At 64.9% G+C, this 57,671-nt stretch carries 42 protein-coding genes and 1 pseudogene; 32 read left to right on the forward strand and 11 right to left on the reverse strand.

What is annotated here, in order from left to right; genetic code table 11:
- A pseudogene (locus BST13_RS39625) lies at positions 1-146 on the reverse strand (hypothetical protein); the annotation flags it as partial.
- Positions 147-316: 170 nt separating this feature from the next.
- On the opposite strand from BST13_RS39625, the gene BST13_RS01925 reads away from it, so the two are divergent.
- The 4 genes from BST13_RS01925 (at position 317) to BST13_RS01940 (ending at position 4,934) form a co-directional block, all read left to right on the forward strand.
- On the forward strand, positions 317-1,333 hold the full coding sequence (locus BST13_RS01925; RefSeq protein ID WP_083160104.1) for a phosphotriesterase family protein: 1,017 nt from the start codon (positions 317-319) through the stop codon (positions 1,331-1,333).
- Between the two features lie 34 nt (positions 1,334-1,367).
- Complete coding sequence (locus BST13_RS01930) at positions 1,368-2,678, forward strand: type I glutamate--ammonia ligase (protein ID WP_083160106.1); 1,311 nt, start codon at positions 1,368-1,370, stop codon at positions 2,676-2,678.
- On the forward strand, positions 2,671-4,080 hold the full coding sequence (locus BST13_RS01935; RefSeq protein ID WP_083160108.1) for an APC family permease: 1,410 nt from the start codon (positions 2,671-2,673) through the stop codon (positions 4,078-4,080). Before BST13_RS01930 ends, BST13_RS01935 begins: the two co-directional genes overlap by 8 nt.
- Before the next feature lie 83 nt (positions 4,081-4,163).
- Entirely contained in the window at positions 4,164-4,934 is a 771-nt protein-coding gene (locus tag BST13_RS01940) for a FadR/GntR family transcriptional regulator (protein ID WP_158087087.1), read from the forward strand.
- Between the two features lie 15 nt (positions 4,935-4,949).
- On the opposite strand, the gene BST13_RS01945 is transcribed toward BST13_RS01940, so the two are convergent.
- Complete coding sequence (locus BST13_RS01945; protein ID WP_245839266.1) at positions 4,950-5,513, reverse strand: TetR/AcrR family transcriptional regulator; 564 nt, start codon at positions 5,511-5,513, stop codon at positions 4,950-4,952.
- Between the two features lie 361 nt (positions 5,514-5,874).
- Here BST13_RS01945 and BST13_RS01950 point away from each other — a divergent pair, with 361 nt between their 5' ends.
- From BST13_RS01950 to BST13_RS01970, 5 genes are read left to right on the forward strand one after another with little or no spacing between them, the layout of a single operon-like run.
- A complete protein-coding gene (locus tag BST13_RS01950; protein WP_083160112.1) occupies positions 5,875-7,203 on the forward strand; it encodes an FAD-dependent oxidoreductase in 1,329 nt (442 codons plus the stop codon).
- 40 nt (positions 7,204-7,243) lie between these two features.
- A complete protein-coding gene (locus tag BST13_RS01955) occupies positions 7,244-7,696 on the forward strand; it encodes a flavodoxin domain-containing protein (protein WP_083160114.1) in 453 nt (150 codons plus the stop codon).
- Positions 7,697-7,741: 45 nt separating this feature from the next.
- Positions 7,742-9,250, forward strand: a complete 1,509-nt coding sequence (locus BST13_RS01960) for an APC family permease (protein ID WP_083160116.1) — start codon at positions 7,742-7,744, stop codon at positions 9,248-9,250.
- A 55-nt stretch (positions 9,251-9,305) separates the two neighbouring features.
- Complete coding sequence (locus BST13_RS01965; protein ID WP_083160118.1) at positions 9,306-10,502, forward strand: cytochrome P450; 1,197 nt, start codon at positions 9,306-9,308, stop codon at positions 10,500-10,502.
- Between the two features lie 28 nt (positions 10,503-10,530).
- Positions 10,531-10,893, forward strand: coding sequence for a cupin domain-containing protein (locus tag BST13_RS01970; protein ID WP_083160120.1), 363 nt, complete (start codon positions 10,531-10,533; stop codon positions 10,891-10,893).
- Between the two features lie 72 nt (positions 10,894-10,965).
- Here BST13_RS01970 and BST13_RS01975 read toward each other — a convergent pair whose 3' ends face one another.
- Positions 10,966-11,265: a DUF3618 domain-containing protein gene (locus BST13_RS01975; protein WP_083160122.1), complete on the reverse strand. Its 300-nt coding sequence runs from the start codon at positions 11,263-11,265 to the stop codon at positions 10,966-10,968.
- A complete protein-coding gene (locus BST13_RS01980; RefSeq protein ID WP_083160124.1) occupies positions 11,252-11,662 on the reverse strand; it encodes a phage holin family protein in 411 nt (136 codons plus the stop codon). The genes BST13_RS01975 and BST13_RS01980 overlap by 14 nt, the downstream gene beginning before the upstream one ends.
- Positions 11,663-11,784: 122 nt before the next feature.
- Here BST13_RS01980 and BST13_RS01985 point away from each other — a divergent pair, with 122 nt between their 5' ends.
- A complete protein-coding gene (locus BST13_RS01985) occupies positions 11,785-12,057 on the forward strand; it encodes a DUF4235 domain-containing protein (RefSeq protein ID WP_211295987.1) in 273 nt (90 codons plus the stop codon).
- A gap of 2 nt (positions 12,058-12,059) precedes the next feature.
- Here BST13_RS01985 and BST13_RS01990 read toward each other — a convergent pair whose 3' ends face one another.
- Positions 12,060-12,701, reverse strand: a complete 642-nt coding sequence (locus BST13_RS01990) for a DUF1361 domain-containing protein (RefSeq protein WP_083160128.1) — start codon at positions 12,699-12,701, stop codon at positions 12,060-12,062.
- 290 nt (positions 12,702-12,991) lie between these two features.
- Between BST13_RS01990 and BST13_RS01995 the strand changes: the two genes are divergently transcribed.
- From BST13_RS01995 to BST13_RS02015, 5 genes are all read left to right on the forward strand, one after another.
- Positions 12,992-14,392 (forward strand): protoporphyrinogen/coproporphyrinogen oxidase, encoded by a 1,401-nt coding sequence (locus BST13_RS01995; protein ID WP_083160130.1) that lies wholly within the window; start codon positions 12,992-12,994, stop codon positions 14,390-14,392.
- Positions 14,393-14,410: 18 nt separating this feature from the next.
- The gene (gene dapA, locus BST13_RS02000) at positions 14,411-15,310 is read left to right on the forward strand and encodes a 4-hydroxy-tetrahydrodipicolinate synthase (RefSeq protein ID WP_083160132.1); all 900 of its coding nucleotides are present in this window, start codon (positions 14,411-14,413) and stop codon (positions 15,308-15,310) included.
- A gap of 20 nt (positions 15,311-15,330) precedes the next feature.
- Complete coding sequence (locus tag BST13_RS02005; RefSeq protein ID WP_083160134.1) at positions 15,331-16,023, forward strand: GntR family transcriptional regulator; 693 nt, start codon at positions 15,331-15,333, stop codon at positions 16,021-16,023.
- A gap of 335 nt (positions 16,024-16,358) precedes the next feature.
- Entirely contained in the window at positions 16,359-17,708 is a 1,350-nt protein-coding gene (locus BST13_RS02010) for an MFS transporter (RefSeq protein WP_083160135.1), read from the forward strand.
- Between the two features lie 19 nt (positions 17,709-17,727).
- Positions 17,728-18,645, forward strand: coding sequence for a sugar phosphate isomerase/epimerase family protein (locus BST13_RS02015; protein WP_083160137.1), 918 nt, complete (start codon positions 17,728-17,730; stop codon positions 18,643-18,645).
- A 19-nt stretch (positions 18,646-18,664) separates the two neighbouring features.
- On the opposite strand, the gene BST13_RS02020 is transcribed toward BST13_RS02015, so the two are convergent.
- Positions 18,665-19,414 (reverse strand): SDR family NAD(P)-dependent oxidoreductase, encoded by a 750-nt coding sequence (locus BST13_RS02020; protein WP_083160139.1) that lies wholly within the window; start codon positions 19,412-19,414, stop codon positions 18,665-18,667.
- 52 nt (positions 19,415-19,466) lie between these two features.
- Between BST13_RS02020 and BST13_RS02025 the strand changes: the two genes are divergently transcribed.
- Entirely contained in the window at positions 19,467-20,279 is an 813-nt protein-coding gene (locus BST13_RS02025) for a FadR/GntR family transcriptional regulator (RefSeq protein WP_083160141.1), read from the forward strand.
- 41 nt (positions 20,280-20,320) lie between these two features.
- Here BST13_RS02025 and BST13_RS02030 read toward each other — a convergent pair whose 3' ends face one another.
- Both BST13_RS02030 and BST13_RS02035 read right to left on the reverse strand, forming a co-directional pair.
- On the reverse strand, positions 20,321-20,695 hold the full coding sequence (locus BST13_RS02030; RefSeq protein WP_083160143.1) for a Rid family detoxifying hydrolase: 375 nt from the start codon (positions 20,693-20,695) through the stop codon (positions 20,321-20,323).
- A gap of 20 nt (positions 20,696-20,715) precedes the next feature.
- Positions 20,716-21,978, reverse strand: a complete 1,263-nt coding sequence (locus BST13_RS02035) for an alanine racemase (protein ID WP_083160145.1) — start codon at positions 21,976-21,978, stop codon at positions 20,716-20,718.
- Between the two features lie 98 nt (positions 21,979-22,076).
- On the opposite strand from BST13_RS02035, the gene BST13_RS02040 reads away from it, so the two are divergent.
- The 11 genes from BST13_RS02040 (at position 22,077) to BST13_RS02090 (ending at position 34,741) form a co-directional block, all read left to right on the forward strand.
- Positions 22,077-22,829 (forward strand): SDR family NAD(P)-dependent oxidoreductase, encoded by a 753-nt coding sequence (locus BST13_RS02040; protein WP_083160147.1) that lies wholly within the window; start codon positions 22,077-22,079, stop codon positions 22,827-22,829.
- An 8-nt stretch (positions 22,830-22,837) separates the two neighbouring features.
- Complete coding sequence (locus tag BST13_RS02045) at positions 22,838-23,797, forward strand: hypothetical protein (RefSeq protein WP_211295988.1); 960 nt, start codon at positions 22,838-22,840, stop codon at positions 23,795-23,797.
- A 2-nt stretch (positions 23,798-23,799) separates the two neighbouring features.
- Positions 23,800-24,684, forward strand: coding sequence for an SMP-30/gluconolactonase/LRE family protein (locus tag BST13_RS02050; RefSeq protein ID WP_158087088.1), 885 nt, complete (start codon positions 23,800-23,802; stop codon positions 24,682-24,684).
- A 42-nt stretch (positions 24,685-24,726) separates the two neighbouring features.
- Positions 24,727-26,190, forward strand: a complete 1,464-nt coding sequence (locus BST13_RS02055; RefSeq protein ID WP_083160150.1) for an aldehyde dehydrogenase family protein — start codon at positions 24,727-24,729, stop codon at positions 26,188-26,190.
- Between the two features lie 14 nt (positions 26,191-26,204).
- Positions 26,205-27,641: a serine hydrolase domain-containing protein gene (locus tag BST13_RS02060; protein WP_083160152.1), complete on the forward strand. Its 1,437-nt coding sequence runs from the start codon at positions 26,205-26,207 to the stop codon at positions 27,639-27,641.
- A 67-nt stretch (positions 27,642-27,708) separates the two neighbouring features.
- The gene (locus BST13_RS02065; protein ID WP_158087089.1) at positions 27,709-29,277 is read left to right on the forward strand and encodes an ABC transporter substrate-binding protein; all 1,569 of its coding nucleotides are present in this window, start codon (positions 27,709-27,711) and stop codon (positions 29,275-29,277) included.
- Positions 29,278-29,451: 174 nt separating this feature from the next.
- On the forward strand, positions 29,452-31,041 hold the full coding sequence (locus tag BST13_RS02070) for an ABC transporter substrate-binding protein (protein ID WP_083160156.1): 1,590 nt from the start codon (positions 29,452-29,454) through the stop codon (positions 31,039-31,041).
- A 98-nt stretch (positions 31,042-31,139) separates the two neighbouring features.
- Entirely contained in the window at positions 31,140-32,063 is a 924-nt protein-coding gene (locus BST13_RS02075; protein WP_142282707.1) for an ABC transporter permease, read from the forward strand.
- Complete coding sequence (locus BST13_RS02080) at positions 32,060-32,941, forward strand: ABC transporter permease (protein WP_083160160.1); 882 nt, start codon at positions 32,060-32,062, stop codon at positions 32,939-32,941. Before BST13_RS02075 ends, BST13_RS02080 begins: the two co-directional genes overlap by 4 nt.
- A 32-nt stretch (positions 32,942-32,973) precedes the next feature.
- Complete coding sequence (locus tag BST13_RS02085; protein ID WP_158087090.1) at positions 32,974-33,966, forward strand: ABC transporter ATP-binding protein; 993 nt, start codon at positions 32,974-32,976, stop codon at positions 33,964-33,966.
- The gene (locus BST13_RS02090) at positions 33,959-34,741 is read left to right on the forward strand and encodes an ABC transporter ATP-binding protein (protein ID WP_083160164.1); all 783 of its coding nucleotides are present in this window, start codon (positions 33,959-33,961) and stop codon (positions 34,739-34,741) included. Before BST13_RS02085 ends, BST13_RS02090 begins: the two co-directional genes overlap by 8 nt.
- Positions 34,742-34,799: 58 nt before the next feature.
- Here BST13_RS02090 and BST13_RS02095 read toward each other — a convergent pair whose 3' ends face one another.
- Positions 34,800-36,635, reverse strand: coding sequence for an acyl-CoA dehydrogenase (locus BST13_RS02095; RefSeq protein ID WP_083160166.1), 1,836 nt, complete (start codon positions 36,633-36,635; stop codon positions 34,800-34,802).
- A 237-nt stretch (positions 36,636-36,872) separates the two neighbouring features.
- Between BST13_RS02095 and BST13_RS02100 the strand changes: the two genes are divergently transcribed.
- Positions 36,873-37,952: an NAD(P)H-dependent amine dehydrogenase family protein gene (locus tag BST13_RS02100; protein ID WP_083160168.1), complete on the forward strand. Its 1,080-nt coding sequence runs from the start codon at positions 36,873-36,875 to the stop codon at positions 37,950-37,952.
- A 75-nt stretch (positions 37,953-38,027) separates the two neighbouring features.
- On the opposite strand, the gene BST13_RS02105 is transcribed toward BST13_RS02100, so the two are convergent.
- Complete coding sequence (locus BST13_RS02105; protein WP_083160170.1) at positions 38,028-49,013, reverse strand: type I polyketide synthase; 10,986 nt, start codon at positions 49,011-49,013, stop codon at positions 38,028-38,030.
- 235 nt (positions 49,014-49,248) lie between these two features.
- Between BST13_RS02105 and BST13_RS02110 the strand changes: the two genes are divergently transcribed.
- From BST13_RS02110 to BST13_RS02125, 4 genes are all read left to right on the forward strand, one after another.
- Positions 49,249-50,670 (forward strand): condensation domain-containing protein, encoded by a 1,422-nt coding sequence (locus tag BST13_RS02110; protein WP_083160172.1) that lies wholly within the window; start codon positions 49,249-49,251, stop codon positions 50,668-50,670.
- A 113-nt stretch (positions 50,671-50,783) separates the two neighbouring features.
- Positions 50,784-53,765: an MMPL/RND family transporter gene (locus tag BST13_RS02115; protein WP_083160719.1), complete on the forward strand. Its 2,982-nt coding sequence runs from the start codon at positions 50,784-50,786 to the stop codon at positions 53,763-53,765.
- A 127-nt stretch (positions 53,766-53,892) separates the two neighbouring features.
- Complete coding sequence (gene pe, locus BST13_RS02120; protein WP_083160174.1) at positions 53,893-55,014, forward strand: acyltransferase PE; 1,122 nt, start codon at positions 53,893-53,895, stop codon at positions 55,012-55,014.
- Between the two features lie 46 nt (positions 55,015-55,060).
- Complete coding sequence (locus BST13_RS02125) at positions 55,061-56,830, forward strand: AMP-binding protein (protein WP_083160176.1); 1,770 nt, start codon at positions 55,061-55,063, stop codon at positions 56,828-56,830.
- Positions 56,831-56,917: 87 nt separating this feature from the next.
- On the opposite strand, the gene BST13_RS02130 is transcribed toward BST13_RS02125, so the two are convergent.
- Positions 56,918-57,571, reverse strand: a complete 654-nt coding sequence (locus BST13_RS02130) for a GAP family protein (RefSeq protein WP_083160178.1) — start codon at positions 57,569-57,571, stop codon at positions 56,918-56,920.
- Between the last annotated feature and the right edge of the window lie 100 nt (positions 57,572-57,671).

Consider the following 57,671-nt stretch of genomic DNA (forward strand, 5'->3'; position numbering starts at 1 on the left):
TGCTCGGGGGTGACGACGTCCATGATGACGCCGCCCTTGAGCATCTCAGCCATCCCGCGCTTCACGCGCGCGGTACCCACATCGCCCGGAGGAGAGGTTGGCGACTCACAATTGGAGTATGACACGCTCCATTGTTTACTCCCCATGGTGGCCGCCCGTCAAGATGTGGCCGTGCAAACCGCGGTAACGCCGTGAACCTGTTGATATGCAACGGCTTTTGTCCATGCACCAGCCGCGTATGGCGCCTCGGGTATTGCCAAGTCCACGAATCTTCTGATAAAAAGGCGCTCACCTAACTCCATTTAAGGATGCTGCGATGCCGATCCACACAGTCCTTGGCCCGATTGAACCGTCCGAGTTGGGCGAGACCAGCATGCACGAGCACCTGCTGATCGACGGCCGTGTCTGGTACGAGCCAGCACGTGAACCTGTGCCGGACCCACCGGCGGTCAGTCTTGAAAGCTTGGGCTTCGTGCACTGGAACCTCGTCAGCCTCGAGGACAATCTTCTGATCGACGACGTCGATCTTGTTGTGCGCGAGCTCGATTACCTCTCCGCCGTGCCGAACGCCGGTATCGTCGACCTCACCAACGTCGGCCTCGGCCGTCGGATCGAAGATCTCGCGACAATATCCAAACGTGCAGGCGTCCACGTGATGAGCGGGTGTGGCTTCTACATCCACAACTCGCATCCCGACTACGTCGGAGAGTCCACCGTGGACCAACTTGCCGAACTCCTGATCATGGAGCTTCGCGAGGGCGTGGATGGCACCGGGATCAAGGCGGCGCTCATCGGCGAGATCGGTACCAGTTCACCGGTGACCGACCGGGAAAAGAAGGTGCTCGCGGCAGCCGGAATAGCCGCGGTAGAGACGCAGGCATCAGTGAGTATTCATCTTGAGCCGCGTGGCGCGGAAGCGCTGAACGTCCTGGAAATCCTGCTGGCTCAGGGTATGTCGACCGATCGGGTGATCATGGGTCACCTCGATGAACACCTCGACCGCGGGTACCACGCCGATGTTGCGCAGTCGGGAGTGGCCATGGCCTTCGACACATTCGGCTCGGATTTCTATTTCAGTGGATTGTTCAAAGATCCGACCGACCTCGAACGTATCGATCACCTTCTACCCCTGTTGCACGAAGGTCACACCGGGCAGATCGTGCTGGCATGTGACGTATGGACCAAAGCGAATCTCAAGAACTACGGCGGTTATGGATACGACCACCTGCATCGCCGCATCTTGCCGTTACTGCGTGACGAACACGGGGTCGACGACGACACCATCGCGCAAATGATGGTCGAAAATCCCCGCCGATTGCTTGATCGGCCTTGAGCCCGTCGATTCAGAGGAAAATCAGTTGTCCACAATGTATGCCGAGTCGGTGACCGCCGACGTCGTGAACGGCCTTCCGGCCGACGCACATTCAGTAGTTCCGCTGTTCCCGGATATCCAAGGAAACCTTCGTGGCAAGCTTGTGGAGCCCAGAGTGATCAGCACGGCCGAGGCGCTCAACGAGGGAATTCCGACAACCGATCTGCTGCTGGCGGTCGATCCCCTCGATGAGCCGATCACCACGCTGGCCACCATGGGTCTCAGGGGTGGAGCAAAAGACCTGCTGCTGCGTCCCGATCTCACCACGCTGCGTCCGATGCCGTGGTTCCCGGCCGCATATCTGCTGCTGGGTGATCTCTACGAAACCGGTGGTGCGCCGTGTGCGGTCAGTCCTCGTCAGGTTCTGCGTAACGCACTCGGTGCGCTGTCCAGTCATGGACTGCAGATGAAGGCGGCCTTCGAATTCGAGTTCCGATTGTTCCGGGAAGGGACGTGGGAGCCCGCGACTGCGGGCTTGAGTTACAGTCCGCTGACCCTGTCTCACGTTACCGAGTTCATCGGCACCCTCAGGCGATACGCCGACGACCTGCGGCTTGGTTTGTCGGTGGTGCACAGCGAGGGCGCGCCGGGGCTCATCGAGGTCAACGTCGACCCACAGGACGGTTTGGCTGCTGCCGACACTGCGGCGCTGCTGCGACTCGCTGCAACAGAGGCCGCTCGCCGGCACGGTCTTTGCGCGAACTTCATGGCGAAACCTGTCGCTCACGAGGAGGGTTCGAGCGCGCATGTGCACTTCTCGATGTGGGACGAAGGCGGAGAGAACGCATTGGGTTCGGCTGCGCGGAACCCGGACGACGAATTCTACCGGCGCGCAGCGTGGGGGATGCTCGCTCATCTTCCGGCACTGAGCCTCATCTACAACCCCACCATCAATTCCTACAAGCGGCTCGTGCCGGGCTTTTTCGCCCCGGTCAGCGCAGCGTGCGGCCCCGACGACCGTTCCTTTGCGCTGCGCGCGTTGTTGAAGACGCCGACGTCGAGCAGGTTTGAACTGCGCCGGCCCGGTGCCGACTGCAACCCGTACTTGACCTTGGCGGCCGTCGCGGCATCGGTGCATCTGGGCCTGGTCGACCAATCTGTGCCGGACCGCCGCCACATAGACCGACACGACGGTGCACTACCCGCCAGCCTGGGCGCTGCGATCGTCGAATTCGGCAGGCGGGACGGGCGTTTGGACACCGTCCTCAGCGCCGAGTTCTGTGCACATTACCTGCAGACGCGCGAATGGGAACTGCACGCGTGGCAGAACGCTGTCAGTGAATGGGAGAGGCAACGCTATGCCTGACCGCTTGTCGAAGGAAACGACCGAGGCCACTCCGAAGGCCGAGCGTTATGAGCAGGAACTGAGCCGTAGCCTTGGTCTGTGGGGCAATGTCGCGTTGTGCGTCGCGGCCATCACGCCTGCGGTTGGTGTCTTCGCCATCGCCCCGATCCTGCTCAATATGGCGGGGACGGGCGCCGTCTGGGCGTTGATGATCGCAGGCATCCTGGGTCTGTCGATGGCTGCGTGTTACGGGGAGCTGGGCAGCGCCTATCCGATAGCCGGTGGTGATTATTCCGTCGTCGCAAGGACTCTCGGCAACGCAGCAGGCTTCGTGTCCCTGATCTTCACCGGACCTGTGTGCGCCTTTCTGATTCCTGCGGTGGTCGCATTGACGATCGCCACCTACCTCAACGTCGTCATACCATTGGATGCGCGGTGGGTCGGTGCGGCGGTGATCGCTGTCGGTACCGTGGTCGCCATCCTCGGGGTCAGGTTGAGCGCTCGCCTGGTGGGTCTGCTGCTCGCCGTGGAACTGCTGGTCGTCATGTTTGTGACTGCGCTTGGATTCGTTAAGACCCAGCATTCGCTGGCGGAGGTGCTCACGCCCACCGTATTCGGCCCGCATGGTGGCCAGCCTCTGGCCGTGGGAGCTCTCCTTGCGGCGGTTGCCGTAGCCGCCTTCACATACAACGGTTTTCAGGGCGCTCTGCTGTTCTCCGAGGAAACCTCGGGTGGCGGACGCAACATTGCTCGCTCCGTGTTCATCTCGTTGGCCGTCGCGGTATCTTTCGGCGTCATTCCGGTCCTTGGCGGGCTCCTGGGGGCCCGATCGCTGGCGGAATTCACCACGTCAGCGACGCCGTGGCAGCAGTTCCTCACCGATACCGGAGGCGAATCGTTCAATACGATCGTCAGCCTCGGGATCGCGCTGGCGGTGACGAACGGGGTCATGGCGCTGACCCCGTACTTCGCTCGGGTGATCTACAGCTCGGGGCGCGACATGATGTGGCCGACGCCGATCAGCCGGGCTTTGGCGAAGGTACACCCGCGATTCGAAACACCTTGGGTGGCAACGCTTGTGATCGGCGTTGCGGGCGTGATCTTGATCCTCACGACGGATGTCGAAGCCATGGCGACCGTCATCGGTACGGTCATCGCCCTGGAGATGATCCTTGTCGCGCTGTCGGCGATCGTCGGTAGGGTTCGTTTCGCTGGGCTGGTCCGTCCGTATCGCATGCCGCTTTGGCCGGCGGCGCCGGTGTCGGCGATCGCGCTGGCCATTGTGGTTCTCGTCGAGCAGTCGCGGACGGATCAGCTCACAGCACTCGGCATAGTCGTGGTGTCCCTGCTGTATTACGCCTGCTACCTGCGGTCACGGAAGGCCACTCACATGAAGATGCTCGATCCTGCCGAGTCCGACTGAGGAGTCGATCGATGATGTCGGGCGGTGTCGGCTGGGTAGCATTGTGCGATGGGCCATCGGAGGCGAGCGGGTCAGCTGAGAGCATGAGTCTGCTGATCAGCGGGATATCGAGCGGGACGGTATCGCTACCCCCGTCGCACGTCGACGTCAACCGGTACGTGGCCGACCTCGTTCGCAGGGAGATCCGCCTCGGCCTGCTACCGCCCGGCTCGGCGTTGCCCTCCGAGCGTGACTTTGCCGAGATGCTCGGTGTCGGCCGCACCCCTGTTCAACTGGCTTTCCGCCAACTGCACTCAGAGGGGCTCATCGAGCGCCGTCGTGGTCGCAACGGCGGGGCGTTCGTTCGCGGTGCCGGAGAAGATGAGTCGCGGTTCCACGACGTCATCATGGAAGCCATCGAAAATCGAGACGAGATACGGCTGGCGATGGAGTACCGGTGCTTGGTCGAGCCCGCAGTGTCACGGCTCGCCAGTGAAAGACGCACCGCGACTGAGCTCAACGAATTGGAGGCCGCGCATGCGTTGCTGCAGGAGGCATCTGACGATGCATCCTTCATGAGAAGTGACGCCGTCTTCCACCTCACGCTGGCTCATATCACCGCAAACCCGTTCTTGATTCGCGGCATCGAGGAATCCCGGCAGTGCTGCCACCCCGCGCTGGCGCTCCTACCCGAAGGTGGGACATTCCACGAGGCCACCATCGTGGAGCATCAGGAGGTTTTGGAGGCAGTGCATGCGCGAAAACCCGATGAGGCCGAGCGCGCGATGAGTGCCCATGTGCAACGCAGCATGTGGAGTGTGCAGAAGCTGCTCGCGACGCTCAAGGATCGGCACACCGAGTCGTCGGTCGGCTGATGACTGCTCTCTGTGTCACTCGCCGGAGTAGCCGGCGAAATAATCGATGAGCATTCTCCTGGCTTCCGCGATGGTGGCCGGATCGCCGTCGGAGTCGTCGGTGAATGCCAATTGGAACAGGCGTTCTACGGCGTGCATCGCGACTCTGCACTGCAGTTCGCTCAGCGAGTCGAACAGTGGCGTGTGCCTTCGGAACTCGGCCAACACGATAGTGGCAAAGTCGTTTATCGCGAGGTGATCGAGCTGTCGCACCCGGTGTGTCAAGTTTTGCCGGACCCACAGCTCGCGGATCAACGGAACCCGGTGCTCGGCGGTGTAGAAATCGATGACAGCATCGACGATTTCGATCCACCGGTTGCCGGGCCGGCTGCGAAGTGCCTTCTCGAAAGCCGCGGCCGACTGTTGGATGCGCTGGTAGGAGAGTTCGTCGAGCACCCGCTCGGGCGTCTCGAAGAATGCGTAGAACGAACCGCGGCTGATGCCCGATCGGTCCAGCAGCAGCGTCGGGGATCCGACGACGGCCTCATAACCGACCTCTTCGACCAGCTCGGCCGCTGTGTCGAGAATCCGCTGGATCATCGCCCTGGACCGTTCCTGAAGCGGTCGCTTTCGTAATCCGCCGGCAAGTTCGTGATGCCAGGCGGTGCTGACCGTCGGACTCACGGACTGTGTCACCTGTGCCCCCGTTCATGGCTCTGCGTGCGCGCCAAGCGGCGCGGTTAACGCGAGTGTAACCGGGTCGCGATCCCAGTCGTGTTACCGGTCAGTGGACAGCGTGTCACGACTGGAATCGACTCGCCTGCACTTCTCTGAAAAGTGGCCGTACACCTATGGACAGGTGGGGGCGCCGGCTCTATATTTGTGAGATACGCGACTCAAGTCGCGTCTCTAGTCTAAATCTGGACCGGCCGCTTTCGGTCGCTCTCCCGAGGTGAATCAAATGTATGACGCCACCCTTACTGCCGCCTCCACAGTGCCGGCAAACCCGCTACGCCCGGCTATCGCCGTCGTCGGCAGCGGGCCTTCGGGCTGCTACGTCGCTCAGTTCCTGGCCAAACGGTGGCCCGATGCCGAGATTGCCATCTTCGAATCGCTGCCCGCTCCGTACGGCCTCATCCGCTACGGCGTCGCCGCCGATCATCAGGGCGCGAAAGGGGTGGCGCGGCAGTTCGATCGGATGTTCACCAACGGTGGGGTGCGATTCGTCGGCAACGTGTCGGTGGGGCGCGATATCGAGTTCGATCAGTTGGCGAGCAACTTCGACATCGTTGTTCTGGCCACCGGTCTTCCGGAGGACAGGTCGTTGGACATCCCTCAGGAGTCGGGGACCCGGGTGATCGGCGCTGGCGCACTTATACGGGCGCTCAACGGTTTTCCGACTCGGACGCTACTCCGAGACCAGGCCGGTGCGCATGTGCCACTAGGCCGCCGCTTGGCGGTAGTCGGGCTGGGAAACGTAGCCGTCGACGTGGTGCGGTTGCTGTCGAAAAACCGCGACGGCTTCGTCGGATCTGACATCGACGACGAGATGCTGAGGGAACTGCGTCCGGAGCCGCCCGAGGCCATCGATGTCATCAGCCGATCGGCGGTGACCGAGGCCAAATGCGACCTGGCGATGCTGCGCGAGGTTGTGTCGTTGAGCAACGTAGAGATCGAAGTAACAGGGCTTCGCGACAACGACAGCGGACCGATCGCAGATCTGTTGCGCCCGTTGACGTATGCAACATCTGCAACGGCGCCGGGTCTCGGTGCCCAGCGGACGCGGTTGCTCCTGCACTTCGGCGTCGCGCCTGAACGCATCGAGAACGGCCACGGCCGCACGCTCCTGCGAGCCCGGAAGCAGTTCGGTGACCGCCAACCGGTGAGCTTCATCGCCGACACGGTGATCACCGCAGTCGGATTCACCGGGGGCTCATCAGACGACCGGTCGTGTCCGTCGTCGGCCTGGTCTGGTCCGCATGTCTACCGCGTCGGCTGGCTGCGCCGCGGACCGAAAGGGACCATTCCGGAGAACCGCAAGGATGCGCAGCAGGTTGTCGACGCGATCGTCGGCGACGTGGCCTCGGGGCGAATCACCTTGGGCAAACCAGGTTTTGATGCCGTTGCTCCGTGGCTCGACGGTCAGGTGGTCAACTTCGCCGGCTGGCAACGCATCGAAATGCACGAGCGGCAGGCGGCACACAGAGACCGCTGCCGCCGCAAGATCATCGACATCGACACCATGCTCTCCATCGCGACTTCCGGCGAGAAGTCGGCCACCACAACGTAAATCGAGTCAATTCTCAGACATTCAGCAGAAAGGCTGGCAAGTGGACACAGTGACGATCCTCTATGGTACGGAATCGGGCAACTCCGAAATGGTCGCCGATGACGTCTGTACCGCCCTGGAGCGCACCGGCATCAAGAGCGAGGTTTTCGACATGGAGACCTACGATGTCGCCGACCTCGGCGCGCAGAAGCTGGTCATCGTCGTCTCCTCGACATACGGCGAGGGCGATCTGCCTCAAACGGCGTTGCCCTTCTTCGATGCGCTCAACGGGGTTCGACCTGACCTCTCGTCGACGCGGTTCGCCGCCTTCGGGTTGGGCGACAGCACTTACGAGACATACAACCGTGGTATCGCACGGCTGGTCGCTGCCTTCACCGATCTCGGTGCCACCCAGGTGGGAGAGACGGGGCACCACGACGCAGACAGCGGACTCGACGCATCTGAGGTCGCCGCCGACTGGCTGACCACAATCTTCGCTGCCGCAACTGCCTAGACCACGGAGCCCACACCCAACGTCCACACCGACCCAAGGACCCACATGTCATCTGACGCCGCCGCTGCCAGCCCGCGCATCACAACCGTCCAACCCGACTCAGGCGCCGAACTCTCCGGGCGTATGGGAGCCACCTCCCTCATGCTCACCGTGCTGGCGTTCTCCGCGCCGATCGCCGCCGTCGCCGGGTTCATCCCGTTCTGCATTCAATTCGGTGGTCCCGGCGCGAGTTTCATCTTCGCCGTCGCGACAGTCAGCCTGCTGCTGTTCGCAGTCGGCTATGTCACCATGACCAGACACCTGCCCAGACCGGGATCGTTCTACGCGTTCATCACCGCCGGCTTGGGCAAGGTCACCGGCCTCGGCTCGGCCTTCTTGGCGGTCGTGTCCTACGTTCTCATGCTCGGCGGCTGTTTCCCCTTCATCGGCATGACTCTGACTGAACTGATCAGCAGCATGGGCGGACCCCAGACACCGTGGTGGCTGTGGACGATCATCGCCTGGACCATCGTCAGCATCCTCTGTTACTTCCACATCGAGTTGTCGGCCAAAATCCTCAGCGTCGCCATGGTTTTGGAGGTCACCATCGTCGTGATCTTCAACGCCGCCGTACTGGTGCATGGCGGCGGGCCGCAGGGCTTTGCCCTTGCGCCGCTCAACCCCGCCTCCCTGTCGCAGGGCGACGTCGGCATCGGACTGCTCTTCGCCATCATGATCTTCCTCGGCTTTGAGGCCACCGCAGTATTCCGCGACGAAGTCCGAGACCCGGATACGACCATTCCGCGTGCCACCTATGGCGCGGTCGCCTTCGTCGGTGTCCTCTACACCGTGTCCTGCTACCTGCTCACCACCGTATACGGATCCAACGCGGTCCAGGCCGCCACCGAAGACCCGAAGATGATGTTCCCCAGCGCCATCGGTCATCTCGCGGCCGGGTTCTTCACGCAGCTGACCTTCATGATGATCATCACCTCCGAGTTGGCGGCGGCGATCTCCGTGCACAACGTGGCATCCCGATACTTCTACAACCTCGGCCGCGACAAAGCGCTGCCCGCCTTCTTCGCTCACGTCCACCTGCGACACCACTCGCCGGCCCGTGCCTCGGTCGCCGTGGCAATCGTGGTCGCCGCACTGTTGATCATCCTCGGCATCACCCACCCCGAGGGGGAAGGACTCGATGCGCAACTGTTCGGCCTCGCCACCGTCGGCATCCTGACCCTGATGGCCCTGGTCAGCTTCGCAGTCATCGTGTGGTTCAGCCGCAAGGGGATCCCCGCCGACGCCAACGTCTTCAAGTGCTACGTCGCACCCGGCCTGGCCACCATCACGCTCGGTGGCACCGTGGTCCTCAGCGTGCTGCACTTCGACCTCGTCGTCGGCGGAGAACCCGGCCAGAACCTCGGACTGCTCATCGTGCTGGCCGCCTCGCTGGTGATCGGAGCCGGCTTGGCCCTCTACTTCCGTTCCGCCAAGCCTCGCATCTTCGCCGGGCTCGGCCGGGCCGACACCGGAGAAGCCGAGACACCCGACGCCGTCATTCCTACCCGTATGTGATGTCCAATCAGGCTACCCCACAGCAAGATTCAACAGGATTGAGAGGAAAAGTGCCGTGACGACAGTCCAGGCCGAATGCCCAGCTACTCGCGACTTCCTGCCATGGAAGGACCCGCAGCTACGTGTCGACCCCTACCCGTTCTATGCCCGCGCGCAAACCGAGGCACCGGTCTCAAGAGATGAGGACGGAACGTTCGTCCTCACTAAGTTCGAGGATCTCATGCACTACGGCCGGCTGCCATCGGTGGTCATCGCCCCCGAATGGGAGAAGGCAGGTGCTTGGCGAGTTCTCAAGGACATGGCCCTGGGTCACGACGAACCAGAGCACACCCGGCTGCGGCGGATGACCAGTAAATGGTTGACCCCCAAGCGGATTCAGGACTGGGTCAAGATCACGGCCGCAGTCACCGACGAGATCCTCGATCGTGTTGGTGACGACGGGCTGGTCGACGGATCCGATCTCGGCGTCGAGGCCACCCATGTCACCGTGTGCCGGCTCTTGCAGGTTCCCGAGGACGACATCGAGTCGGTGCGGCGGGAGATGCGTAAGGCCATGCCTGTGCTCAGCGCCGTACCTGATGCCGGCGACTTCGAAGCCTGCGAAGAGGCACACGACTACATGCGCGCCCGCACCGCATTTCTCATCGAGTACGTCCGGGCGAATCCCGGCGACGGGCTGCTGAACCATCTGCTGGCCCTGCAGGACAGCGGTGAGATGTCCGAGGCCGAAGTCTTCGCGACGACGCTGTTCTTCTACTTCGTCGGCCACATGGACGCCAGCTACCTGATCTCGTCAGGGCTGCAGCTCTTCACCCGCAGACCGGACATCTTCGACGCGTTCCGAGCCGAACCCGATGTGCGGCAGGCCATCGTCACCGAGTTGGTCCGCTTCGATGCGCCCGAACCGGTGATCACCCGCACGACAACAGAGGACCTCGTCATTCGAGGCGTCCACATTCCTGCTGGCAGCGTCCTACGCCTGGTGATGGGCGCAGCCAACCGGGATCCGGACGTGTTCGACAATCCACACGAGTTCGACTTCAGGCGGCCCCCGGAGCAGTCGCGCAACCTGACGTTCAGCTTTGGCAGCCACAGCTGCCAGGGACGCCTGCTGGCCGAGGCCGAGGTGCGGGTGGTGTGGGAACGGATCGCCGCGCGTTATTCACGCATCGAGCTCGCCGGAGAGCCGGTCATCAAGAACACCGACGCCTCACGGCACTACTACTCACTGCCATTACGGCTCTGCCCGTAGCGAATTCACCCAACCAGAAAGGTAATGAATGACCACGTCAAACACGTCAACGGAGACTGCCGTGATCGTCAGCGACGTCAATTCGGTCGAGCTCGAGGACTGGGGGCCGCTGCCCGAGGCCACCGACGCGCCCATGGCCACCGCGGGAAAGAAACTGTGGACCGGTGAGGGCATCCACGAAGTGGGCATCTGGCAGTGTGCGCCCGGCCCGTCGCGGTGGGTGTTCGAGACCAACGAGACCATCACCGTGCTGGCCGGCCGGATGACCGTCACCGAAGACGGTGGCGCACCCTACGAGGTGAAAGCCGGCGACAATGCAGTGTTCCCCAAGGGCTGGACCGGTACGTGGGACATCCACGAGACGGTTCTGAAGGTGTACACGGTCTTCTAGGCGCGACCAGACACAGACTCGCACAAATCAAGTCCGATGGGTGCGAGTCTGTGTCTGCTCGCGGTGGGAACGTCAGCGGTCTCGCCGGCGCCACCACCACACGAGCCCTATCGCCGCGAGCACGGCGATCACTGCAGCCGCCGGCACCGCCGGCGCGGACTTGGCGGCGTCGGTCGCCGCATGCGCGCGTTCGACGACGGCGTCCTTGGTCTCGGCCGCCTTGTCGTGGGCGCGGCCTTTGACATCCAACTTGTCGGACATGGCCGCGACCGTCTCACTGAGCTCGCCGCGAGTCTTGGCGATGTCGGCCTGCAGTTCGTCGATTCCGGCGTCTGGGCCCGGTTCCTGGGGGAGTCGATCAGCGTCGGCCATGCCGAGCCTCCTTGATGTCTTCGAAGTCGTGCTTGAGGCTGTCAGCTGATGCGACTGCCGGTGGCGGTACCTGTTGGACCTGTCTGCGGCTGATCAATGCCGCGACTCCGGCGCCGATGAACAGCACCGCGGCGACGATGATCGCGGCAGCCCACACGGGCAGCACCAGCCCGAGCGCTGCCACGGCAGCGGTGATCACGGTCATGAGACCGAGCACCGCGAGCAACCCCGCGGCGCTGATCAGTCCAGCACCAAGTCCGGCGTGCCGGGCGGACTCTTGGAATTCGCGCTGCGCCAGCCGCATTTCGTCACGCACAAGTCGCGTCGTCTGCTCCTGTAACTGGCCGACGAGCTGAGGTATGGACGCTTCGCTGACGGGTTTGTGTTGGGTGGTCATTCGATGGACCCTTCTGCAGGCGTTCTGCTACTCCACAGCAGTGCCCGACAGCGGCCCGCCCGAAACGTGTGTTTGCGTCCGTTCTGGGTATCCACGGGGTCACCCCGAACGGAGGAGGACTCGTGAGCCGTACGTCGAAGATGTTGTACCTGCCGCTGTCGATAGCGACGAGCGTGGCGGGTGGGCTGCTGGCGAGCGCGTTGTTCAGCCAGGTGTGGAAGCGCATCGATGAACCCAATCGGGAACCGCCCGACCCCAAGGATCTCGATCGCCCGGCCTTCAAGGCGTTGACGGCAGCGGCCATCCAGGGCTTGGTGTTCGGCTTGGTGCGGGCCGCGGTCGACAGGGCAGGCGCCAAGGGCTATCACGCGCTGACCCACGAATCCCCGGTGTGAGGCTAACTGCGCGAATACAAACCGTTCAGCGCCCAGATGGTCAGGTACGCCAACCCGAAGAACGCTGCCACGGCCATCGCCACCCCGGTCGACTGGACGTACGACAACGGTGAGCGCACCCACTCGAACGTCGCCGCAACGACCGCGTCGGGACGGGTCACCAGATCCCAGGAGTTCCAGCGCTGAAACCGGCCGATCACCACCCCGACCGCGCACAGACCCACCGACAGCACCGCGACCAACCAACCCCAGACGGCGCCGAAGTCGCGCTCGATTCGCTTGTGCACCAACAGCAGTGACACGACGCCAAGCAGGATGCCGGTCCAGGCGGCGAAGCCGTACTGCAGCACGTGCCGCCACAATTCGTAGCCCTCACCGAGGTGCACCAGATCGGTGACGAGGTAGGGCGCATTGGGCAGGAATGCCAACCAGCCGAGGCCCAGCGGCAGTAGCCACAGGCGGCGCTCCACGAGGTCGAAGGCCACCGCGAAGATCATCGGGATCCAGGCCAGAACCAGGTTCCACACCAGGAACTTGGTCGGGTAGGTCATCGGGGCGGCGGGATCGGTGATCCCCAGAGCGAGGGTCAGCGCCGTCGTCGCCATCAGGGCGACGACCAGCAGGATGCCACGGGCTTCGGTCACTGCACCAGTTTGCCGGGTCCCGGTCACGAGGTGACGCTGCGGATGCCCACGGGCCTCACTCCTGCGTGAGCGGTTCAATGGTGCGCCCGCACCCATGCCGGTCGGCGAAGATTCGAGACTTGTGTGATCTGTGATCACAACCTACTCTCGGTTGAGACCCAGATCTCAGATTCCCGCAGCGGCCGTCACCGACCGGCTGAGCGTCTCCGTTCCAGACCTGGGGCTTCACAGCTGAAGACTTCAACGCTCACCGCGGCAGTGCGCCGAGAGACGAATGAGAGGACGAAACGATGAAGGACGTGGTGATTGTCGGAGGCGGCCTGTCCGGGCTGTCGGCGGCATGGCGGCTGCGGCACTGGGACACGCTCGTGCTGGAATCCGGCACCCGGGTCGGCGGCAGAATCCGTTCGGAGAAGCGCGGACGGTACTTCCTCAATTGGGGCGGGCACGTCTTCGCCGGTGCCAACACCGCCACCGATGCCCTGCTCTCTGAGACCGGCACCGGTTCGGTGAAGGTGCCGGGTTCGCTGACCGGATTGGCGATGAACGGAAAGCTGTTGCTGGACGGTCCCGTTCAGAGCTATCCGCTGCGCATTCCGATGCCGAAGGCTTCGCGGGTCGCGCTGATCCGCGCCGGGGCGAAAGTCGGCCTCGACGTCCTGCGTTATGCCCGCGCCGTGCGGATGCGTGCCGGCGAATCGAGTGAGGTGCGTCAACAGCGCATCTACGAGTTCGAGAACAACCGCACCTTCGCCGACTACATCGGCGACCTGCCCGAGGATGCCGAAGCACTCTTCCGCCCGACCATCACGCGCTCGGCGGCGGACCCCGACGAATTGGCGGCAGGTGCAGGCATCGGCTATTTCAGCCTGGTCTGGAACATCGGACAGGGGCTGGACCGCAGCATATTGGGTGGCCCGTCCACCTTGACGGAGAACATCGCGGCGTCGGTGCGCGATCGGATCCAGCTCGGCGCATCGGTGAACGAGGTTGTCCACAAAAAGAACTCGGCGGTCGTGCGCTACACGCAAGAGGGCGTGGAGAAAGAGGTGGAAGCCCGCTACGTCGTACTCGCGACGCCGGCCACGGTCGCCCACCAGGTGGCGGTCGATCTGCCTGCCGATCTACGGGAAGCACTCTCGGCCATCGTCTACGGTCCTTACGTCAGCGCGGCGTTCCTTACCAACGAGACCACACCCCAGAAGTGGGACGGAGCGTACGGAATCGCTACGCCCAAGCGCTCTTTCAACGTCGCGCTGAACATGGGCAACATCGTGCGGGGCATGGAACGGCACCGTCAGCCCGGCGGAAGCCTCATGACGTTCTCACCAGCGAGCCTGGCCCGTAAGCTCCTCGACCGCAGCGACGAGGAGATCATCAAGACCTATGTCGACGATCTGGACCAGATCCTGCCGGGCTTCGGCGGGATCGTCGAAGAGGCCCACGTCCAGCGGTGGCACACCGGTGCTCCGTACTGCTTCCCGGGACGCGGCAAGCTGCAGCCCGTACTGACCCGGCCCTCGGAACGGGTGTTCCTCGCCGGTGATTACCTCGGCACGCTCTACACCGAGACCGCGATCAGTTCCGGATTCACGGCGGCCCAGGAGGCTGCCAGTCGGCTGTCGCGCGAATACCAGACCCGCACGCTCACCAGCGTGCCCTCCACCAAGTCCACCCCAGCCGCCAGCTGAACGAGAGAAAGACCCACCATGACAACAGATTTGCGCGGTGTCCTGACCGCACTGTCCACCCCGTTCACCGCAGACGAGCAGATCGACACGCTCGCCCTCAAACGCATCGTGGATCGCACCATCGACGGCGGCGTCCAGGGTGTGGTGGTCGGCGGATCCACCGGTGAATTCGCCGCCCTCAGCCACGACGAACGCCGCGACCTGGTGGAAACGGTCGTCGAGCATGTATCCGGTCGCGTCCCGGTGATCGCGCAGACTGGCGCGACCACGACTGCGGAAGCCATCCGTCTCTCGCGGGCCGCCGAGACGGCCGGGGCCGACGTGCTGATGCTCGTCACGCCGTACTACGAGCCCCTGACGGTCGACGAGACAACCACCTACATCAGGGACGTCGCCGCCGCGGTACAGCTGCCGGTGATGCTGTACAACATTCCCGCGGCGACCGGGACCAACCTCGACGCCGACACGATCGGCGCCCTGGCCCGCGAGGTCGACAACATCCGGTACGTCAAGGATTCCAGCGCCAACTGGGAACAAGCGCTGCAACTCATCCACCACCACCGGGACCACGTCGGCACCTTCATCGGTTGGGACAGCTACATTTTCAGCGCCCTGGCAGAAGGAGCGGCCGGTGTCATGGCCGGCACCGCGAACGTCGTGCCGCGCGAGATCGTGGCGGTGTACCGGGCGATCGTCGACGGTGACTACTCAGCGGCGCTGGCCGAATGGAAGCGCGTCTACCCGGCGATCGACGCAATGATTTCGGTCCCGTTCATCCCGGCCGTCAAGGCTGCGTTGCGCTATCTGGGTGAGCCCGCCGGCTACCCGCGACGGCCGACGGCCGACCTGTCCCTCGCCGAGTGCGCTCGGGTCGAAGCCGCTCTCGACTTGCTGCAACGTGAACGGTCGCTGACCTGACCCGCAGTAACATGTGATCTGTGGTCACATCGGTCCAGACAACATTGGTGACAGACCAGGTCTATGGGGTGATCCGCGACGCGATCCTCAGCGGCGAGCTTCCTGTGGGGTCAAGGCTGCGGGTGCGCGACATGGCCGCGATGGTCGGAACCAGCGTCATGCCGGTCCGCGAGGCGATCCGCCGCCTTGAGGAGGCCGGTCTGGCCGAACGGCAACCGCATCGGGGCGCAGTCGTCAAGGGCCTCACCCTCGAGGAGTTGGTGCACGTGTACGACGTGCGCCGCCTCCTCGAGGTCGAGGCCGCCCGCCTCGGCGCGGAGCGGATCACTGCCGCGGACTGCGACAAGATGCGGACCGAGTACGACCACATGCGCCAAGCCATCGTCGAAGAAGACGTGCCGGCCTACCTGGACCGGGACGAGGCATTGCTGGCGATCCTCTACGAAGCCTCGGGTAACCCGGTGATCGTCCAGGTGATTCGCACGCTGTGGCACCAGTGCCGGTCGTACAAGCTGGTCGGGGCGCAGGGCACCTTGGGATCAGCGGGCGACGAAAGCCTGTGGACCTATCAACAGAAGCTGATCGACGCCGCCGCTGCCAACGATGGGCCGAAGGCGGCCGCGGTCAACTCCGAATCACTTCTCAACGCCACCGACCGCATCCACGCGCTGCTGGCCGCACAAGGCCAATCGGAGCCCGCGCCGAAGATGTAGGCCCGGGGGCTGGCCCAAACATATTGATGGCCAGATCATTTCATTGATGGCGTTGCCCGCCGTCGTTGCTGTGCACGCACGGCCACACCGATGAATCGCCACCGCGGTCACGCTCGAACACCGACAAAATTTTGAGTGATCACAGATCTAATCTTGACGGTGATCTGTGATCACATTTAGAGTGGCAGGCATCACATCCTCCCCAGCCGATGGTCGCCATCACCGCGAAGGAATCACATGACCACTGCAAATCGGGTCGTCCCGCCGGATTTGACGCCGGCCCCCGCGCACGCCGCCATCCTCTGCTCGCAGGACACCGTCAAGGAGGCCCGGTGATGACCGCCGCTCACCCACTCGACGACGCGCCGTTGTCGGCGTTTCACAAGCGACTCGCGCTCTACGCGTCGGGCGGCCCGTTCCTCGACGGCTATGTGCTGTCCATCATCGGTGTCGCGCTGGTCCAGATCAGCCCCGCATTCAACATGTCCACGGCCCAGGAGGGCCTGGTAGGCGCATCGGCGCTGATCGGTATCTTCCTGGGTGCCTTTGTGGGTGGATGGCTCACCGACAAGTTCGGCCGTCAGGTCCTGTTCACCATCGATCTGGCGCTGATCATCGCCTGCTCCATCGCGCAGTTCTTTGTCGGAGACGTGCTCTGGCTGGTCGTGCTGCGGCTGCTGATCGGCATGGCCGTCGGTGCGGATTACCCGATCGCCACATCGCTGCTGGCCGAATTCTCGCCACGTAAATGGCGAGGCCCTCTGCTCGGCGCGTTCGTCGCCATGTGGTTCGTCGGCGCGGTCGCCGCGTATATCGTCGGTGAGATCCTGGTCCACTTCGACGGCGGGTGGCGCTGGATGCTGGCCAGCCCCGCCGTACCGGCCATCCTCATCGTGCTGGCCCGGCTGGGCACTCCCGAATCCCCTCGCTGGCTGCTCAAGAAGGGCCGTGTCGACGAAGCGAACGCGGTACTGGTGAAGGTCTTCGGGCCGGGAGCCTCCGTGGAGGACCTGCCCGAGGAGGTATCGGAGAACCTTCGCATCGGTGCGTTGATCAGAGGTGGTTACGGCAAGCGGATGGTCTTCATCACGATCTTCTGGACGTGCTCGATCGTGCCGCTGTTCGCCGTCTACGCATTCGGCCCGAAAATCCTCGGAGCCCTTGGTCTGACCGGCGCCCTGGCCAACTACGGTTCGGCGTTCATCACCTTGATGTTCCTGGTCGGCTGCATCGTCGGCCTGGTCTTGGTCAACCGCATGGGACGCCGGACGCTGATCATCCACAGCTTCGCGTGGGCCGGCCTGGCGTTGCTCCTGCTCGGTCTATTCCCGAACGCTTCGGCGTGGATTGTGTTGGCGCTCTTCGCCGGCTATGCCGTGACCATCGGTGGCACGCAGATCCTGCAGTGGATCTATCCAAACGAGTTGTTTCCCACCGAAATCCGCGGATCAGCCGTCGGGCTGGCGTCGTCGTTGAGCCGCATCGGTGCGGCGGTGGGCACGTACCTGGTGCCGGTGTCGCTGGCGCACCTCGGTACCGGAGCCACGATGATCGTCGGTGCGGTGGTCACCTTCATCGGCGCCGGCGTGTCGATCATGTGGGCGCCCGAGACCCGCGACCTGACCTTGGGAGAATCCTGTGCCGTGAACAGCAAGCCCGCGTCCGCCGTCAAGCGTGTCGCCTGAGCGAGAAGGGAACCGCCGAATGTCCGAGACCACGCCGCGCTACCAACTCGGCATGCACACCTACTCGCTGCATCTCAGCGGGCTCGGTGAGAGCTGGGGATTCGACCATGCGCATGCGTTCGAGAAATCCATCGACCTGCTGCAGCTGATGGACCTGGCCGTGGAATGGCAACTCGACGGTCTGCACATCACCAACGTCGATCTCGAGTCGCTCGACGAGACGCGTCTGGCGGAGGTGAAGGCCGCGGCCGAGGCGCACGGCCTCTACCTCGAATACAACGTGTCGTTCGACGCGCCGTCGGATCCGCGCGTCAATTCCACTGTGGCCGACGCGCTTCGCAACGCGAAGGCGATGGGTGCCGATCTCGTCAAGTTCAGCCTGGACATCGACCGGCCGCGGCCGTTGTACGGGACGTGTTTTCACCCCGACGTCATGCGACAGCTGGAAAATCGCCTGGCGGAGTTCAAGGCCAACCTTGAGCTCCTCGATGAGCTCGGTCTGCAGATCGCGATCGAAAACCATTGCGACACCTACGCGGACGAAGTGGTTTGGCTGGTGCGGCAGTTGGATCACCCGGCAGTCGGGACGTGCGTCGACACCATCAATTCGTTCGTGGTCCTCGAAGGCCCGGAAGCCTGCATCGAAAAGATGGCTCCCTACGCCAACTGCGTTCACTTCTGCGACAACAAGCTCGTCGTCGACCCCAACGGCACGCACTGGATCGGTGCGCCCATCGGCCAGGGCGACATCGACTGCGTCAAGGTGCTCGACACCTTGCGAGAACGCTCGACTCGACTGCGCCGAGTCACATTCGAGGTCGAGTTCGAGCAGGGGAGTGATCCGATCGAAATCGCCCGCAAGAAAGAGATCCGAGCGTGCGAGGAGAGCATCAGCTATCTACGCGACGTGCTCGGGGTGGGCGTGCGAAACCGCTGAAACACGCGTGACGGCACCACTAAAAGGTGCTGTACAGGCCTCCGTCGGCGTAGACAACTTGGCCGGTGATGTAGGTGTTCTGGCGGCTGGCGAGCCAGGCGACTGGCCGAGCGATCTCATCCGGAGTGGCGGCCCGGCCCAGCGGCAGACGACCGCTGGAAACGTAGCCGTCGGTGAACCATGGTTGTGCCAGGCGCTCGTCGGTGCACATGGCCGTGCGGACGAAGCCGGGCGCCACTGCGTTGACGAGTACGCCGCGGCGCGACCATTCTGCGGCCATCGTGCGAGTTGCATTGTCGAGGCCGGCCTTTGACGCGTCATAGGGCAGGCAGCCGATTGCTCCGGCGCGCCCGTGTATTGATGTGATGTTCACGATGCGGCCGTATCCGTGCTCAAGCATGCGCCGCCCCACGGCAATTGAGAGTTCGATGGGGGCCACGAGGTTGACCGCGAGCACTCGCTCGATCTCGGGACGCCTCAGGTCCTCTGCAGGGGTATCGACGCTGACTCCGGCGCAGTTGACGAGCACGTCGAATGGCTTGCCGCACGCTGCCTCGGCTTCGTCCACCAGCTCATCCATGTCTGCCGCGACGAGGTCTGCGGTGATCAGATGGTCTTCAGCGCCCAACTCAGTGCCGGTGTTGTCAACGCCGACGACCGTCATTCCGAGTCCCTTGAGCTCTGTGACGATGGCAGAGCCGATTCCGCCGCTGGATCCCGTGACGAGGGCGACGTCTGAGGCTAGGTTAGAATAATCACTGCAGAACATACACTCATACTATCTGTTGGCTGGGCTCGGAATGACCGGTCCGGAGGGGTAAATGTCGATTTCCTGGGACGATGAAGCCATAGAGCAGGAACGATTGCACGAGCGGGTGGCCCGCAGGATGGCGCGCGACATCGTGTCCGGCCGGCTGCAAGAGGGCGACATCGTGCCTCCTGCTGAAGTGATCGCGCAGAAGTTCGCGGTGTCACGCACGGTCGGCCGCGAAGTACTGCAGGCGTTGTCCGCCGCCGGGCTGATCGACGTCAAACACGGCCGCAAGTCGACGGTCGCGCCCGCCAAGGACTGGCGCTTCCTGGAAGACCTTGTGCAGCAGGCTATCTCACGAGAGCAATTGGCAGGCTCGTTGGCTGCCGACCTCTACGAGGTGCGGCGTCTGGTCGAGATTGCGGCCACCGAGATGTGCGCGGCGCGCGCAAGCGACGAGCAGCTCGACCACATCGTGAGCCTCGCGCAGCGCATGCATGACGAGGCTGACGACGAGGACGGGCCGCTAGACCTACGTCGCAGGGTCGCTGAGGATCTGGAGTTCCACGGAGCCATCGCTGACGGCTCTGGCAACTTGGTCCTGGCACGGCTTGTCGCGGACATCCGACGCGAACTGGTCCCCACCTGGGCTGTGGACCAACTGGACCTGAGTGAGGTCCGCGATGTGCACGACGCGCACCTGACCATCGCCAAGGCGTTGCGTAAAAGGGACGTGGCGGCGGCTCGACGTGAAATGGCGCGGCATTTGGATTGGTCGATCGGGACAACGCTGCGTCGCGCGCTGAGCGAGGAGCAACTCGAAGCGGTCGACGACCGCTGGCGGCCGGACTGGCGGACGACCAAAAAGCCCCGGCAACGGTAGCTCAGAGAGACTGTTGCCGGGGCCGGTGAAGCGCAGTGCCGCTACGGGGCCAGAGCGATGGCGTCGATCTCGACCAGGATGTCGCCGAGGCGCGAGCCCACCGTCGTACGCGCCGGGCGATGAGCGCCGAAGCGCTCACCGAAGACGGAATCGAATTCCGCCCAATCCCGTTCGACGTCTTCGAGGTGGACCGTGACCTTGACGATTCTGTCGAGGTCCGAACCGGCGGCTTTCAGCACGGCCTGCAAGTTGTCCAGAGTGCGTCGAGTCTGCTCGCCGATGCCAGTGCCGATGACTTCGCCTGTCTGCGGATCGACGGGAGCCATGCCTGCAGTGAAGACGAAACCTGACGCGACAACGGCCTGCCCGTACGCGCCGGCGGGGCGAGGTGCGAGCGGGGTGCTGATGATGTCCATGAATGATCCTCTCGGTGGGGTTAGAAGTACGTGTGCACGTACCTGACGACGCGGTTCTCGGCGTCGATGACGGGCAGGGCCCGCCATTTGTCCATGGTGGTACAGGGATGTGAAAGGCCCAGTGCGACAACATCACCGACCGAAAGGCGAAAGTCGGGGGGTATCTCCAGGTAGGCGTGTTGGTCGTTGAGTTCTGTGATGGTGCCCGACGCGGTGCGCTCGGTACCTGAATGGGGATCGATGACGCGTAGTGGGATCGGCAGTCCCAGGTCGAAGCCGATGTCACGGCGTCCAGCATTGAGGATGGCCAGCTGTGCTTCGGGGCGCGAAATCACCTGGGCCCAAACCTCCAACGCCGGCCGCAGGCCTCTACTCCACGAGAAGCTGGGTGAACTCGAGGCGTAGAAGTCGTGATCATGCAGCAGGTAGCAACCACTGCGCAGCACGGTCGTGACCGGTCGCGTCAGCGCCCAGCCGTGGCTGAGTTCTTCGGCCACAAGATCGAAGAACGTGCTCCCGCCACAGCTGACGACAAAGGAATCACGGTCGCAATCAAGCATGCCGGCTGCATCCAGTTCTTCGGTGACTGCGCGTAATCGGCGAAGGTAGGCCGTCACCGCGGTTTCGACTTCAGTCGTCCGCTGCGCGCCAAGTGTCCCTTCATATCCCGCGACGCCGGCAACGGACAGTCCCGCGTCGGCCGCAGCGCGCGCGACCGTGTGCGCCGACTCGGCGTCACGCACACCCGCTCGGCCGCCCGGATGGCCGATCTCGATGAGTATTCCGACTTGGCTTCCGACTCCGGCCAGATGTCGTCCGGCCACCTCGGCTCCGGCCACGGAGTCGGTGAACAGATAGAACTCGAACTGCGGATCGTCCTCGAGCTGGCCGCGTATCCACCGCAGGAACTCGGTATCCAGTGACTCCGTGGCCAATACGAGTCGGCGGGTGCCCCAGGCCCGCGCGTGGCGCAGCTGCGACGGCGACCCGACCGTGAATCCCCATGCCCCATGGGACGCCTGCAGTTGCGCGAGCTCCGGCGACATCGCGGTCTTCAGGTGCGGTGCATGCTCGATCCCGAAGCGTTTGCAGACCTCGGCCATCAGCTCGGCGTTGCCCCGCAATGCGCAATCGTGGATCACTGCGACGGGCCACATGAACCCGCTGGCCAGCACGCTCACTGGCGCCGCATTGAGGTGAGAAGCGTTGTCGGGCAGTCCTTTGAACAGCGTGTCGGTGCCGACGTGGGCGATGTCGGCATCGCTCGGTAATTGTGCTGTCAAGGCTTCCTCAGCTTCGCTTAGTAGTCACAGTAGCTTTCACTATCATCATCATATAGTATCTCTTTGTCGTACAAATTTAGCCGAAGGAGTTCACATACATGGCCGACCGACTTGCCCTCGTCACCGGCGCCGCCTCCGGGATTGGCCGCGCCAGTGCGCAGGCCCTCGTCGAGGCAGGGTGGCAGGTGGCCTTGGCCGACCGTGATCCCGCTGTGGAACACGTCGCCTCGGAATTGGGTGCGGTGGGGACGATCCTCGACGTACGGGACACCGCTGCTGTTGACGCTTGGGCGAATTCGCACCAGGGCGCCGTCGCCCTGGTCAACTCTGCGGGAATCTGCGCCGGCGAGTACCTCATCGATTCCACCGATGAGGACTGGAACACCGTCATGGACATCAACCTGATGGGTTCGGTGCGCGTGCTGCGGGCCTTTGCTCGCAACCGCGTCGCTGCAGGCGGTGGCGGAGCGGCCATTCTGATCGCGTCGAACAACGCATTCTGGCCGTGCCGCAGTATCAGTCAGTACTGCGCATCGAAGGCGGCCGTGACGATGCTGGGAAAGACTGCGGCGTCCGAACTCGGCGAGCACCAAATCCGCGTCAATGTCGTGGCTCCCGGCGAGACCGACACTCCGATGACCCATGAGGCCCTCGAGGACGAGGACGAGATGCGGGAGATCGTCCGGCGTACGCCGCTCGGCCGCATCGGTTATCCCTCTGATATCGGGGCAGCCGTGCGCATGCTGCTATCCCCCGACGCATCGTGGATCACCGGCCAGCTGATCTCGGTCGACGGCGGAATCAGTCTGCGTGGCGAGTCCGACCTCAACCCCGTTCACCAGGAAGGCTGAGTTGACCTGTGAATCAACGTGTCTCGCAAGCCGGCATTGAGACCACATTGCGCGCCGACGCGATTCTGAGCGAATCGGGCATACCTGCCGAACTGATGCCTGCGCAGAGCACTCGACGTTTCAGCGACGGCGCCGATTTCCGCGTCGAAATTCCATCTGTCGAGGGGCCGCAGGTGTTGCGAGCCCTACTCGACGAGGCGGACCTGCGCGGCGTGACTGTCAACCGAGTCTCACAGGGCAGCGGGGCGATGACGTTGAGTGTCGCCGAGCAGACCGAGATGGCGCATATCGGGGCCGATCGGGCGATAGAGGTGTGCCTGTTCGTCGGGCCCCGCGAGGAATGGGGGATAGCGGCGATGTCACGCGCCGACGACGGAGGCGCCATGCACGGGTCGGTCCGGGGTTTGAGGCAGCTACGCTACGCCGTCGAGGATGTGTTCCGTTCGGTCGAGTGCGGCATTCGGAGCTTCTTGATCGCGGATCTCGGACTGCTCGACGTTCTGGTCGGTGCCCAGCGAGCCGGCGCGATCCCCCGTGATGTGGTGTGGAAGGGTTCGGTCCTGTGCGCGCCGTCTAATCCGGCGTCCCTGGCACTGCTGGAGCGCCTTGGCGCCACCACGGTGAATCTCCCGACAGACATGTCGATCCACGAACTCGCCGAGATGCGTGCCATCACGACAGCACCGCTCGATCTTTATGTGGAGGCTCCCGACTCGATGGGCGGAATCGTGCGGGGCGAACAACTCGCCGACCTGGTGCGGGTGAGCAGGCCCCTGTACGCGAAATTCGGTCTCCGGAATTCGGTCGGGCTGTACCCGAGTGGTTTACACATCGTCGACCAGGCATCCGCCATCGCCCGGGAGAAAGTGCGCCGAGCCGGTGTGGCGCTGGAGTGGGCGGACCGTTGTGGTGGTGGTTTCAGGCAGACCGTCGGTGCTGCCGCCGACCTTGGCATTCCCGTGCGGTGACCGTGGCGGTCAAACACCCCACCTCGCAGGCCAATCCACCGTGGCATGTTGCGGTGCCGGCCGCGGCGGAGCTGGGGGAGCATCCGTTGTGGGACGTTCGGCGGCAACGACTGTTCTGGACCGACTGCGCGGCAGGCACAGTGCACTGCAGCGATTTGGGCCACGACACCGTCGTCTGGACCGCGCCGGACGGTGCGCCCATCGGGGTGTCGCTGCTACGTGCGTGTGGCGGGCTTGCCATCGCCACACACGAGCACATCGTGTTGCTCGACAGCGATGGCCGGGCCGACCGCGCCCCGATCGAATTGCCGATCGACACCGCGGCCGTCAGGTTCAACGACGGCTCATGCGATCCCGCCGGGCGGCTACTGGTGGGCACGACCGGGGGCGAAGCCGACGGATTGGGAGAGTTGTTCTCTGTCGACGCCGACGGCAGGGTGCGACGTCTGCTCGGAGACCTCACCGAGGCCAACGGCATTGGATGGTCGCCCGACGGCCGAAGCATGTACTTCGTCGATTCCGGTCGCCCCGTGATGTATGTCTTCGACTATGACGCAGCCAGTGGCCGTCTCGGAGAACGCAAGGAGTTCGCGAGGATCGACCCCGCGCTCGGATACCTCGACGGCCTGACAGTCGATGAGGCGGGCAACGTGTGGGTGGCCATTTGGGATGGCGGTCGGTTGCACAGGTACCCGCCGGACGGGCAGCTGTGCGATGTCATCGACGTTCCGGTCAGCCGTCCCACGTGTCCGGCGTTCGGGGGCGGCGACCTCGGAACGGTGTACATCACCACGGCGCGTGGCGAGGTCGGCGAACCCTGCGCGGGCCATGTGCTGGCCTTGCCAGGAGCAGGGCGTGGCATCGCGCCGCACCGGTTCGCGGGCTAGGGCACGGCGATTTGCAAACAGCGATGATGAGAGGGCATATCTATGACGTCAGATCCTGACGATCACGGGCCGGGAACGACGCACGCGAGCGGCCTCGCCGAGACAACACCCATCGAGCACGGCGAAATCATGGGGCGGGCAGCACAGGCCAGCCACAGCTGGTCTGCCACACCGGGTTACCGCCGCGCCGACGTGCTCCGTGGCATCGCCGAAGCCCTCGATCGTGAGAAGGGGCACCTGGTCGAGATCGCGGATGCCGAAAGCTGGCTTGGGACAACCCGACTGATGGGCGAGGTCGCCAGGACCACGGCGCAGCTGCGGATGTTCGCCGAGGTCATAGAGCACGGCGCTCATGTCGTTCAACCTGGCGTGACCGTCCCCGGCCGTAGCGACGCCGAAGCGACCGGGCCAGAACTCCGCCGCTGTCAGCTGCCCGTGGGGCCCGTCGCTGTGTATGCCGCCAGCAACTTCCCGTTCGCATTCAGTGTCGCTGGAGGGGATACCGCCTCGGCGTTGGCGGCAGGGTGCCCAGTTGTCGTCAAGGCTCACCCCGCGCATCCCGAGCTCTCGTTGCACACCGCGCGCATCATCGACGACGCATTGTCGACGGCAGGGGTTGGCCCCGGAGTCTTCGCACTGGTCTCCGGGGTGGAGGAAGGAACACGGTTGGTACAGGATCCGGTGATCCGGGCAGCCGCTTTCACTGGTTCTTCCGAGGGCGGCCGCGTGCTTGCCGATCTTGCCGCAGCCAGACCTGATCCGATTCCGTTCTATGGCGAATTCGGCAGTGTCAACCCGGTTTTCGTCCTCCCTGACGCAGTCGCCGACATCCCCGGATTCGTCACGGACTACCTTGACTCGCTGACTCTCGGTGGTGGCCAATTCTGCACCAATCCGGGCCTGCTCATCGTGCCCCGACAGCTCGACCTGCTGCCCGAAATCGCGCGGCAGATCATGCAGCGGCCCGCTGCGGCGCTGCTGCATGCCGGCATCCAAGCCGCGTTCACAGCCAAGGTCGACCAATTGCGGACCATCCCGGGTGTCACCGTTCATGAGTCGCAGGCACCTGTTCCCGCGGCCGGATTCCATGTTCGCCCGGTTGTCCTCACCGCCGGCAGTCATACGGCCACCCACGACCGTGCGCTGCTCGAACAGGAAGTCTTCGGCCCCGCCGGTGTCGTCGTCGAGTACGAGGACGCCGACCAGTTACTGGCCCTGTGCGTGGGTCTGCAAGGCTGCCTTGTCTCATCCATCCACGCCGGTGCCGATTCCACCCTCTTGCGCGAGATGATCCGTGAGGCGTCCCGGATTTCGGGGCGCCTCGTGTGGAATTCGTGGCCCACCGGGGTCGCGGTCGCGACTGGGCAACACCACGGTGGGCCGCTGCCCGCCACCTCGAATCCATTTGTCACCTCCGTCGGACCCGACGCGATCATGCGTTTCCTACGGCCGATCACCTTTCAGAATCTGCCTGTCGACCTGTTGCCGCCCGAGGCGCAACGGTAACGCCGGGGGCGAACATGCTGGCGGACGCGCAGTCGGCAGTGCACAGCCTGGTCAGCGATCGGGTGACGTCGGGGACAGTGCCTGGCGCGGTGTATGTGGTGTTCACCGCGGACGGCCCCGCGTTCAGCGGTTCGGCCGGTGTCGCCGGGGACGATGGTCGTCGTCCGGGCCCCGATACTGCATTTCGTATCGCGTCGTGCACCAAGAGCTTTACCGCGGCAGCGGTTCTGCAGCTCCGTGATGCCGGAGTGCTCTCGCTCGACGATCCGGTTGCCAAGTTCATCGACATCGGGCCCTGCGAAGTACCCGGGACACGGACAGCGCCTCAGGCGGCGACTCTCGGTGCCTTACTGAGCATGTCAGGAGGCTTCGCCGGCGACAACCCTTGGGCGGACCGCCAGGAGTCCATGCCGGAAGATGAGTTCACCGCACTGTGTCGACGCGGTTTCACGCTCACCAGCGCTCCAGGAACCCGCTATGAATACTCCAACCTGGGCTACGCCATGCTCGGTCGGGTCATCAGGCAGACCAGCGGGATGGGCTACCGGGAGTACGTCACCGACAACCTGCTCCGGCCGCTCGGGCTGTCGCACACCGCATTCGGCGCAACGCAGTGCACGGCTCCCGGAGGTGTCGCCGTCGGCTTTCACCGTATCGGCAACCAATGGCGGCGGGCCGCTGTCAGCACCCCCGGCGCGTTCTCGTCGATCGGTGGCCTGTACATGACCGCCAACGAGCTCGCCGTGTGGTGTGGCTGGCTGGCGGCCGGCTATCCGTGGGGAGCAACCGGTGATGACGTTTTGGCCGCGGGCAGCCGGCGGGAAATGCAGCGGCTGCACCAACATGACGCGGCACGCGCACAAGACCACGTCGTTGCGGGCGGCTATGGCTACGGACTAGAGGTCGAACTTCACGACTGCGGAGTCGTGGTGTCGCACCGCGGGGGTTATCCCGGCTTCAGCGCCCAAATGGCTTGGCACCCGCAGACACAACTCGGAATCGTCATCCTCGAGAACGCATCATATGCGCGGACACCGGCAGTCACGGCACTGCGGCACGTGCTGGCCGCCGAGAGGTTGCCGACCCGGCCCGAAATCTGGCCCGCCACGATCGCGGCCCGCGACGAGGTCGAAAGGCTGTTGGCCCGGTGGGACGACGCCGCGGCGGATCGGCTCTTCGCCGACAACGTCGACGTGGACATGCCGAGACCGCAGCGTTATGCCGAGATAATAGGCGCAGCAACGGATATCGGGTTCAGCGATAATTGCAGACATCGCCACCTTCCGCTTTGCGAGCCCGCCAGTACGTCGCCGGCAAACTTGGAGTGGACAGTACGCGGACGTCGCGGCGAGTTGCGCTGCGCCGTGACCCTCACCTCTGTCAATCCGCCCAAGGTGCAGTCGATCACGTTGCTGTCCAAGGAGATTTACGGACAACAGGGTCGAACGTGATGAAGTTGACCGCCCGGTCAGCTTCGCTATCAACAGAACGAGTGGATGACAGGATGAGATCATGCAAATGAGACGTGCTTCCGCGCGGTTTGTCGCGATCGTGGCGGCGAGTTGTGCAGTGCTCTCCGGCTGTGGCGCCGGGGACCAGCAAGGCGCGTCGAACGCCGGAACCGCTGAAACCACCGGAGCTCTCCCGACGGAGATACCGGACACCGTCCGCATCGGTGTGGGAGCGTCGACCGTGTCGATCGACCCCAATCGCGCGACACAGGAAGTCGACGTGATGGCACTCGCGATGCTCTCCGGCACACTGCTGATTCAGAGCGGCGGAAAAGCGGTGCCCGGCTTGGCGAGTGGGTGCGAATTCGACAAGTCGCAACTCAACTACACCTGCACACTGCGAGACGGGCTGAAGTTCTCCGATGGAAGCCCGCTCACCAGTGCGGATGTCGTCGCGTCCTTCGAGCGTGCCCTCCACGACCCCTCCAACGCGAACGCCGGCATCATCGACTCCCTCCAGTCGGTGGCGGCGCCGGGCCCCGCCAAGGCCGTGTTCACCCTGCGGCAGCCCACCGCGAGCTTTCCCTTGGCACTGACCGAAGCCCCGGTCGGGATATTCCCTGCCGCAGCCGCGACCAATCCGCGCTTCTGGAACAACCCCGTATCAGCCGGGCCCTACGTGATGGTCTCCAACAGCCCCAATGAAGTGGTGTTCGCGAAGAACGGCAACTATCCCACGGAGCTACAGCCCGTGGTGTCCAACGTCGAATTCAAGGTCATCGTCGACACCAATACCCGCCTGGCGCAGCTGAACACGGGCCAAATTGACATTGCGAATCAGCTGTCGGCGTCGTTGGCCAAACAGGTGAAGCCACCCGCGAAGGCGTACGCCACGCCCCAGTACGGTGGCGTCTACCTGTACCTCAATGACCTGAGCAAGCCGCTCGACGATCCCAAAGTCCGGCAGGCCATTTCGGCTGCGATCGACCGCAAACAGATCAACGACATCGCCTATCTCGGACAGAACAAGGTGCTCGGCAGCTTCCTGCCGTCTTCTATGGAGGGGCATGACTCGGGTGCGCCCACCGGCCGCGACCTCGAGAAGGCCAAGGCATTGCTGGTCGGTACGGCCTGCCAAAGTGGTTGCAACCTCAGCATCATGGTCCGATCCGGGTTCGCACCTTATGACGCCATCGCCACCATCATTCAACAGAACCTGGCCGACGTCGGCATCAAGGTGTCGACGCAACTGGTAGATCAGGCCACGGCAGACACCAACGAGCAGAACGGCAATTTTCAGATGGAGGTCGGCAACCTCTTCGACCTCGTGAACGCGCCTGAATTGGTGATGCTGCCAATCGGTTTGACGCGCGAGGGCGGCATCAACGCGCTGTACTCGTCCTATGCGTCACCGGAGATGAACACCTTGGTCAGTCAACTGTCGGCGGCTGCGGATCCGGCTGCGCGCGCCGAGGTCCTCGCGAAGGTCAACGCGCTGTTCGCTCGGGACCTGCCGTTCGTCCCGCTCGTCGACCAGGCCAACATCTGGGCATCGTCCCTATCGCCACGGGTCGTGGCGTTCACCCCGGCCGGGGTGTATCAGGTCGGCACCGCCAAAACCGGCCCCGGGCAATAGTTTCCAGCGCCGTGGCCGCAAACCGTTGGTGCCGGTATCACACGCTGCGATCGAGGTGTGGGAAGGATGCGTGGTCTCGGCGGTTTCCGAAGTGCGCCAAACATTTTCGTTGACACGCCGGGTGTGCTGTAGTTCACTACTAGAGATAGTATCAGTTGATGACAGGATATTTATATGACTGACGGCCGACGGCGTCGTGGTACGCGGATCTTGGCGTGGTCGATTGTCGTGTGCGCGGCAGCACTGGTTGCCGCGTGCGGAGGCGGTGCGCCGAGCCAGGATTCGGCGTCCACGACGGCCAGTGTCGACGGCGCCCTACCGGCCGACGTACCCTCTGCGGTGTCGATAGGTGTCGGGGCGCCGTTGGGCACCCTGGACCCCAACCGTGCTGTCGCCGACGTCGACGTCATGGCGCTGTCGTTGATCGCCGGCACGCTCGTCGAGCAATCCCCGGAGGGTGGGGTCAGACCGTCGCTGGCCAAAGAGTGCACACCGGCAGGCGACGGGCTGTCCTACGCATGCGAGTTGCGGCCGGGCTTGAAGTTCTCCGACGGTAGCCCACTGACGGGCGCCGACGTTGTCGCGACGTTCAGCAGGGCCCTCGCCGATGAGGCGAACGCCAACGCCGGACTCATCGCCCCGCTGTCACGTGTGACGACGGCCGGCGATTCCACGGTCGTGTTTCACCTCAAGTACCCGGCGGCCAGCTTTCCGCTGGCCTTGTCCGAACCGCTGCTCGGCATCTACCCGGCGGGGCGGATGGACACGCCCGGCTTCTTCGTCAATCCCGTATCCGCCGGTGCGTACCGTCTCGACCGCGCGGGGAACTCGGAGATCGCGTTCACCAAGAACACCGAGTACCCGAGTGAATTGGCCCCGGTGATCGACAGGATCATGTTCCGGGTCGTTGTCGATGCCAACACGCGTCTGATGCAGCTGCAGACCGGGCAGCTCGACATCGCCCACCAACTGCCTGCGAACCTGGCTGCTCAGGTGACTCGCCCTGCCGAGGCCTACGTCGCGAGCCGCTACGGCAGCGTCTTCCTGGAGATGAACAACAAGTCTGGGCCGCTGCGCGACGTCAAGGTGCGAAAGGCTATTTCGGCGGCCATCAATCGGGACCAGATCAACGACATTGCCTACCTGGGGCGAAACAAGCCACTTGGCGGGTTCCTGCCCTCCAGCATGGAAGGTCATGATCCGAATGCCCCCACCGCACAAGACCTTCCGAAAGCCAGAGAACTGCTACGGGGCACGGAATGTGAGGATGGCTGCACATTGGAGATCATGCAGAAGGCCGGGTTCCCTCCGTATGACACCGTCGCCCAGATCATCCAACAGAATCTGGCCGCGATCGGAATCAAGGTGAACATCAACACAATCGATGCATCGACCCTGGCTGCCAACGAGCAGAACGGCAACTTCCAGTTGCAGTCCAACGATCTGTGGGATGTCGTCAACTCGCCGGAGTTGGTGATGCTGCGGTACGGCCTCACTCCCAAGGGCGGCATCAATTCGCTGTGGTCTGGCTACGATTCGCCGACGATGACCAGGTTGATCGACGACTTGTCCGCCACCTCCGACCCGGGTCAGCGCAAAGCGCTCCTGGATCAGATCAACATGACCTTTCAGCAGGATCTGCCATACGTACCGTTGACCGACTTCGCCACCACCTGGGCATCTCGAATCTCGCCGCGCCTGGTGGCCTTGACGCCCAGTGGCGTCTACCGGGTTGGCACCAGCCAGCGGGGTCCGGGCCTGTGAGCGCGACAGTGGAAGTGGAGGCTCCGGACGGCCAATCAGGCGGCCCCGAAGGCGGATCGGCCAGGCGCGCGGGTCGCGCCAGGAGTATCGCGATCGCCGTGGGGAAACGGCTCTTCGACTCGATCATCGTGACCATGATCGTGGTGATCCTGAGCTTTCTGCTGGTACATCTCGTCCCGGGCGACCCGGCCAGAACAATCTTGGGTTTCCACGCATCACCCGACAAAGTCGCGGCACTGCACAAGTCCCTCGGACTCGACCAACCCTTGTTCGTTCAGTTCTTGAGATACCTCGGTGATGTCGTTCGAGGGAATTTCGGAGAGTCCGTCGCACATCCCGGGCAGTCGGTGGAGAGCTTGCTGTTACCGCCGTTGGGAGTCACCCTCTCGGTCATCGCGATCACTGTCGTCATCTCCCTGGTCGTCGGATCGTTCAGTGGGCTCGTCGCGGCGCTGTCGAAGTCAGCGCTGCTCCGCAACAGCCTCGAAGTTGTGTCGACCGCGTCGTTGGCAACGCCACCGTTCCTGCTCGGGCTTGTCATGCTGGTATTCGTCGCCGTGCGGTGGGGCATCGCGCCTGCCGGCGGGTGGGCCGGAAGTTGGCCCGCCAACGCGCAATTCGCCTGGCTGCCGGCCCTGGCGCTCAGTGCCTATCTGGGAGCCCTGGTGCATCGCGCCGTGTGGACCAGTGCCCGGCAGGTGATCAACGAGGACTTCATCGAAGCCGCCGTCCTGCGTGGGCACAGCCCCCTTCGAGTAGCTCTGCGTCATGTGCTGCCAAACAGTCTGATGCCCACCATTTCGGTGGTCGGCATGAACATCGGCACGCTGATCGGTGGAGCGGCCGTGATCGAGGCCGTCTTCGACCTCCCCGGCATCGGGACGCAGTTGGTCAACGCGGTTTCGCAGCGCGACTATCCCACCATTCAAGGTGCCGCGGTCATCACCGCACTCATCGTCTTGCTCGGCAACCTCATCGCAGATCTCTTACACGCTGTCGTCGACCCAAGGGCACGTTCATGACCGACCTCGCACAGACCGCCAAAACCAGTCACATACCACGTGTTTCGATACGCGTCAGTCAACTATTCCTGTCCGGCGCTGTCCTACTGGGCGTCATCGTCGCGATATGTGCGGTCGGCCCGCTGCTGATCACCACGTCGACCACGGATTTCGTCGGGGTGCCGCTGTCGAGCCCGAGCGCGGCGCACCCGTTCGGCACCGACGCGTTCGGACGCGACGTCTTCATCCGCACTTTGGCCGGCGGCAGGCTCGACCTCGGCGTGGCCTTCGTCGGTGTGGTCGTGCCGCTATTGGTGGGCACGCTGATCGGGATCGCGTCAGGACTGGTCGCCGGGTCACTGTTGGACCGGGCCGTCATGCGCACGGTCGATGCGATCCTCGCATTCCCGTTCAACATCCTGATCCTGGCGCTGGCCGTGGTGATGGGCCAGTCGACCACCTTCTGGTTCCTGCCGGCGGGAGTGCCCGGGATCCTCGTCGCGCTGTTCCTGACCAGTTGGAGTGTGTACGCGCGCATCGCACGTGGCGAGACGTTGTCCATCCGCCAACGTGACTTCCTGGTGGCCGCCCAGGTGAGCGGACTGAGTTGGTGGACTGTCGTGCGCCGTCACATCTATCCCAACGTCCTGCCCGCCACTTTGACCTACGCGCTGTCCGACGCCGTCCTTGTGATCGGCGTTATTGCCGCCCTGCCATTCCTCGGGGCAGGTGTGCAACCACCCGCACCGGAATGGGGCAGCATCATCTACGACGGCCGCTCAGTGCTCAGCGACGCGCCGTGGGTGTGTTTGGGGCCGGGCGCCTTCATCGTGCTGACCGGTATCGCGGTTCGGTTGATGGGCCAGGGATCCCGTGTCCTTTCCGAGGACGCGAAATGACCATTCGTGCGTCGGCCACTCTGGAGAATTCAATGCCCAACGTTCCCATCGATGCGGGCAGCGACGTACTGCTGTCGGCCCGTGAGCTAGTGATCCGCGCAGGAGGTCTGCCCATCGTGGACTCTGTGAGTTTCACCGTTGCACAGGGGGAACGACTGGGCATCGTCGGTGAGACGGGTTCAGGGAAGTCGATCACGTGCCGAGCGGTTCTCGGCGCGTTGCGGCGCAAGGGAATGACGGCGTCCGGCGAACTTCGCTACCGGGACAAGGACCTACTGGCGCTCGACGACCGGAAATGGCGGCAGATCCGTGGCCGTGAGATCGGTTTCATCCCGCAAAGCTCGCTGAACTCACTCAACCCGGTCATGCGGGTGGGCCAACAGCTGATCGAGACTGTGCGACTCTTCGGCGTCGCCAAGAACGACGCACCCGAGCGTGCCGAGGAGCTGATGGCCGCGGTCCAAATGCCAGACCCCAAAGGCGTACTCGCCAAGTACCCACACGAGTTGTCCGGAGGAATGCGGCAGCGCGTCATGATCGCACTGGGCATCGCAGGCGAGCCGCGTCTGCTCGTGGCCGACGAGCCCACCACGGCCTTGGACGTGACGGTTCAGCGTCGGCTGTTGGAACTGCTGACCGGCCTGTGCGAATCCACGGGTATGGCGCTGATACTGGTGACTCACGATCTCGGCGTCGTCAGCGATGTATGCGACAGCGTTCTGGTCATGTACGCCGGGCAAGCCATGGAAACCGGTTGCACCGAGTCACTATTCGGCAGGTCGCGCCACCCCTACACCGCCGCGCTGATGCAGGCGCGCCCGTCCATGGCCGACGCTGCGGACTTCCGGTTGAGAGGGCTGCCGGGGCGCCCTCCGGCTGTCGGCGCCTGGCCACCGGGTTGTCGGTTCGCCGACCGCTGCCAGTTTTGCACCGACCAATGCACGGGCGAGCCGCCCGCCATCGTCGAGGTCGAACCCGGACATCATGTTCGCTGCGTCCTACGCGAGGAGGGTATCGATGCCTGAGCAACTCGTCGAAGTGTCCGACGTGAGCGCCGGATACGGGCCGCACGAACTCACTCTCCACGGTGTTTCCTTGAGCATCGGAGTGGGCGAGTCGGTCGGCCTCGTCGGTGAAAGTGGCAGTGGGAAAACGACATTGGCAAAGGTCATCATGGGTTTGGTGGCCATCCACTCGGGTTCCATGCGGATCTGCGATCGAGAGTGGGGTAAGCGACCCGCCCGCGATCCGATGCGGCGAAGGGTGCAGATGGTCTTTCAGGACCCGTACGGATCGCTCAATCCCAAGCTCACCGCTGAGGAAGTCGTTGCCGACTCGTTTCATCGCTGGAATCGGGGCTCACGCCGCAGTGCACTCGAACAGGCCCGGCGTCTGCTCGATGAGGTGGGGTTGCCGTCGCGGGCGTTGCAATCGCGAACAGCACGACTCAGCGGTGGCCAATGCCAACGTGTCGGCATCGCCCGGGCGCTGGCCTGCGGACCCGACCTTCTCGTGGCCGACGAACCGACCTCGTCGCTGGATGTTTCGGTGCAGGCACAGATTCTCAATCTGATGCGCACGCTGCAGGAGGAGCGCGGCTTGTCGCTGCTACTGATCAGCCATGACCTGGCTGTCGTCCGCTACATGACCGAACGGGCCGCGGTCATGTACCGCGGCCGAATCGTCGAACAGGGCTCAAGCAACGAGCTTTTCACCCGACCGCAGCACCCATACACTGCGCTACTGGTCGATTCCATACCGGGAAGTGGTTTGGGTAATCGAGTCGACAGTGGGCCATGAGCAAGATCGCCCCCGGGGAAATTTCCCCGGGGGCGAATTTGCTTGTGCGTGCGATCTGTTAGAACGCAGCCTCTTCCAGCTCCATCACGTCGTTGTCGAGAGTCTCGACGACCTGGCGGGTGCTGGTGAGCAGCGGCAGCATGTTCTTGGCGAAGAACGACGCCGCGGCGATCTTGCCGTCGAGGTACGCCTTCTCGTCGCCGGCGACACCCGCGTCGAGCTTCTCGATGGCCACCGCGGCCTGGCGCAGCAGCAGCCAGCCCAGCAGCAGGTCGCCGACCGACAGCAGGAAGCGGACGGAGCCGAGGCCGACCTTGTAGATGCTCTTGGCATCCTCCTGCGCGGCCATCAGGTAGCCGGTCAGGCTGGCAGCCATGCCCTGCACGTCCTGCAGCGCGGTGGCCAGCAGAGCGCGTTCGGTCTTCAGCCGGCCGTTGCCCGACTCGTTCTTGATGAACTGCTCGATCTCACCGGCCACGAAGGCCAGCGCCTGACCCTTGTCGCGGACGATCTTGCGGAAGAAGAAGTCCTGCGCCTGGATGGCCGTGGTGCCCTCGTACAGCGAGTCGATCTTCGCGTCACGGATGTACTGCTCGATCGGGTAGTCCTGCAGGAAGCCGGAGCCGCCCAGGGTCTGCAGGCTCTCGGTCAGCTTGGCGTAGGCCTGCTCGGAACCGAAGCCCTTGACCACCGGCAGCAGCAGGTCGTTGACCTTGTGCGCCAGCTCGCCGTCGACGCCGTGCAGCGCCTTGGCGACGTCCTTGTCCTGGAAGGTCGCGGTGTACAAGTACAGCGCGCGCATACCTTCGGCGTAGGACTTCTGGGTCATCAGACTACGACGCACATCGGGGTGGTGGGTGATGGTGACGCGCGGAGCGGTCTTGTCCATCATCTGGGTCAGATCGGCGCCCTGCACGCGCTCCTTGGCGTATTCGAGGGCGTTGAGGTAACCGGTCGACAGGGTCGCGATGGCCTTGGTACCGACCATCATGCGGGCCTGCTCGATGACGTCGAACATCTGCGCGATGCCGTTGTGCACCTCGCCGACCAGCCAGCCCTTGGCAGGCTTGTCGTGCTGGCCGAAGGTCAGCTCACAGGTGGCCGAAACCTTGAGGCCCATCTTGTGCTCGACGTTGGTGACGTAGACGCCGTTGCGCTCGCCCAGCTCGCCGGTCTCGAAGTCGAAGAGGAACTTCGGTACGAAGAACAGCGACAGGCCCTTGGTGCCGGGGCCTGCGCCCTCAGGGCGGGCCAGCACCAGGTGGAAGATGTTCTCGAACAGGTCATCGGAGTCGGCGGAGGTGATGAACCGCTTCACGCCGTCGATGTGCCACGAGCCGTCGTCCTGCTTGACGGCCTTGGTGCGGCCGGCGCCGACGTCCGAACCAGCATCGGGCTCGGTGAGCACCATGGTGGCGCCCCAGCCGCGCTCGGAGGCCAGCACGGCCCACTTCTTCTGCTCTTCAGTGGCGTTGTCGTAGAAGATCTGCGCGAAGGCGGCACCGCCGGCGTACATCCACACGGCCGGGTTGGCGCCGAGGATGTGCTCGTTGAGAGCCCACAGCAGCGCCTTGGGAGCGGGCACGCCACCGAGCTCTTCGTAGAGGCCGACCTTGTCCCAGCCGCCGTCGATGGCCGCGCGGACAGACTTCTTGAACGACTCGGGCAGCGCCACGGTGTGGGTCTTGGGATCGAACACCGGCGGGTTGCGGTCGCCGTCGGCGAACGATTCGGCGATGGGTCCCTCGGCCAGGCGAGCCATCTCGCTGAGCATCTCGCGGGCGGTATCGGCGTCCAGATCGGTGTAGTCGCCCGTGCCGAGCGCCTTGTCCAAACCGAAGACATCGAACAGGTTAAAAACCTGGTCACGGACATTGCTCTTGTAGTGGCTCACATTTCCTCCTCGATGAGAATGCCACCTGCGGTTGGGTACTCGGGATAAGTTACCCACCAGTAACTGCACCCAACTATACCGTTCGGTAACTTCAACGCAAAGCCCTCGCGAGCAATTTCCCCCGTCTAACCAACCCAACGGTTGATCGATCTTGACCTTCGGCCCCTGTTGACGCCCTGACCTGCTGTTACGTCAGAATGTGAACCTCGTCACGAGACGACTGTCTACGGTGATCGCATGCAGCGAATCGCAGTGTGGGGGACAGGCAACATGGGGTCTACGGCAATCCGATCGGCGGTGGCATTTCCTGGTCTGGAACTGTCGGCCGTGATCACCTCCACGCCGGACAAGGCTGGTCGCGACGCCGCGAGCTTCGCCAAGCTCGACGCCCCGACCGGGATCGCCGCCACCACCGACGTCGATGCGGCACTGGAGGCCAGCGACGCCGTGGCCTACATGGCCTCGGGTGATATCCGGCCCGAGGAGGCGATCGCCGATATCGAGCGGTGCCTGCGGGCTGGCAAACATGTGGTGACCCCGTCGCTGTACTCGTTGTACGACCCGCGGTCGGCGCCGCCGGAGTGGGTCGACCGCCTGAGTACGGCCGCCGAGGAAGGTGGCGCGGGTCTGCTGGTGTCGGGTGTCGACCCCGGTTGGGGCAACGACGCCCTCGCGGTGATCGCGGCCGGATTGTGCACGCGGATCAAGACCATCCGTTGTCAGGAGATCTTCGACTACTCGACCTACGACCAGCCGTACTCGGTGCGCGTGCTGTGCGGCTTCGGCGGCTCGATGGACGAGACGCCGATGATGCTGCTGCCGTCCATACCCACCATGGTGTGGGGCGGCAATGTCCGACTCATCGGCCGAGGTTTGGGCCTGGAGATCGACGAGATCAGCGAAGAGCTCGAACGGCGCCCACTCGATGCCGACGTCGACAACGTCATGGGCCGGTTCGAGAAGGGCACCCAAGGTGCGTTCCGGCTCCAGGTCATCGGATGGGCGGATGGTGTGCCGCGGGTGGTCGTCGAGCACGTCACCCGCATCGACCCGTCCTGCGCCCCGGACTGGCCACAGCCCGACGAGGGCGCAGGCGATCATCGCGTGATCATCGACGGCGATCCCCAGCTGACCATCGTGGTGCGCGCTGACGTGCCGGGTGGCACCCGCGCCGACGGCGGCAACACCACGGCCGCCAATCGCCTGCTGGGCGCCGTCGCGTGGCTGGCGACCCAGAAGCCCGGGATCTACGACGGGCTCGACGTACCGCTGCGCTCGGCGCTACCCGCCGAGGCCGAGACCGCCCGCTGGGCCTGACCTTTCTTTGCCGAGCAGACGCAGAATCGCCCATTCTCGTGCCGAAAAGTGCGATTCTGCGACTGCTCGCGGGGTTTAGTCGGCCGCCTCCGCCGGCGGCGCCTCGGCCGATTCCGAGCCATCCGCATCGGGCAGCTGGCTCACGAGGTATTCGGCGAGCCCACCGATGGTCGGATAGTCGAACACCGCCGTCGCGTTGAGGGTGAACCTGCCGCCGAACTGACTGTGCAACCGGTTGCGTAGCTCGATCGCCATGAGTGAGTCCGTGCCGAGGTCCAGGAACCGGCTGCTTGCCGCGGGCGGCTGTGCCAGACGAAGGAAGTTCTGCACCTCCTTCTGCAGGAACTCGGTCACGAAGCCGGCACGCTGCGGCACCGGGATCTCGAGCAGCTGCTTGAGAACCTCGCTGTCACCGACGACCTCACCGACGGCACTCGGCAACACCAGGTCGAGGATCGGTGGCCGCTGACTGCCCAGCACCTTGGCGGCCCGCTGCCAGTTGGCCTTGATCACGGCGGCCTGGCCGGTGCCGTTCGCGACGACCTCGGCGAGTGCGGCCAGCGCCGCCGACGGTTCCAGCGGAATCAGGCCCTGGGCACTGATATTCGCCGTCGCCGCCTCCGACGAGGCCATGCCACCTTGGGCCCACGGCCCGAAGTTGAGACCCGTGGCCGGCAGGCCCTGTGCCCGCCGCTGCGCGACCAGGCCGTCGAGCAGCGCGTTGGCGGTCGCGTAGTTGGACTGACCGGGGGAGCCGAACAAGCTGGACACCGAGGACGACACGATGAAGAAGTCCAGATCGTCGTCCTTCGTCAACCTGTCCAGGTACTCGGCACCGAAGGCCTTGGGCGCCAACGTGGTCCGGAATCGCTCCACGCTCTGCTGCCCCAGCAGCGCATCGTCGAGCACACCCGCCAGATGCGCCACCCCGGCGAGCGGCGGCAGCTCCGCACGGATCTTCTCCAAGAGCGCCGCCACCTCGGCTTCGTCGCCGACATCGGCCGCGAAGATGTGGATGCGGGTCTTGTAGCGCTCGGTGATCTCATCGATGACGCGCTGCGCGTCCGCGTCGGGAGCGCTCCTGCTGGTCAACACGATGTCGCCGGCACCGAGCTGGGCCAGGTACGACGCCGTGTGCAGACCGATCGCGCCGAGTCCACCGGTGATCAGGTAGCTGCGATCCGGCCGCGGCTGCAGCGGATTCGGTATCTGCACCACGATCTTGCCGATGTGCCGTGCCTGCTGCATGCGACGGAGCGCGGCCCGAGCCTCGGTCAGCGGATAGACCTCGGCGGGTAGCGGTGTCCACTCGCGTTTGGCCAGTCCTTCCGACACCTCTGTGAGCAGGTCGCGGATGCGATCCGGTTCGGTGAACATCACCGTGTCCAGCGCGACGATCTCGTAGGCGATATCGGGACGGGCCTCGGCCATCCGCTCATGCGACCAGATGTCGCGCTTGGCGATCTCGGCGAAACGGCCGCCCTGGGCCGTGGCCTTCAGCGTCGCCTCGATGAATCCCTCGCTGGTCAGCGAGTTCAGCACCACGTCGACACCCTCACCGCCGGTATCCGCCAAGATCTGGTCGGCGAAATCGGTTGTGCGCGAGTCATAGACGTACTTCACACCCAGCTTGCGCAGCGTCGCACGCTTGAAGGTGCTTGCGGTGGCGAACACTTCGGCACCGCACTGCTGGGCCATCTGGATCGCCGCCAACCCGACGCCACCGCTGGCCGCGTGGATCAGCACCTTGTCACCGGGCTTGAGCTGCGCCCAGTCGAACGCGAGCCGGACCGTCAGCGCCGCAGCGGGAATCGTCGCGGCCTGCACCGCACTGACCCCGTCGGGGATCGGCGCGAGGAACTGGGCCGGCACGTTGAACCGGTTGGAGAAGGCGCCCTGCATGGAACCGTAGACGCGTTGGCCCACCTCGACGCCGGTGACGCCCTCACCCAATTGCGTGACGACGCCGGCGAAGTCACCGCCGATCGGCCCGGGATCGCCCGGGTACAGGCCAAGGACGTTGAGCACGTCGCGGAAGTTGAGGCCGGCGGCCTCGACCCGGACCTGCACGTAACCCTCGTCCGGTGCCGGTACCTCTTTCTCGGTGATCCGCAGGTTGTCGATCGCGCCGCGTTCGGTGGGTGCGAGGACGTAGTCGCCCCCGCGGGGCACCGTGAGATGCCCGCTGCGTGCCCACGGCAACAACCGCGACGCCAGCAACTTACCTTGGCGCACAGCCAGTTCCGGCTCATCGACGGGGCCGGACAGCAAGTTGGCCAGTGCGACCACGGCCTCATCCGAACCGTCGGAATCGACGAGCTTGGCGTGCAGCGCCGGTTCCTCGTTGATGGTGGTGCGCCCGAATCCCCACAGCGCCGCCTGAACCGGGTCGACAGGCTCACCGGACTCGGTGGCCACGGCCCGCTCGGTGACGATCCACAGGCCGCCGGGCAACCTGATCTGGCCACCCTGCACGGTGTGCACGGCACTGAGCAGATGGGCGATTTCCGTTTCGAGCCGCGCCTGCGCCTCGGTGGTCGACTCGCCTGCGCTCGGGGCGCCGCTGCGCCAGACGACACCGGAGAACCCCATGCCGCGTTCGTGCGCCTGTGCCAGCACCTGCCCCAGGAGTTCGGGATTGGTGCTGCGGTCCCACGGGATGCAGCCCGGCACCTTGGCGGCCAGTTCGTCGAATCCGGCGATCAGCCAGGTGCCGCTGAGCTTGGGGGTCTCATCGTCAGCCGGCGCAAGCGGTACCTCGTGCCAGCCGAGGGTGTACAGCAGCCGCGTGGCGTCGCCGCCGAGTCCTCGCAGCAGCGCCTCGCGAGGTGCTCGCTTGACGGTGAACTCGCGAATCCCGCCGAGGTGACGGCCATCCCGATCGAGGTACTCGAGGTCGAACACCTGGGTTTCGCTGTCGAGGGCGCTCTCGTGCCATCGCGCACGGCAGTAGAACCGCCGCGGCATCTTCTCCTTCAGCGTCACCTGCCCGTACCGCAGCGGCAGGAACAGGTCGTTCACCCCCTGCTCGGCCGCGAGAAGCGCTGGGAAGGCAGGGAATGCGACGCCCGTGCAGAGGTCCATCAGCACCGGGTGCATCGGTTCGGTACCGAGTTGTTCGGCGAGTTCTTCACCGACGAGGATGTCGCCGATCGCCTCGCCTTCACCGAGCCACAGCGACTTGAGCGAACCTGACCAGTTCGGTCCCCAGACCAGCTCGAGGTCGGCGAAGGTCTCGAACAGCTCCTGTGGCCGCAGCCGGTTCATGCGCTCGATCACTTCATCGATCGGATCGTCCTCGGTCGCGGGTTCGTCGGCGTTGTCGGAAACACCGCTGACCACAGTGCCTTCGGCGTTCAGCGACCAGTCGGCATCACTGACGCCGAACGGGCGGCTGTGCACCTGGAACTTCCACTCGCTGCCGCCGCCGGCCGGGTGCAACGTCAACTGCACTTCGCGAGAACTCTTCTCGGGCAGGATGATCGGCTCGTAGAAGAAGACGTCCTTCGCGTGCGCCGGCGTGCCGACCGCGGCCAGCGCCATCGCCGCATACGTCGCACCGGGCACCACGACCGTGCCGTAGATGACGTGGTCGGCAAGCCACGGCTGGGACTTGACCGAGATCCTGCTGGTGTACACCGAGTCGCCGGACGCGAGATCCTTTGCACTGCCCAGGATTCCGGATCCCACGGAGCCGCCCCCGCCTTCGATGGCGATCCCGGCAGTCTTGGGCCAGAAGCGCCGGCGCTGGAACGGGTAGGTGGGCAGTTCGAGCGGGTTCCTCGGGCGCGCCGAGTACAGCGCCGCGAAATCCGGCCGGTGCCCTCCGACGTAGGCTGCGGCCAGCGCGTCGGCGATCTGACGGCGGTCGGCGACACCCTTGCGCAGTGAGACGATCGCCCGCGGCGCGGCCAGATGCTCCGGCCAGACCTGCACCGCAGCCCCGGTCAACACCGGCTGCGGACCGATCTCCATCAACACCGAGCAGCCCAACGCCGCAACTGTGCGGACGCTCTCGGCGAACTGCACCGGCTGGCGCGAATGCCGCCGCCAGTACTGGGCGTCGAGCGGGGTCTGGGCCGTGAGCACGGCGCCGGTGCGGTTGCACACCAGCGGCAACGTCGGAGCGGAGAACTGCACCTGAGCGGCGAACGACTCGAATTCGTCGAGCACCGGGTCCAGCAGTTCCGAGTGGAAGGCGTGGCTGGTTTCCAGCCAGGTGCAGCGGATGCCGTCTTCCTCGAACCGGTTGACCGCTTGTTGCAGATCCTCACCGGGACCCGAGAGCACGGTGTTGGGTCCGTTGTAGGCACCGACGGACACGCGCGGGAATTCGCCGGCGACCTGCTCGACCTGCTTGGGATCGGTGAACACCGCCACCATGCGTCCCCCCGCGGGCAGGCTGCCGAACAGCCTGCCGCGGTGAGCGATCAGCCGCACACCGTCTTCGAGGCTGAACGCTCCCGCCACACATGCCGCGGCGTACTGACCGACGCTGTGACCCAGCACCACATCCGGTTCAATGCCCCACGATTGCCACAGCCGCGCCAAGCCCATCTCGACGGCGAAGAGCGCCGGCTGGGCAAACGACGTGTGTCGCAACCGTTCTCCGGACTCGGCATCGGTCGCGAACATGACATCCAGCAGCGGGTGCGGAAGGATGTCGGCGACCGCGTCCGCGCACCGTTTCACGGTCTCGGCGAAAACCGGCTCGGCGTCGAACAATTCGCGCGCCATTCCCGGGTATTGACTGCCCTGCCCGGTGAACAGCCACGCCGTCGTCGGATGGTTGGTGTGCTCGCCGCGGACCACACCAGGTCGCGTGCGGTTCTCCGCCAGGTCCGCGAGGCCGATGCGGGCGTCGTCGACCGACTCCACGACCAGCGCGGCGCGGTGCTCGAAGTGCGAACGACCCGTCCCCGCGGTCAGGCACACGTCGGCCAGATCGGCATCGGGGTGCGCCTCAAACCACGATCCGTACCGCTGGGCCAGCGCCACAAGGGCTTCCGGCGACCGGGCGGACAGCGCAAGGACGTTGACTGTCTGCTCAGGGGCTTCCGAGCCGGTTGGTTCCTCGCTCGCGGGAGCCGCGGGAGCCGGCGCCTCCTCGATCAGCACGTGCGCGTTGGTTCCGGTGAAACCGAACGAACTCACCCCGGCGCGCCGTGGCCGACCGTTGGCCTGCCACGGAATCGCCTTGTCCACCACCCGCACCGAGAGCGCATCCCAGGGGATGTGCGGCGAGGGGTTCTCGAAGTGCAGGCTTTGCGGCAACGTCTCGTGCTGCAACGACAACACGACCTTGATCAGACCTGCTGCGCCCGAGGCCGATTCGGTGTGACCGATGTTGGTCTTCACCGAGCCCATCAGCAGCGGCCGGGCCGCGTCCCGCGATGCGCCGTAGGCGGCGGCAGCCGCCTGTACCTCGATCGGATCGCCCAGCGGGGTGCCGGTACCGTGTGCCTCGAGGTAGTCGACGTCGCCGCCGGTCCACCCGGCGCGTGCGAGCGCCGTGCCGATCAGCCGTTGCTGCGCACCACCATTGGGCACCGTCAAACCGCTGGACGCACCGTCCTGGTTCACCGCGCTGCTGGGGATGACCGCACAGATCCGGTCTCCGTCGCGCTGGGCGTCGCTGAGCCGCTTGAGCACCAGGATTCCGCAGCCCTCACTGCGCACGTAGCCGTCGGCCGACGCGTCGAAGGTCTTGCAGCGCCCGACGGGAGACAGCATCCGCGCGCGGGAGGCGGCGACGACCGTCACCGGAGAGAGCAGGACGTTGACACCGCCGGCCAACGCCAGATCGCAGTCCCCGGAGTGCAATGCCTGGCAGGCCTGATGGATCGCGACAAGCGCCGAGCTGCACGCGGTGTCGACGGCCATGGCCGGGCCTTCGAACCCGAGCGCGAAGGCAACGCGACCGGAGATGGCGTTGAGCGCATTGCCGGTGATGAAGTACGGCTCGATCTTGTCGATCGACTCCGACGACAGCAGATGGGCGTACTCGTTGGCGGCCACGCCCGCGAAGATGCCGGTGCGGCTGCCGCGCAACGCCGCAGGCGAATACCCGGCCCGCTCAAGGCCTTCCCAGACCGTTTCCAGCATCAGCCGCTGCTGCGGCTCGATCCAGACCGCCTCGCGCGGAGAGATACCGAAGAACTCAGGGTCGAATCCGTCGATGCCGTCGAGGAATCCGCCGAAGCGCGTGTAGGTCTTTCCCGCCGTCTCCGGGTCCGGGTCGTAGAACTCGTCGATGTCGAACCGGTCTTCCGGGATCTCCCGGATTGCGTCGACACCACCGGACAACAGGTCCCAGAAGGCCTCGGGGTTGGGCGCGCCGGGGAAACGGCACGACACCGCGACGATCGCGATCGGCTCGTCGGTGCTCGTCGTCACCGAGGCCGGTTTGGGCGCCGACTTGGCTTGCTCGGCGAGCCCGAGCACGTCGCCGAGCAGGTAGTCGGCCACGTCGGAGATCCGGGGGTAGTCCATCACCAGCGTGATGGGAATCTCCGCGCCGACGCCCTGTTCCATGCGGCGCCGCAATTCGACGGCCATCAGCGAATCCATACCGAGATCGAAGAATCCGGCGTCCTCGCGGACCTCCGAGGAGTCCACGCGCGTCACCTCTGCCACCGCGTCACGCAGGTAGTCGGTGAGCAGCTTCTTGCGCTGCTGAACCGGAGCGTTTGTCAGCCGTTCGACCAGCTGGGTCTTGCCGGTGCCGGTAGGCGATGCGGACAGCTGAGTGGGTACCTCACGCTCCAACTCCGCCAGGAAAGCCCGGCGGCCGGCCTGCTGGTACAGCGGCAAGAAGCGGGCCCAATCGACCCGTGCCACAACGCCTTGCGTGGAGCGGGATGCGACCACGTCGGCCAGCCCTGCCAGAGCGTCGGCGGGCGAGAGCGTCCGGATCCCGCGCTGTTCGAGTCGTTTGCGGGCCTCCGCGTCGGCCATGCCCGCCGACCACGGTCCGAAGTTGACGCTGACGCCGCCCTGATCGCGCAGGCGCCAGGCCAGTCCGTCGAGGAACGCGTTGGCCGCGCTGTAGGCGGTCTGACCGAATCCGCCCCAGACCGCGGCGATCGAGGAGGTGGTGATGAAGAAGTCGAGCTTCTCGTCAGCCACAGCCTCGCTCAAATGCCAGGCACCCCAGACCTTCCCGGCGAAGACGCGGTCCACTTCGGCATCGTCGAGGTCGCTGAGCGGAGTGGTGCCGATCTCGCCGGCCGCGTGCACGACGCCCGCCAGCGGCGGCAGCTCGGCGCGCACACCGGCCAGCAGCCGCGCGACATCGTGCGCGTCGGCGACGTCGGCGGTGACCACCCGGACGTCACAGCCGTGCTGGGTGCGCAGTCCGTCGATGCGCTGCGCAGCGGCGTCGCCGGGCTCGCGCCGACTGGTGAGCACGAGATGCTTGGCGCCGTGCGCGGCCAGGTATCCGGCGATCTCCAGACCGATGGAGCCGAGGCCGCCGGTCACCAGATACGTTGCATTGTCCCGCAATTCGAGCGGGGTGCCGCTGGGTAGCTCATCGCGCCGGACCAGCCGGGGAACGTAGACGGTTTGATCGCGCAGTACGACCTGGTCTTCCCGCATGGGCGCGTCGGATGCCGTGATGCGGCTGAGCAATCCTGACCATTCGTCGGGGGAGCCGGCGGAGAGGTCGGCCAGCCCGCCCCACACCTGGGGCAGCTCGAGTGCAGCCGCGCGACCGAAGCCCCACAGGGCAGTCTGCTCGGGGGCCCCGGTGTCGGCATCGGTGACGCGCTGTGCGCCGCGGGTGACCAGCCAGATCGGGGCCCTCAGGTCAGCGCCGACCGCGGCGCGGAAGAGTCGCCGCGTTCCGGCCAGCACCTGGTGTTGCATCCGCAGCAGTGACCGCATCGAAGGGGCACCGCTTGAGCCCAGCGCGGCGACATGCACGATGCGCAGCGTCGAATCGTCGGTCACCGCGGCACGCAATGCATCCGCGAGCTGCGCCTCGTCGGCATCGGACGCCGGCAGTCCGAGGAATCGGGGCTGCTGACCCCGCGCGGTGAGCGCATCGACCAAGGGCTTGACCGCGTCGGATTCGTCGCCGATCAGGATCCAGGAGCTCGGCCCGGCGTCCGCGCCGAGCGGGGTAACCGCCTTCTCCCAGCGGAACTCGTAGCGGTCGTCGGCGATCGACTGCGTCGAGCGTTGCTGATTGTGTTGTGCGGCAAGCTTTGTCAGGACACTGAGGGTCTGCTGGTCGCCGCCGGCGCCGTCGAGTAGGGCTGCGAGCTCCTCGATCCGGCCGTCCTCAAGCAGCCGCACGGCCTGGGTGCGTGCGGCGACGTGCTGCTGCTGGTTGGGCTGATCCCGGTTGTCGCGATACCAGTACTGGCGATGTTCGAACGGATAGGTGGGCAGGTCGCGCTTGCGCGCGTCCGGCTGCCGGAAGGCAGCGAACGTGGGCACGTGACCCAAAACGTATGCGTCGGCGACGGCTTCGGTGATCTGTCGGTGGTCGGCGGTGTTGCGCCGCAGGGAGGCGATCACGCGCGGTGCGGTGGCCGGATCGGGCCACGCTCCCAGCGCTGTGGCGGTGAGCACGGGCCGTGGGCCGATCTCGAGCAACGCCTTGCAGTTCATGTCGGCCAGCGTGCGCATACTCTTGGCGAATTCGACCGGTTGGCGCGCGTGCCTGCGCCAGTACGCGCCGTCGAGCTTCACGCTGCGACCGAGTGCGGCTCCGGTGCGGTTGTCGATCAGAATGCGTTGCGGTGCCTTGTAAGTGAACTGGTTCGCATACGCCTCGAACTCGTCGAGAATCGGGTCGAGCAGTGCCGAGTGGAAGGCATGGCTGGTTTCCAGCCAGTCGCACCGGATGCCGTCGGTGGTCAACCGGGCTACGGCCTGCTCCAGATCCCCTGCAGGACCGGACAATACAGTGTTGGTGCCGTTGTAGGCGGCGACCGACAGTGTCGGGAATTCGTCGGTGAGGCTCTCGACCCGCTCGGCCGCGGCGAACACCGCCACCATCCGGCCACCGGTAGGCAGGCTACCGAACAGGCGACCCCGTTCGGCCATCAGCTTCGCGCCGTCCTCAAGGCTGAACACCCCGGCGACACAGGCCGCCGAGTACTGCCCGACGCTGTGGCCCAGCACCACGTCGGGTTCGAAGCCCCACGACTGCCACAGCCGGGCCAGCCCCATCTCGACTGCGAACAGGGCGGGCTGCGCGTAGGAGGTCTGCCGCAGCGTCTCCTCGGCGTCTGGGCCGTCTGCGGTTTCTCCCGTCGCAGCGCTCGCCCCGATATCGAATATCACGTCCAGCAACGGCTTTTCGAGAACGTCGGCGACCGCGGCAGCGCACCGTCTCAGCGTTTCGGCGAAAACCGGCTCGGTGTCGAACAATTCGCGGGCCATGCCAGGGTACTGGCTGCCCTGACCGGTGAACAGCCACGCCGTCTTCGGCGCCTCGTGCGATTCTCCGCGAACCAAACCCGGCGCCGGGCGGTCGTCGGCGAGCGCGCCGAGCAACTCGATGGCAGCATCTTTCGAATTGACCACCAACGCGGCGCGGTGTTCCAGGTGCGCCCGCCCCACTCCGGCGGTGAAGCAGACATCGGCCAGCGTGGCCTCGGGGTGAGCGTTCCACCAGCTGCGGTACTGGTCGGCGAGCTGCACCAAGGCGGCCGGTGTACGCGCCGAGAGCGGAAGGAAGCTGAACCGCCCGGTCGCGGGCTCCTCGGCCGATACCGGCCAGACTTGCTCGGGCGCTTCTTCGAGGATGACGTGCGCGTTGGTGCCTGCGAACCCGAACGAGCTGACCCCGGCGATGCGGGGCTTGCCGTTGCGCTCCCACGGCGTGGTCTCCTTGACCACCTCGACTGCCAGCCGGTCCCACGGGATGTGCGGCGACGGGTTCTCGAAGTGCAGATGCTTGGGCAATGTCGCGTGCTCGAGCGACAGGATGACCTTGATGACGCCTGCGATTCCCGCAGCGGCTTCCAGGTGCCCGATGTTCGTCTTCGCCGAGCCGATCAGCAGCGGCGCGTCGGGCTCGCGCCCGGCACCCAGCACGGCACCGGCGGCCTGGGCTTCGATCGGGTCCCCCAGCGATGTGCCGGTGCCGTGGGCTTCCAGGTATCCGACATCGCGGGGTTCGAGGTTCGCCCGCTTCAGCGCGTCGGAGATGACGCGCTGTTGAGCGACACCGTTGGGCACCGTCAGCCCGCCCGACGCGCCGTCCTGGTTGATGGCACTGCCGCGGATCACGGCCCGAATGTGGTCACCGTCGCGGATCGCGTCTTCGAGGCGTTTGATGACGATGACGCCGCAGCCCTCGCCGCGCACGTAGCCGTCGGCCGCGGCGTCGAACGTCTTGCACCGGCCGTCCGGCGCGAGCATGTGCGCGCTGGAGAAGGTGATCATCGTGGCTGGGGTGAGCAGGACGTTCGCGCCACCGGCCAGTGCCAGGTCGCACTCGCCCAGACGCAGCGACTGGCAGGCCTGATGGATCGCCACCAACGACGAGCTGCACGCCGTGTCGACGGCGACCGAGGGACCCTGCAGCCCCAACCGGTAGCTGATTCGTCCGGCGGCGGCGGCGTTGGACGTGCCGATGGCCATGTAGGCCTCGATCTCGGGGTACGTCAGCTCATCGGACGCCATGCCCAGGTAGTCGTGCGTCGCCAAACCGACGAACACACCGGTGTTGCTTTCGGCAAGAGATGTCGGTGCGATGCCCGCGTGTTCGATCGCGCGCCACGCCGTCTCGAGCAGCAACCGATGCTGGGGGTCCATCAATCTGACTTCGCGCGTCGACATGCCGAAGAACGGCGCGTCGAACCCGGTGACGTCGTCGACGAAACCGGCCCGCCGGGTCACCACCTTGCCGGGCGTACTCGGGTCCGGATCGAAGAACTCGTCGGCGTCCCAGCGGTCCTTGGGCACTTCCGACACTGCGTCACGGCCCTCGCGCAACACGTCCCAGAATGCCTCGGCATCGGGTGCCCCCGGGAAGCGCGCTGCGTAGCCAACAACGGCGAAACGGGAGTGCTGTTCGATCGGACGCTCGACGGATTCCATGCCGTTGTCCTCCTTGCATCGGCGGTCAGAATGACACTCCGCGCGCTTCCCCATAGCGCCTGAAGATCAACTCGACGCACACTATATGCGTGCGTACCTTTGGCGTGCTTGGTTCGCTGTCCTGACAGGAACCTGTGCCAGACGCCTCCGGTAGAACCGAGGGTATGTTGTTGCCGCGACGGGCATGCAGGCCCCGTAACCGGCTTGGCAAGAAGTCCTGAGAGGGGACGAGCTTTTGCGCATCGGGAAGATAACTGTTGGCGCACTTGATGAATGGTCGTTGAGTTCGGGCTCGGTCACCTCGTGGCACCCCACCGCAGCGGCTCAGGAAAAAGCCAAACAGGCGCCCGTGAGTTCGGTTCCGGTTAGCTACATGCAGCGCCAACACCTTCGTAACTATCACGACCGCACGGCGGCGGGTTTGAACTTCTCCCGGCAGATCATCGCCAGCTGTGAGGTGGCCGGCCAATGCGATATCGCGGCCATGGATCACGCGGTCAATACCTACCTACGGCGGCACGACACATTCCGGAGTTGGTTCGAGCGGACCGATGCCGGTGACTTCATCCGGCGGGCCCTCGACGACCCGGCTGACATTGAATTCGTGCCCGTCGAGCAGGGCCACATGACGGCCGATGAAATACGTGCCCACGTTGTGGACATCCCCAATCCGTTGGAATGGGGTTGCTTCACTTTCGGGATAGTCCAGAACGAAACTCACTTCACGTTCTTCGCCGCCATGGATCACGTTCACGGGGACGCGACGTTGATCGGCACCACGATGATGGAAGCCAACGGCATGTATTCGGCGATGAGCGGGAGCGGCCAGGCTCTCGCTCTTCCCGACGCCGGTAGCTTCGACGATTTCTGTGTCCGCGAGGGCGAGTACACCTCGGCGTTGACCGTGGATTCCCCCGGGGTGCGCGCCTGGATCGACTTCGCCGCGAACAACCGCGACGGCTTCCCCGAATTTCCGCTGCCGCTGGGAAACCCGGACGAGTCGTTGAGCAGCGCCTGGAGTTCCGAGATCCTGATGAGCCTGGCTCAGACGGAACGCTTCGACTCGGCCTGCGCGGGAGCCGGTGCGCGCTTCGTCGGCGGCTTGTTTGCCTGTCTGGCTCTGGTGGAGCACGAATTCACGGGTGCGCTCACCTATTACGGGCTCACTCCGAGAGATTCCCGCACCGCCGGCGACAATTTCATGACCCAGGGCTGGTTCACGGGTCTGATTCCGATCACCGTGCCGGTGGCGGCGACGTCTTTCAGCGAGGCCGCATGGGCAGCGCAGGCTTCTTTCGACTCGGGTCTTGACATGGCCCGAGTTCCGTATTACCGCGTTTTGGAGTTGGCCCCGTGGTTGAACTGGCCACGCCCGAACTTTCCGGTCTCGAACTTCTTGCACGGCGGTGCGGCGCCGCTCAACGCGATCCTCGCGGCCGGCGACTTGGGGCTTGCGAACAATATCGGGATGTATCCCGACAATAGGTTTTCCTACCAATTGACGATCTACATATTCCGGTACGGGGAAGGCACGGTCATGGCGATCATGCACCCCGACAATGCGGTCGCGAAGAAATCGGTGACCCGCTACATGGAAGCGATGAAGTCGGTCGCGGGGCGGGTTGCTGACAGCGGGCACTGGGGCCGCGTCGCGTAGCGCAGCGCAAACGGTGCGGACGCGAGGAGCAGGGATGGCGGTGCGGACGCGAGGGATGGAGGGGCCATTGATTTTCCGCAGTGCTCCGACTTCGGGGTGAAGGTGAGGGCAACATGCGACGGATAGCCGACCTTGTGGTGCGGTGGCCGTGGGCGGTGATCGGGGTGTGGGTCGCGCTGCTGGTCGCCCTGCCGCTGGCCTTCCCGTCGCTGAGCGCCATGGCGGAGAAGCATCCGCTGGCCATCCTGCCTACTGATGCACCGTCGAGCGTGACTGCGCAAAAGATGACCGAGGCCTTTCACGAACCGGGCAACGACGACCTGATGTTGGTGGCGCTCATCAACGAGAAAGGACTCGGACCCGCCGACGAGGCGACCTACCGCAAGCTGGTCGACGCGTTGCGCGACGACCAGGCCGACGTTGTCAGCGTGCAGGACTTCATCGCCACCCCGCAGCTGCGGAAGTTCATGACCAGCGAGGACAAGACGACCTGGGTGTTGCCGGTGGGTCTCGCCGGTGAGCTGGGCACGCCGCGGGCATTCGACTCGTACAAACGGGTCTCCGAGATCGTCGCTCGCAGCACCGCGGGCAGTACCGCACAGATCCACGTCACGGGCCCTGCGGCCACCGCGGCCGATCTCACCGTCGCAGGCCAAAAGGACCGCCTGCCGATCGAGATTGCGATCGCCGTCCTGGTCCTCGCGGTGCTGCTGGTCGTGTACCGCAGCGCGGTCACCATGCTGCTGCCCTTGGTGACCATCGGATCGTCGCTGGTGATCGCCCAATCGCTGGTCGCGGGCTACTCCCAGCTCACGGGTTCGGGCGTGTCCAACCAGTCCATCGTCTTCCTTAGCGCGATCATGGCCGGCGCCGGAACGGACTACGCCGTCTTTCTGATCAGCCGCTATCACGACTATCTGCGCTCGGGCTCGGATTCCGACGAGGCGGTCAACAAGGCGATGATCTCGATCGGGAAGGTGATCGCCGCATCCGCCACGACGGTGGGCCTGACGTTCCTTCTGTTGAGTTTCTCCAAGATGGGCGTGTTCAGGACGGTCGGCGTGGCGTCGGCCATCGGTATCGGTGTCGCGTTCCTCGCGGGGCTGACGTTGTTGCCTGCGATCCTGGTGCTCGCCGGCCCCCGCGGTTGGGTGAAGCCGCGGCGCGAGCTGACGGCCCGGTTCTGGCGGCGTTCCGGTATCCGGATCGTGCGCAGGCCGGTGGCGCACCTTGCCGCGAGCCTGCTGATTCTGGCCCTGCTGGCCGGTTGCGCGATCTTCGCGCGATACAACTACGACGACCGCAAGGTGGTGTCGGCGTCGGCGTCGAGTTCCATCGGGTACGCCGCGGTCGAACGCCATTTCCCCATTGCCCAGTCGATTCCCGAGTACATCCTCGTCCAGTCACCGCACGATCTGCGGACCCCACGGGCCCTGGCGGATCTGGAGCAGATGGCGTCGCGCGTCGCCCAGTTGCCCGACGTCGGCATGGTCAGCGGCATCACCAGGCCGCTCGGCGACGTGCCACCGGAGTTCCGTGCCACGTACCAGGCAGGCCTCGTCGGTGATCGGCTGGCAAACGGATCCGACCAAATCGACCAGCGCAGCGGCGACCTCAGCCGACTGAACAACGGGGCCAAGACCCTGGCGGACAGCCTCGCCGACGTGCGCGCCCAGATCACGCAGGTGGCACCGAGCATTCAGAGCCTGGTCGACACCATGTCGTCGGTGCGCGCCGAATATGGCGGCGACAAGCTGGTCAAGGATGTCGAAACCGCGGCCAAGCTGGTGCAGAGCATCAACGCGCTGTCCAACTCCATGGGGTACAACCTCTCGGCCGTAAAGAACATCTTCGGCTGGATCGACCCGGTGCTGCAGGCGCTGAACGGTAACGCAGTCTGCGATGCCAATCCGTCGTGCAGCGAAACCCGCGCCCAGTTCCAGAAACTGAGCGACTCGCGAGGCGACGGCAATCTCGACCAGATCAACGATCTCGCGCACCAACTCCAGGGTGTCGACGACAAGCAGACCCTCACCGCGACGGTGAACAAGCTCAACGCGGCCCTGGTGAATGTCTCCAAAGCGGTCAAGACCCTGGGTCTGGACAAGCCCGGTGGTCCGCAGGCCGGCATGCGCCAGCTGCAGCAAGGGGCCGACCGGCTGGCCGGCGGTAGTCGCGAAGTGGCGGGCGGGGTGGACGAGCTCGTCAAACAGGTCAAGGTGATCGCTGACGGACTCAATCAGGCCTCGGCATTCCTGATGACGATGCGGACGAATGCCGCCGACCCGTCACAGGCCGGGTTCAACATCCCGGCCGAAGTGCTGGGCCTGCCGGACTTCAAGAAGGCTTCTGCGGCGTACGTGTCGCCGGACGGTCGCTCGGCGCGGTACCTGGTGCAAACCAAGCTCAACCCGTTCAGCTCTGAAGCGATGGACCAGGTCAACCAGATCCAGGACATCGCTCGGGGCGCCCAGCCCAACACCGCGCTGGCCGACGCGACGATATCGATGGGCGGGTTCCCCGCCGCGCTGCGCGACACCCGCGACTACTACCAGCAGGACATCCGTTACATCATCATCGCGACGCTCATCGTCGTACTGGTGACGCTGATGTTGCTGTTGCGGTCGGTCGTGGCGCCGCTCTACCTCGTCGGGTCCGTGGTGGTTTCGTACTTCGCGGCGATGGGCATCAGCGTGCTGTTCTTCCAATACCTGCTACACCAGCCACTGCATTGGAGTGTGCCGCCACTGGCGTTCGTGGTGCTGGTCGCGGTGGGCGCCGACTACAACATGCTGCTGGTGTCGCGACTGCGTGACGAGTCGCTGCACAGCGTGCGGTACGGCGTCATTCGCACGTTGAGTTCGACGGGCGGCGTGATCACCGCGGCCGGCCTCATCTTCGCGGCCTCGATGGCAGGTTTGCTGTTCTCCAGCATCGGCATAGTGGTTCAAGGGGGCTTCGTGATCGGTGTGGGAATCCTGCTGGACACCTTCGTGGTGCGCACCATCACGGTGCCCGCCATTGCGACGTTGGTGGGGCGGGCGAATTTCTGGCCGTCGCGGGTGGTGGCCCGCAAGTTGGGGCTGCGGACGTGAGGAGCAAAAAGACTCTGCGGACGTGATTGCTGAGAACGTGAGCAGCAAATTCTCAGCAGTGTCAGAACCGGCATGCGGACATCATGTGTGTGAAACTACGAACCGGAGCGGGGCGATAGGAGTGGAGATGAAGAAGCTCCTTGCTGGACTTGCACTGCTGGTGACGACCAGCGTCACGGGATCTTTCGGAATCGTCGGCAGTGCACGGGCCGACGATGCGCCGGTGCCCAGACCGTCCGTCCCGGGCAATCCAGATCCCGGAACCGCATACGCGTTGGGCGGGGCGCACGTCCTCGGTATTCCTTATGACGAGTACATCCGCATGACGGGCGAGCAGTGGTTTCCGGGGATGAGGCGCGTCAAGGTCGATTACCCGGCAGGACAGGTGCAGGGCCACACCCTGGAACGTCTCTTCCCTGGCATCGGCCCGATCGGCGAGAAGATCTATCCCGGCCTTGGGCTCGACGGCCCCAGCATCGGTGAATCGGTCGACGAGGGGGAGGGAAACCTCGACGCCGCGGTTCGCCAAGGCAAAGGAACAGCTATGGGGCTGTCCGAGGGCGCGCTCGTGCTCAACGCCGTGAAGGCGCGGCTGGCCAACGATCCGACCGCTCCGCCACCGGATCAGTTGACCTTTGCGACGTTCGGCGACCCGATCGCCAAGCATCCGTTCGGGGAGAGCTTCCTGACCCAGAACTTCCCCGTCGGCAGCGTCGTGCCGTTCATGGATTACCGCATACCGGCTCCGGTGGAGAGTCAGTATCACACCGACCAGTTCATCTCGGCCTACGACAGCATCGCCGACTGGCCGGACCGGCCCGACAACTGGATGAGCGTCATCAATGCGATCGCCGGGCTCGCGACCGGGCACACTGCCATCGCATTCACCAACCCCAGCAATGTTCCGCCGCAGAACATCCGGACGACGGTCAACTCCAAGGGCGCGACGACGACGACGTATCTGGTCCCCGAGGAACACCTGCCCTTGGTGTTGCCCTTCAAGTACCTGGGGTATGACCAGAACACTCTCAACCAGCTGGACCGGGTTTTGCAGCCGCTGGTGGATGCGGGCTATTCGCGCAACGACGATCCGGCGACCGCTCCGGTCACGGTGGACCCGGTGCACGGCTTCGACCCTGCGAAAGTCACCGCGCCGGCCAACGAGGCCACGTTCGGTGGCGGCGCTGACCCGATGTCGGAGATTGTCAACGGCGCGATGTCCGTGTTGAACCCCAAGAGCGCAGGTTGACGGCGATACCGAACCGACGGATTCGACTAGTTATGGACGTGATGTGATGTCGACCCAATCATCCATTCTCTCGATGCTGCATGGGCGTGCCAGCCTGCGTCCCGACGATGTGGCCTTCACGTTCACCGAGTACGACCGCGACCCGGCAGGTGTCACGCACAGCCTGACGTGGTCGCAGTTGTCCCGTCGGACCGTGAATGTGGCACGCGAGATCCGGCTCCACGGCGAGGTCGGCGATCGGGCGGTGATCCTTGCTCCCCAGGGCCTGGAGTACATCCTGGCCTTCTTGGGAGCCATGCAGGCGGGTCTCATCGCGGTTCCGTTGCCGTTGCCGCATCGCGGCTCCAGCCATGACCGGGTGAGTGCGGTTGTCGCCGATACACACCCGGCGGTGGTTCTGACGACGTCCGCCGTCGCGCAGGACGTCGGCGATTACGTCGATCAGTCGGTCATGGAGACCGCGCCGAAGATCGTCGCGGTCGATGCGCTGAACCTGGATGTCGACAGCGAACCGAGCATCGAGACGGCCGAGTTCCCCAGCACGGCCTACCTGCAGTACAGCTCCGGGTCGACTCGGCTGCCGACCGGGGTGATGATCTCCCACCGCAACCTTCAGGCGAATTTCGAACAGTTGATGCGCGGCCTGTTCTCGGACGCGAGCGCCAAGACCGCAACCGAACGGACGATCGTGTCGTGGTTGCCCTTCTACCACGACATGGGTCTGGTGCTGGGTGTCTGCGCACCGATCCTCGGTGGTTATCGCGCGGTGCTGACGAGCCCGGTCGCGTTCTTGGAGAAGCCGTCGCGATGGGTTCGGGCACTCGCCGAGAATCCCGGCGCCTTTTCCGCCGCGCCCAACTTCGCGTTCGATCTGGCCGCCCGCAAAACCAAGGACGCCGACCTCTCCGGACTCGACCTCGGCGGGGTGCAGGGCATCATCAACGGGGCGGAGCGAGTCGAGCCGGCCACCTTGGAACGTTTTTCAGATCGCTTCGCGCACTTCAATTTTCGCGATCACATGCTGCGGCCTTCGTACGGGCTGGCGGAGGCGACCGTATACGTGACGAGCGGGGTCTGGAGCGAGGCGTCGGAGGTCGCCGCGTTCGACGTCGACGAACTGTCGGCGGGCCGCGTGCGGCGCTGCACGCCCGAGGAATTGCGCAGCGGTCGTGCGGCCGGAACCAGCTCGGCGCTCGTCAGATACCAGCTGCCGCAGTCACCGGTGCTGCGCATCGTCGATGTTGAGACGCACCGGGAATGCGCGCAGGACGTGGTCGGCGAGATCTGGGTGCACGGCGACAACGTCGCGAGCGGCTACTGGAACCGGTCACCCGAGGAGCAACAGTGCTTCGGCGCCACGCTCGTCGACCCGTCGCCGGGCACGCCTGCCGGGCCCTGGCTGAAGACCGGTGATCTGGGCTTCGTCTCGGGTGGTGAGCTGTTCATCGTCGGCCGCATCAAGGATCTGCTCATCATCCGCGGACGCAACCACTATCCCGAGGACATCGAGGCAACGGTCCAGCAGATCACCGGTGGCCGGGTCGCGGCGATATCGGTTCCGGTGAACAGCACCGAGAAGCTCGTCACCGTCATCGAGGTGAAGAAGCGAGGGGAGTCGCCGGTCGAGGCGGGGCAGTGGCTCACCGCGGTCAAGAGTGACGTGACCTCTGCGATCTCCAATACCCACGGGATCAATGTCGGGGACCTCGTGCTCGTCCCGCCCGGATCGATCCCGACGACGACGAGCGGCAAGATCAGGCGCGCCGCTTGTGCAGAGCAATACCGACAGGACGAGTTCATCCGCCTGGATGCCTGATCCGATCGCCGCGGCACCTCATGGCGAGCAGACATGGCGGTCCGCGACACGCCGGTTTTCGGGGACCCACACGTCTGCTCGTGCGGGTTAGAGACCGACGAATCCTGCGATCAGCAGTACACAGCCGACCGTGGCCAACAGTGCCGCGACCTCGAGGCGGTGCCGGGCTCGTAGCCAGTCGTGCAGCGCCGACAGGGCTGCCCGGGTGCGGTCAGGCGCGACGAGGTAGCAGATCAGCGGAATCTCGACGAGCCCGAACGCCACCACGTTGAACAGCAGCAGAGCGCCGACCTGCGTGGCGGCCGCCGTGCCGGACGCGACGATGAGGGTCAGCGCAGCGAGATAGTCCACGGACGGCAACGCGATGCCGAGGCCCGCGACACCCGCTGTCCAGAGTGAATGACCGTTGAGCAACTGACGGGTGCGCAGCGCGAGCTGACCTGGTTCTCGGTCGGCTTTCGGCCCCACCAACCCGGCACCCACGGCTGCCGCGACCACCAGCACGATCGCGCCTGCCACCATCTGTGCTCTGGGCAGGGTGAAGTGGGCCGAATCCATGGCAGGCCGCAGAACGAAGAGCACCACCACACCGACGGCAGTGCCCATCGCGAAACCACCGGTGAGGAATGTGAGCAGTTGCAGCAGCGGTCGGGGCCGGTTGAGCATCAGGACCGTCATGCCGATCCGGAACGGCTCCAGGCTGACCGCGGCGGCCATTACCAGCAGCGGCGTGATCCACATGTCGATTGGGTGATTGTCCGTCTATACGCCCGGACGAACACGTTCACGCAGCACGGACAGGTTGGACGTGTTGGGCATGGCGTCAGGCTACTCAAACCGG

The organism is Mycobacterium aquaticum (assembly GCF_002086485.1).
GTDB classification, from domain to species: domain Bacteria; phylum Actinomycetota; class Actinomycetes; order Mycobacteriales; family Mycobacteriaceae; genus Mycobacterium; species Mycobacterium aquaticum.

What these genes read in the sequence shown, in the direction of transcription:
- BST13_RS01925 (WP_083160104.1), top strand. Translation starts at nt 317, where the DNA reads ATGCCGATCCACACAGTCCTTGGCCCGATTGAACCGTCCGAGTTGGGC.
- BST13_RS01930 (WP_083160106.1), top strand. Translation starts at nt 1,368, where the DNA reads ATGTATGCCGAGTCGGTGACCGCCGACGTCGTGAACGGCCTTCCGGCC.
- BST13_RS01935 (WP_083160108.1), top strand. Translation starts at nt 2,671, where the DNA reads ATGCCTGACCGCTTGTCGAAGGAAACGACCGAGGCCACTCCGAAGGCC.
- BST13_RS01940 (WP_158087087.1), top strand. Translation starts at nt 4,164, where the DNA reads ATGAGTCTGCTGATCAGCGGGATATCGAGCGGGACGGTATCGCTACCC.
- BST13_RS01945 (WP_245839266.1), bottom strand. Translation starts at nt 5,513, where the DNA reads ATGATCCAGCGGATTCTCGACACAGCGGCCGAGCTGGTCGAAGAGGTC.
- BST13_RS01950 (WP_083160112.1), top strand. Translation starts at nt 5,875, where the DNA reads ATGTATGACGCCACCCTTACTGCCGCCTCCACAGTGCCGGCAAACCCG.
- BST13_RS01960 (WP_083160116.1), top strand. Translation starts at nt 7,742, where the DNA reads ATGTCATCTGACGCCGCCGCTGCCAGCCCGCGCATCACAACCGTCCAA.
- BST13_RS01970 (WP_083160120.1), top strand. Translation starts at nt 10,531, where the DNA reads ATGACCACGTCAAACACGTCAACGGAGACTGCCGTGATCGTCAGCGAC.
- BST13_RS01975 (WP_083160122.1), bottom strand. Translation starts at nt 11,265, where the DNA reads ATGGCCGACGCTGATCGACTCCCCCAGGAACCGGGCCCAGACGCCGGA.
- BST13_RS01980 (WP_083160124.1), bottom strand. Translation starts at nt 11,662, where the DNA reads ATGACCACCCAACACAAACCCGTCAGCGAAGCGTCCATACCTCAGCTC.
- BST13_RS01995 (WP_083160130.1), top strand. Translation starts at nt 12,992, where the DNA reads ATGAAGGACGTGGTGATTGTCGGAGGCGGCCTGTCCGGGCTGTCGGCG.
- dapA (WP_083160132.1), top strand. Translation starts at nt 14,411, where the DNA reads ATGACAACAGATTTGCGCGGTGTCCTGACCGCACTGTCCACCCCGTTC.
- BST13_RS02010 (WP_083160135.1), top strand. Translation starts at nt 16,359, where the DNA reads ATGACCGCCGCTCACCCACTCGACGACGCGCCGTTGTCGGCGTTTCAC.
- BST13_RS02015 (WP_083160137.1), top strand. Translation starts at nt 17,728, where the DNA reads ATGTCCGAGACCACGCCGCGCTACCAACTCGGCATGCACACCTACTCG.
- BST13_RS02020 (WP_083160139.1), bottom strand. Translation starts at nt 19,414, where the DNA reads ATGTTCTGCAGTGATTATTCTAACCTAGCCTCAGACGTCGCCCTCGTC.
- BST13_RS02025 (WP_083160141.1), top strand. Translation starts at nt 19,467, where the DNA reads ATGTCGATTTCCTGGGACGATGAAGCCATAGAGCAGGAACGATTGCAC.
- BST13_RS02030 (WP_083160143.1), bottom strand. Translation starts at nt 20,695, where the DNA reads ATGGACATCATCAGCACCCCGCTCGCACCTCGCCCCGCCGGCGCGTAC.
- BST13_RS02040 (WP_083160147.1), top strand. Translation starts at nt 22,077, where the DNA reads ATGGCCGACCGACTTGCCCTCGTCACCGGCGCCGCCTCCGGGATTGGC.
- BST13_RS02055 (WP_083160150.1), top strand. Translation starts at nt 24,727, where the DNA reads ATGACGTCAGATCCTGACGATCACGGGCCGGGAACGACGCACGCGAGC.
- BST13_RS02060 (WP_083160152.1), top strand. Translation starts at nt 26,205, where the DNA reads ATGCTGGCGGACGCGCAGTCGGCAGTGCACAGCCTGGTCAGCGATCGG.
- BST13_RS02065 (WP_158087089.1), top strand. Translation starts at nt 27,709, where the DNA reads ATGAGACGTGCTTCCGCGCGGTTTGTCGCGATCGTGGCGGCGAGTTGT.
- BST13_RS02070 (WP_083160156.1), top strand. Translation starts at nt 29,452, where the DNA reads ATGACTGACGGCCGACGGCGTCGTGGTACGCGGATCTTGGCGTGGTCG.
- BST13_RS02080 (WP_083160160.1), top strand. Translation starts at nt 32,060, where the DNA reads ATGACCGACCTCGCACAGACCGCCAAAACCAGTCACATACCACGTGTT.
- BST13_RS02085 (WP_158087090.1), top strand. Translation starts at nt 32,974, where the DNA reads ATGCCCAACGTTCCCATCGATGCGGGCAGCGACGTACTGCTGTCGGCC.
- BST13_RS02090 (WP_083160164.1), top strand. Translation starts at nt 33,959, where the DNA reads ATGCCTGAGCAACTCGTCGAAGTGTCCGACGTGAGCGCCGGATACGGG.
- BST13_RS02100 (WP_083160168.1), top strand. Translation starts at nt 36,873, where the DNA reads ATGCAGCGAATCGCAGTGTGGGGGACAGGCAACATGGGGTCTACGGCA.
- BST13_RS02105 (WP_083160170.1), bottom strand. Translation starts at nt 49,013, where the DNA reads ATGGAATCCGTCGAGCGTCCGATCGAACAGCACTCCCGTTTCGCCGTT.
- BST13_RS02115 (WP_083160719.1), top strand. Translation starts at nt 50,784, where the DNA reads ATGCGACGGATAGCCGACCTTGTGGTGCGGTGGCCGTGGGCGGTGATC.
- pe (WP_083160174.1), top strand. Translation starts at nt 53,893, where the DNA reads ATGAAGAAGCTCCTTGCTGGACTTGCACTGCTGGTGACGACCAGCGTC.
- BST13_RS02125 (WP_083160176.1), top strand. Translation starts at nt 55,061, where the DNA reads ATGTCGACCCAATCATCCATTCTCTCGATGCTGCATGGGCGTGCCAGC.
- BST13_RS02130 (WP_083160178.1), bottom strand. Translation starts at nt 57,571, where the DNA reads ATGTGGATCACGCCGCTGCTGGTAATGGCCGCCGCGGTCAGCCTGGAG.